Source organism: Undibacterium sp. Dicai25W (genome assembly GCF_049340505.1).
GTDB lineage: Bacteria > Pseudomonadota > Gammaproteobacteria > Burkholderiales > Burkholderiaceae_D > Undibacterium > Undibacterium jejuense.
Window position 1 is genome coordinate 57,672 of sequence record NZ_JBMPOQ010000005.1, and the last position, 57,671, is coordinate 115,342.

The window sequence follows — 57,671 nt, forward strand, 5'->3', positions numbered from 1 at the left end:
AGTTATTACGAGTTCACCAACAAACATAACCGGAATTGCGCCCCCATTTGCTTATATTGGCAAGACTACCCGGAACCACAATTCCCATCAGATTTATCTATCAAGCGCTCAAAGCAGCAGCGAAATCGCTCAGCAAATCCTGCGTATCCTCGATCCCTACCGATATCCGTATCAATGAGTCGGCAATACCCATCTCTGCACGTTGTATGGCGCCCATTTCAAAGAAAATTGTGTGCGCCACCGGTATCACCAGAGTACGCGTATCACCAAGATGGGTGGCATTGATAGCTAGTTTGAGGCGATTCAGATAATCAAAACAATCAATTTCTGGTTTTAATTCCAGACTCAGCAAGGCGCCATAAGCGCGGAATAAATCAGTTGCCAACTTGTGCTGTGGATGTGATGGCAATCCAGGGTAATACACAGCCGCCACACGCGGATCCGCCTCCAGCATTTGCGCCAGCGCCAGGGCATTTGCGCATTCGCGCTCCATACGCAAGGCAAGTGTCTCTGCGCCGACCGCGATCTGATGCGCAGCATCTGGCGATAAAGTTGCGCCAAAGTCACGCAAGCCTTTGGCACGTATTTGTGCCATACCCTGTTGCGCGGACGCTTGTTTGCGAAAGTTGTCGGCAATATTTGGATAGGCGCTCCAGTCGAACAAACCAGTATCTGTGATTGCACCACCAAGCACATTTCCGTGACCGGCGATCGATTTAGTCAACGAATTGATAACCAGACCAGCATGAACAGACTTAGGCTGAAACAGATACGGCGACGCCATCGTGTTATCAACCACAAACAGAATACCGCGTTCGCGGCACAAGGCACCGATACGTTTCAGATCAGCGATCTGAGTCCGAGGGTTGGCAATTGTTTCTACAAAAACCAGACGCGTTGCGGGTGTCAACACAGCCTCAACGTTAGCAACATCGGTCGCATCAACTAAACTTAACTCGATACCCTGAGATTTTGCAGTCTGCCACAGGCTATTGGTGTTCCCAAACAAAAATCGGGATGAAACCACATGATCACCCTGACGTAGCAATGCCTGAAACACTGCTCCAATAGCTGCCATACCGGTTGCAAAGGTAATCGTTGATGCGCCACCTTCCATCTTAGTAATTTTGTCTTCTAACGCCGCAACCGTCGGATTGCCCTGACGACCATAACGATATCCCGATTGCTTACCCTGAAACACTTGCGCCAAATCACGCGCATCCTTGTATCCAAATAGTACCGAGGTATGCACTGGCTTATGGACGGACCCGTGTTCTATGTCTTTTTGGCGGTCGCTATGCAGAATAGTGGTGGTAAAGCCGTAGGAAGTTTTATCGTTCATCTTAGTATTGTAGAAATTAATCGCTGGAATTAGTCGTTGAATATGAGTTCAAAAAGCTGCATTACAAAGTATAAGTGTAACGCAGAAGCGACGATCTCTATGCAATCCTAATAGATATGTAAATACTTCATTGAGCTGCATTGAGCTGCATTGAGCTCAATGCAGCTCAATGCGGTTCTTACAAGTTCGAAATTTCATTTGGCATTAAACGCCGACATTGCCTTGCGATAGCCATATTGCCATTGCAAATTAATCATCTCAACAAAGTCTTCGTGGCGCTCGGGAATGCGCAAAGCCAAGCGGTTGCGCAGCCAGAATAGCTGCTTGCTAATTTGATGCTTGACCAGCGCCTGTTCCATGTCTGCCGTATCAACCCAATAATCCGCCTGTTGCTGAAATACTTTATGCAAACGTTGATTGCCGTGTATGCCCATGACCAGACGCAAAGCGGGTACATCGATGAATTTATTGTACAAACCTTTACGTTCCATAATCACTTCGCGACCCAATTTGCGAGCAATTTCTATGGGAAAAAGATCCAACACGCCGCCCATATAATGATGCTCACCAATTTGATGACAACGGAAATAATACATGTCAGCAATTGATGCGCGTACCGCATCAGCAACCGGTGTTTGCGTCTCAAATAGCAATTGATCAGCGACAGCACTATGTTTCCATTCGGCACTGGCGAGCGGGGAACACATGCCATCCAATATGCTTGCTACGCGATGATTAGAGAAAATAGTTTCGGCATACAATTTCCGATTGCCGCGCAACTGACCTACTTCAGATTTAGAAAACAATAATCGCCCGGCGACGATTGCCAAATCCGGCGCGCCACTGTAATGTATATTGTCAGGCAAAGGCAGCACCGCCGGAATATCGAACAGATAATCCTGAAACAGGTCCGGAATACGTCTAACATCATTCGCAAACAAAGCACGTTTGGCGACACCGCCTATTGCTTTGAGCAGGCTCTTTTCAGGATTGGCTTGCAGTCCACGCCAAAATGCGTGCATTTGTGCCGATGTCAGCCACGCTAAACGCTGCGCATTATCGGGCAAATGATGAATAATCGTGCCAGCTATCGCAGCACCACAACTGGCTAAAATTACATCAGGCGTTTTTCCACGCTCCTGACAAGCAGCATAAATCCCCAGGTAATAACCAAACCGGAATCCCCCACCTGCCATGACCAGACAACGTTGATAACCCTGTCCCTCGCCCTCTGCATGCTGGCTTTTTTCTATATGATGCTCTGACAAAGCAAATCCTTTAATTTCCACTGAATTCCACTGAACTTACAAAAAGTATTGGGTAAGAGTGTAAATGCTTAAGCCTCTAACGAAATAAATTATTTCAATAAAAACGCTTCAATCAACTCCGCCAACAAGGCGGGCTGGTCGTGATGCAACATATGTCCTGCATCGAGGATCATTTCTTTTTGCAAATCCGGAATATACGCAAGGCGACGATCAATTTCTTTTTGCCCTTCTTCTTTTGGTCCCATCCAATGCCAGACATTTGTGTCATCGGCTTGCATCCACAGCACCGGTGCCGTAATTTGCTCCCAACATGCCATTACTTCTTCAACACGGAACAGCAAAGGGCTAGTTTGTTTGTGTGCAGGATCGCCAAGAATTTCCCAACGTCCTTCGGCATTTTCACGCGACCAGAACTCAGACAAAAACGCTGCACGTTCATTGGTTAATCTTGGATTAGTCTTTTGCAGACGCGCCGCCACATCCGATTGCGATGCGTAAGTACGCAATTCTGGCTGCTGACGCAGTTCGTCCAGCCATTTGCGATAACGACCAGGGGCTTGTTTTGGATGCGTGGTCGGCATACCAAAACCTTCCAGATTGACCAATTTGCGCACGCGTTCCGGCCGCGTACCTGCATACAGGCCAACCACATTGGCACCCATGCTATGCCCGAGTAAATTCACCGCACCGTCAGGTACATAATGATCAAGTAGAGCATCCAAATCGCCGAGATAATCTGGAAACCAATACGTATCCGTACCTGGCGCATCAGTCAAACCAAAGCCACGCAAATCAGGAGCAATTACATGCCAATCTTGCGTAAAATGGTCGACCATAAATTGAAACGATGCTGATACATCCATCCAGCCATGCAGCATAAAAATCACTGGTGCATCCGGTTTCCCCCAATGACGAACATGGTATTGTAAGCCGCGAATCTGAATGAATTCGGAACGCGAAGCGGAAATAATCGATGATTGAGTGGATGTCATGGCAATATACAATTTTCTTCGGAAGCTACGAGAAATTACTATCAGCAATTGTGCGAAGCTATGGCAATATGCATTAGCATAGAACAACGGTCAGAAATAAAATAACACATAATAGAACGACCGTTCGATAATTATAACGGAGACTGGATGAAACTGCAGGAATCAATTCCAAACTGTACGACAGAAGATCAGTATCAGAGCCTATATCAAGATTTTTATTGGGAAGTTCCGGAGCATTTGAACATTGCCGATGTCTGCTGCCGCCGTTGGGCCGACGAGACAAAACGCACCGCCATTTTTTATGAAGACAGCACCGGCAATTGCAGCAAGACCAGCTACGCCGAGTTATATAAAAAGTCGAATCAGCTTTCCAATTTATTACGTCAGCAAGGGGTTCAACGCGGCGATGTCGTTGCCTGTATCTTGCCACAACGACCAGAAATGGCGATCACGATCATGGCCTGCCTGCAATTGGGCGCTATTATTATGCCCTTGTCTTTTTTATTTGGTTCAGAAGCGCTGGAGTACCGCTTAGGCCATAGTGAAGCAACGACCCTGATTCTGGATCAAAGCGGGGTCGATGCGTACATGCAAATCGCCGATCGATGCACGTATTTAAAAACCGTGATCGGCGTTGATTGCCGCCACGTGCCTAAGAATTTCGCGGCATTGGAATGGGAAACCTATGTCGCTGACATGTCAAGCAACTTTAAAAGAGAAAAGACCCGCGCCACCGACCCGGCCATCCTGATTTACACCAGTGGCACCACGGGTGATCCTAAAGGCGCCCTGATCCCACACTCAGCAATTCTCGGCAACCTCGCTGGTTTCGTTGCATCACAAAACTGGTTTCCTCAAGAAAAAGATGTGTTCTGGTCTCCAGCTGATTGGGCCTGGACCGGCGGCTTAATGGATGCCTTACTGCCGACCTTGTATTTCGGCAAATCTATCGTCGCATATCAAGGTCGTTTTAGTGCTGAGACCGCTTTTTATCTCCTGCAGAAATACAAGGTCACGAATACCTTTCTGTTCCCGACCGCCTTAAAAATAATGATGAAGGCCTTCCCTAAGCCGCGTCAGCACTACAAACTCAAGCTACGCGCCATTATGAGCGCAGGCGAGTCAGTGGGCGAAACAGTCTTCAATTGGTGTCAGACCGCGCTGCGCGTCACACCAAATGAAATGTTCGGACAAACCGAAGTCAATTACATCGTTGGCAACAGCCATCAACGCTGGCCTGCCCGACCAGGCAGTATGGGGCGCCCTTATCCCGGTCACAGAGTCGCTTTAATCAATGAATCAGGAGCCGAAGTGCCGCTGGGCACAATCGGTGAAGTTGCGGTCAATCGCAACGATGTTCACGGTCATCCTGACCCAGTTTTCTTTATGGGATATTGGAAAAATAATGCCGCCACCCGCAACAAATACAGCGGTGATTGGTGTCGTACGGGCGATCTGGCAATTGCCGATGCAGATGGCTATTTATGGTATCAAGGACGTGCCGACGATATGTTTAAAGCAGCCGGCTACCGCATCGGCCCTTCAGAGATAGAAAACTGCCTGATTCAACATCCGGCAGTAGCGAATGCGGCTGTGGTACCAAAGCCAGATAAAGATCGGGGCAACCTCGTCAAAGCCTATGTCGTTTTATGTAAGGGCTTTATTGGAAATGCAGATCTCATCAAAGATTTGCAAGCCCATGTACGGGGCAAGCTGGCGCCCTACGAATATCCAAAAGAAATTGAATTCATCGATGGCCTGCCTATGACAACCAGCGGTAAAATCCAAAGACACTTACTCCGACGCCGAGAATCAGAACGCAGCAAACTCAAAGCTAAATAAAGCGCTTGCAAACTAGGGACGAACGATCAGTCTGGAACTGATCGCTTGTGCCGACTGTTCGATGAGATCATCGATCGCCTTTCCAAACGGCGTAAAACGAAATGCTTCGCCATCGAAACTATAATCTTTTCCGACCAACACATCGCCAGTGGCACTGCCGGTAAATTTAAAACTTTCTATCAGGGTTCCGGCTTGTGCATCATAGACGTAAATCTCCACATCTAAAGCACGGATTTTCTTTTCCCAAAGACCGAACATTAAAGGCTGAATGCGAATGCCAGCATTTCTGACATCTCCTGAGATGACGTACCGTGCCTTATACGTTTCCGCAACTTGCGCCAACATTTTGGGGGTCGGTGGATTTAATTGCCAATTAAACGACAACAACTCTGGTGTGCTTCTGACTGAAAATTGTTGACCTTGCTCCAACCGCCGCGCCAGCTCTCTGGGAAAACCCTGAGCAATATCGTCGATATCAATCAACTGTGTAGGGTGAGCAACCGCAAAGCCTGTCAGTAGTACACTTCGCCCCGCATCACGCGCAGGAATCAATGCCTGAGCCGCGCAAAAATCCGATACAAATGTCATTACAGACACTAAAAAAAATGCCAATAAGCGCGGATGAATCAAGGTCATTTTTAACCTCAAAAGAAATCAAAACTTCACGTATTAACTAGTCAGTTATAAGAAACGAATTAAGAGATCATCCCTGGACATGCTTTGAGCTAAATATCTAACCAGACCAGTGCCAACACGATACCTTACCCTATAATATCGGCAGATATTGTCAATTCATTAGCTTATAGCTCAACAAAAAAAGTTGTATTTGAGCTATGATGAAAAGCAAAAAATACCTTACCGTTGCTCCCCTACTTCTTTTTCCTATTTTCATGGCCAAAAGTCCTGACGTTCAACTTCATATCAGCCCTGCGCATCCCGACTACGCCGACGCACTTCTCGCTTTTGAACTTGAGAATCGCGCGCATTTTGAACATTGGATCGCCAGCCGCGGTGACCTGTTTTATTCAAAAGAAGCCGTCCGCAAAAGTCTGGAACAAGCACAATGGGCGGCCCATGCGCGCACAGAACTTCACTACCTGGTCTGGCTAGGTGAAGAAATTATCGGCAGGATCACTTTACGTGGCATAGAACGTGAACAGTATTTCAAAGCCTCACTTGGCTACCGCTTTAGCGCCCGCTATGGCGGCAAAGGTTACGCCAGTACCGCTGTCAATAAAATTATTGAGCATGCATTGACCGAATTAAAGTTATGGCGTATCGAAGCCACGATCATAGCCAACAATCTTCCGTCGATCGGTGTGATCCGTAAATGCGGTTTCACTCAATATGGCCACTCCCATGCATCAATTTTGCGCAATGGAATATGGATGGATGCGCTGCATTTTGAAAAACACGCAAAACAGTTTGATGACGGCAAATTGAGCTAAAACCGCATTAAAAAAAACAGTTCAGATAGCGTTTTTTGCAATTCGTCGCAAGACGATGGTGAATCAGACACGTATCGGCCATACTCGAGTCACTTCTGAAACGAAAGAACTCGAAAGTTCAGAACACGCTAATCTAATATTCCAAAAAATTTAAGGTGAAACGCATGCGCCCTATCCTGACTACTGTAGCAATGAGCCTGACTTTGTGCGTTCTAAGCACCAATGTGCTCGCCGACGAACAAATCCGCAACGTCTCAAGCTTCAACATCATTAATACCCAAAGTGCCTGCAAAATTATCGTTGAAGTTGGAAAAACCCAGTCGATCACACTTAGAGGCGATACCCAATTCATTGAAAAATTTAGCACTATCGTGGTTGGGAATGAGTTAGTCATTTCTGACAAAAGTAAACGTCTCAAAATAACCGATGCCGACCAAATTATCATTACCGTTCCAGAATTAAAAAAATTCAATTTCCAAGGTGCGGGATCAACGAAAATCAATAATCTCAATAGCGACAATTTTGAATTATTATACGAAGGTGCTGGCAGCTTGACGGCCAATGGCAAAGTCAGCCACCTGACAATTCGCTCTCAAGGGGTGGGCTCGATTGACACAAAAGATGTGATCGCCAAAGAAGTCGACGTACGTGGTGAAGGTATAGGCTCCATTAACGTGACAGCACTAGAAAAATTAAATGCAACTTTACAAGGAATAGGAAGTCTGACTTACTATGGACACCCACGTACCATCAGTAAATCCGTCGAAGGCATAGGTAGCATCAAAGCTGGTGACTGACAAGCAAAAGCTGCACACGTGGTACTACATATGCATGACAATTAAGTAGATCTGGCTCTGAAGATACCGGCTTCAGAGCTTTTTTTTGCTTATTTCTGAGTTGTTTTACTCACTTGTTGTAGATAGCGAAAATAATTCATACTAAGTATGCTTGATTTAAAAATAATTATTGACCTAGGATTAACATTTAACATTAAATAAAAAAAAAATCTTTTCATCTGCATTTATAACCAATAGCGCAATTCACAATCATGACAAACAAGGTCTTATCAATTCCGACCCCAGCCGAAGCATTTAACGCAGCGGGAATGCCGCACATCGACTTTGCTGACGGTTATTCGGGTCAGGCTGAGCGGGTCTATGCAAGCGCCGAGCAAGCGGCACGCGTTGTATTTGCCAATCCGCCACGTGCCGTCAATATGCTGATGACATTACGCAACAAGATCATGCACCCCTTTGGGATAAAGGCTGGTGTTGATTTTCGCGATCTCGGGCTGGGGAAAATAGACGTCTTTCCGATCATTTCTCGTACAGAAAATGAAATTGTTGTTGGTGGCGACGATAAGCACCTTAATTTTCGGATTTGGATCAGTATTCAAGCCGGTCCGAACGGCTCCAAAGTAAGCATGTCCACTCTGGTTAAAATCAACAATCTCTTTGGCAGAATTTACCTGTTCACCATCATGCCGTTTCATAAGCTATTGTCACGCACAATGTTACGACGAGCACTCAATAAGTCTGACAACAATTCGCCAAACACGAGATAGCTTATAGCCATATTGAAAGCAACGCACAAATACGGCTATACAATCCAGTATCCTCAGAGTTGCGAGAAAATTTATTTAGCTATTGAAGATCGGCTTCGCAAATTACGAATGGATGCGGCGAAAATCGGGGAAGTCCAACCCACGTAGCGAGATTTCAATATTTCAACTTTCTCGATTGTGCGGGACTACGGCTAACGCAAAGCTTTATCGAGACGCCGATATCTTTTGAATTTTTCCGGACGCGATATCGAAATCAAATTTATATTGAACCAAGTTTCCATCAATATCCGCTTGAAATACCGCAGAAAAACAATTTTCCGTATCGTCTGTAGATGGCTCAAACCAGCAAAAAGATCCTGATAGATTCTTACCCATGACAACCTGCAGGTTTGGGATTGAGTAAAGTAAGTCTCCCGTACTCTCAATTACGCTCATTGCTGAAAGTGGAGCCCGATTTACATCATAAGTCTCAATCAATGCGATTGATGTCTTTCCCGGCAGCAGTTTCGCCAATACTCCCTCAGGAAATTGCTTGGAAACGATTCGCCCATCTGATTGCCAGCGCAATTCCGTTACGATGCACGGAGCCCAACCCAGATCGATCATTTGTCTCGGCTTGAGACTCTCGTCGATGATTTTTCCATCAAGTCGTACTTTGACAAAATTAGTAATAAGTCCCATCGCAGAATGACTTTCTTTCGCTAAAATAATACCAACCAAAAAAAAAATCCCCATTCTAAGCAACACATGGACAGAGTGTTTAAAATCAATCCATATTGAGGAGCAGACAGCTCCTCAAAAAAAACGCATTGAATCCCTTTTTTCCATAGACTGGAAAAGTCGCTTAGGATAGCGATTCTCTCACGATAGCACCTACCATCATTTTGACGGAGTCATCCAACAAGCATCCAAAAAATTGTGTCCCATCCAAATTTGCTTCGCCAAGATCTTGACCGCGCAAATCGCAATTTTCAAACGAAGCACCATTCAAATCAGCTCCGGCAAACGTCACATCGCTGAAAATGACATCCGTAAACTCACTACGAATCAAATTGGCCGCACGAAAATCAATCTTGATCAAGCTGCATCTGTAGAAAGTCGCCTTCGATAGAAATGCCTTTGTAAAACTTATGTCCTTTAACGTTGTTTGTGTAAAAGTCGATCCAATCAATTTCATACCTCGGCAATCGCATGAACAGAAGTTTGATTGAATCGCAATCAGGTCCGTGAGATCGGATGCATGGAAATTCACGTTCCGTACGACCAGGTCAGAAAGCACCAAACCCAATTCCCTGGACGACTGTTCAGCAGCGATGCGATGTAACGCGTTCATGGAGCTGTCTTCCGATATCTCACTTGTTGATTGAATCGAAAATAATTTCATTTTTCTTTCTTTATGTATTGATTTCGTCGACGTTCAAACACGATAACATGAAATATTTTGGTGCAGGTCATTGGTACAGACCACTCTACAGCATGGCATATGCTCATAGAATCAATTTGCGCGATTAGCGGAGTAGGCACGTAAGTTTTCTTTCATTTCGGTGAGTTTAGCCACTTCGTCCGGCAGTCCATTCTTGATGAATTCATCCAACTGAAAAATCTGGGGAGCAAAATTCCATGTGCTTTTTATTCCGGTAATTGCGGGATCGGTGCCCAATACCCGACGCAACATTTCAGGACTTCTGGATAAGGTCGCCTGCATAAGTACATAGCTAGGAAGTGGCGTTTTAATTCCGTGTTCCAGTAGCCAATCAAAGATATCGACTCTACCAGCTCGAACCGCATAATAAATTGGTGGGTGCCTGTATTGATCGGACTGATCAGGATCGCCTGCCGCTACGTGCCTTTGAATGAATTCTTTCACGCTCAAGTATTTTGTCAGACGCGTTTCATATTGATCAGTCTGGTTAACTGGATCTTCCGGTTCAAATTCTCTATACGACTTCAACATTTGATAGGCATGCTCCTTATCTCCTGCGGCATTGTAGTATGCTTCAAGCGCCTTGAATACGCCCGGCCACATTTGATTTTTCCCTTTGCTAATGAGTTTCTCGAGCGCTTTAATTCGTTCCTGGTTATTTTGTGGCGGCACCAATAATAGCTGCTTCATTTGGATATAGATGCTGGTTGGGTCAATCTCGCGAGCCTTGTTCAAGATATCAATATTTCGCTGTGATCGTTCGTCCTCTCTCGTGAAACCAGCAGTCCTAATGCCATTCGTTGTGTTTTCAAATTTTATAACGGTCGGCACATACGGCACCCAACTATAAATCCGAGCTGCATAGGTAAAGTCACCGGCACGTTCTGCCGCTTTAGCGGCCTCAATTAACTCATTGCGATACGATTCTGGATCATCCTTATACCTGTCCGAATTGCCATCAGAATCGCGTCGAATCCGGCCAAAAATATATACATACGGGGCACTGGGCGATTTGATCGATTGATCACGTTTCAGCACAATCTTTTCAGAATGTGTATTTTCACCGGGATGCAAATCGAAGCTGACAAAGCCGGGCACAAACCCAAAGTTAAGAGCGACATACTTCGCTTTTATCAGCGCGGGCCGGACTGTTTCATATTTCAGTACCTCCTGGGTGCGCCCATCTTCGTTTGTTGGAGTGAGCGTGTCAAAAGCGCGCCCAGATCCTATTGAATCAACATGGGCAGGGAAAAACCCTGGTCGAAACGATCCCGCAAATTCAGGCACGTCTCGGTATCTGCCAGCTACTCTGTCCAGATATTCCAACGACAAATCCGGCCCCTGAGTGGAGGGAAACAAGCCAGGTCGCACTCGAGGTGTAACGACCCGCCAAACTTCTGCAAATGGGACCGGATGTCCTTGCTCGTCAACTACGTCGATTACGATAGCCGCATCTCTCTCACGTACAACCAAATATTCTGGCGTAGCTGCATACACACTAATCGTGATCGTACTGATCGCTATCACTGCACTCATAACTGCAAGAAACGAACATGCTTTCTGCGTATCACTCTTTAGCATTGATTGACCCTTTTAAATTTTAATAGGTAGCCTCGTATCTTGTTAATGGGGACGACAAACCAAAAGTTTGGTCGGCGCCTTTTCGATATCTAGCATAACTAACCTGGAAAATCCTTATTCATATTATCTGCAAGAAAAATTAAAATCAAAAAAGAATGCTTGAACGCATCACGGCAAATGAGCTGTTTAATCATAACCATAACGAAAAACAACAGACTCCAATGCCAACATATTAGAAATACGAACTTCCAGTAAAGATTGCAGCGTGAAAACACTTTATCGATGCTAGTGGTGCGAAATACCCAATGGAACCATTGCGATTTCCAACTGGCAAAGACATTAAGACGGTCATTGGCTCTATGAACGATTTCAATGTTGAAATCAATGATAACGGGCCGAATGTGTCTTTTCAGGCATCGATAGTTTCTAAGATGAATAGTGATGGTGGTGAATAGAATCTGCTTAATGTTGACGCCTATACAGGTGATGACGAGCAGAAACTGCTGGTTCGAGAAAGCCTGGAAAAGTCTGATTAAAAGAATTCTAAAAGAACTATTCAAGGTTTCTGGCCAGCTTGTGCTCATTGATGATGCTAGCAATACTCCGCAGAGTATTGAACCTTAGTGAACCAACTGACAAAATTAATAGCTTATGAGTAGCATAAAATATGCTTCAACTATTTTACTATTTCAACTTATATCATTATTTGATATTCAACACTTATGTTTCCAACGCCTGCAACTCAGCTTCACTAAATCCCGCTTCTTTACGCGCATCGAGATTAAATGGTCCGCGTAATTTAGGGGCTTGATATTGCGCTGCCAAACGTGAATACGTTGTTATCGTGTCGATTCCCTGGGCATCGCAAAGGCTTTGGTACCAATAGTTACCAATCGCCACATGACCAATTTCATCACGATAAATAATCAATAAAATATCAGCGCCTTCCCTATCTCCCGCTTGCGCTAATTTTGCCGACAAACCTGGAGTGACATCCAAACCACGTGCTTCTAAAGTGCGTGGGACCAATGCCAGACGAGCAAGTAAATCATCCGTGGTTTTTTCTGCCATTTCCCACAAACTATTGTGCGCAGGAAAAGCACCATAGTGATATCCCATAGTACGCAAATGCGCTTCGAGCAATTGAAAATGATAAGCTTCTTCTTTGGCGACTTTCAACCAATCGCGATAGAATTTCTCTGGCATCCCGGCAAAGCGCCACAAAATATCTGCCGCCAGGTTGATTGCATTCATCTCGATATGTGCCAGAGCGTGAACCAGTATCGCACGCCCTTCTACCGTTACCATAGAGCGACGACCGACTTTACCTGGCGCAATCAGTTCTGGTTTCTCTGGGCGGCCAGGTATGCCAACTGATACTGCGAATTGCTTCTCACAATCAACCAGCACATCATCAGGAATGGCGGACAATAGTGCGCATTTGGTATCAGTGTCGGTAGCAAGTAAAGCTTGCAAGGCTGTAGCGCGTAATTCCATTAAAAATCCGTTTTCAAAATACTCATTTTTTGTTAAATCTGACGTAAGTGCTAAGGCAGCGTTAAAATAGCAGCTGCATGCTATTCACGCGCTTGGCACACAGCGAAGCTGGGGCGCTTTTGCGTCACCCCTTTTCAGCCTCTATTTTACGGAATTCATATGCCCATTTACCAGTTAGGCGAAATTGCACCTGATATTGATGCCTCAGCTTATATTACTGACACTGCCAAAATTATAGGCAAAGTCAAAATCGAAGCCAAAGCCAGCATTTGGTTTGATGCCACCATCCGCGGAGACAATGAATTAATTACGATCAGTGAAAATAGCAATGTGCAAGAAGGCTGCATTTTACACACTGATCCCGGCTATCCCTTAGTTGTCGGTAAAAATGTCACCATCGGCCATCAGGCGATGTTGCATGGCTGCACCATCGGTGAAGGCTCATTAATAGGCATACAAGCCGTGATTTTAAATGGTGCAAAAATCGGCAAAAATTGCCTGGTAGGCGCTGGTGCATTGGTGACAGAAGGGAAAGAATTCCCTGACAATTCACTAATCATAGGCTCACCAGCCAAGGCAGTGCGCGAACTGACCGAGCAAGATATTCGTGGTATGCACCGGAATACCGACAACTACGCCATGCGTGGTCAATTGTATAAAACAGAACTCAAACGCATAGACTAATTCAGCGATTCGTATGTTTTAAGAAGTGCTTGAGCGTTACAAAGAATTACTCGTTTTAGAAAAAGTAAAAAAATGACTGACACCTTACAAAAATTCATGTTCGAAAACGCTGGCGTCCGTGGCGAGCTGGTTGAACTGGAATCTTCATGGCAACAGATGTTGTCTCATAAAGTCTACCCAAAAGCCGTGCAAACCATTTTAGGTGAACTGATGGCAGCTTCTGCTTTACTGTCAGCCAATCTGAAGTTTAATGGCACCATGATTATGCAAATTCACGGTGATGGTCCGGTTAAGTTGATGGTTGTTGAATGTGATGCAGATCTGCGCATTAGAGCAACCGCAAAATTAGCTGACGACGCCGTTATCGAAGATCACGAAACACTGAAAGAACTCGTTCATGCCCATGGACAAGGACGCTTCGTGATTACCCTTGATCCGAATGACAAAATGCCAGGGCAGCAGGCTTATCAAGGGATTGTCCCGTTAGACGGTGACACCGTCGCGACCGTGATTGAAAATTACATGCTGCGCTCGGAGCAGCTCGACACCAAACTCTGGCTCGCGGCAAATGAAAAAGTCACCCGCGGAATGCTATTGCAAAAACTACCAGAAATCGGCGGTTCGGGCGCGCAAGCAGAAGATGGCGAAGACATGTGGAGCCACGCTGTCATGCTGGGCGACACCTTGAAACACGAAGAGCTGTTAAGCACCGATATTGCAACACTGATGCATCGCCTGTTCTGGGAACAAACTTTACGCGTATTTGATCCTCTGCATCCGGTTTTCCATTGCGGGTGCACGCGTGAAAAAGTCGGCGATATGCTCAAAATGTTAGGTCAGGCAGAAGTAGAATCAGCGATAGCCGAGATCGGCAGACTTGATATTAATTGCGATTTCTGCGGAAAACATTACGGCTTTGACCAGGTTGATTGCACGCAGTTATTCGTTGCTAAAACGTTAGCCGAAGGCACAGTCACACCAACTGAAATTAAACACTAAGTTTTTTCGGCACCAATAAAGCCAGATGGCAAAAAGCGCTCTCGCTAGCACCATCTGGCATCCATCACCGCAAAGACAATCAACCATTAGCAAGCGTCAGCTTGCGCTCTTCCGTATAAGCCCACCAGACAAGCGCTGGTTCGCCATTCATAAACCTGGTGACCGATATGAAGACGTCGATCACGCATGGGTCGTGTTGCTTGCCTGTCAGCCGACACAAACTCTCATATAGTTCATAAGGACAACGCCCGACTAACTGATCTGGCGTATCAATACCAAGAATCTTTAAATCATCTGCGCCCGCTTTACCAATATTAGGTAAGTCAGTTAATTTTTTAAGACGCTGGCGGTCAACTTTATCGGGATGCATATTTTCTTTACTCTCAGATCATAGGTCGCGAGCACTGTAGCTTAATCAGGATTCACCTAAAAATGTGCTTGACCATAACACGGTGTCAGGCTTTATAGTCTCGCAAAATCAATGGAGACTTGCCATGTTATTAAAAATTGGTGAACTTGCAAAACGTACCGGCTTGACCGTACGCATTCTGCACCACTACGACAAAATCGGGCTACTACGCCCGTCAGAACGCTCTGAGTCTGATTACCGCCTGTACAACCGTGACGATATTACTCGCCTGCATCGAATACAGGCTTTACGCCGCCTGAATTTGTCCCTGGCTGAGATTGCCACACTGGTAGAGCAAGATCAAGTCGGGCTGGAGAATGTTGTCTCTGAACAGTTGGCTATGCTGGAACAACAAATTGCCAGCAGCATTGCTTTACGCGACCAGCTTCAACATCTTCAGGAATTACTTCATACCAACCAGGAACCACAACTTGATTATTGGTTAGGCGTAATGGAAATGATGAGTGTCGCCGATAAATATTTTACGCGGGAAGACCTGCATAAACTAAGGCACCATAAAAATGGGAGTGTCTCTCCGGATTTGCGCATGCAAGAATTGATCAAAGAAGCCAAAAAATTATTGCAGGCTGGAATACGCCCGGATGATGTAAAGGCGAAAGATCTGGCGGTGCGGTGGATTACAACGATGAATGAGACCATGCCATCAATTCCACGCTATCTCACTATTATTACCAAGATGCACAGAAATGAGCCTTCGCTACAAACACTGACTGGCGTCGACAACGAATTGATGGATTTCATTACACAAGCCAGTATTGAAGTGCGTTATAGCATTTACAGAAAATATCTGAGTGAGCACGAATTGCGTTGCTTCCGGAGTTCAATGCTAAAGCACTCTTTGGAGTGGGATTTAATTTTTTCAGAAGTGCGTGAACTCATACAAGCTGGCATACCCGCTACCTCTACGCAAACTCTCACGGTATTAAGAAAATGGCGCAGCCTATTTTTAGACGCGTGGGGTGGTGACATGGCAACCATTGCGAAAGTGAGAGAAATTCATGCCAAAGAAAGCGGGGTCTTGTTGGGTGGGAGCATAACCCAAGAACTGATGACTTATGCCAGACAAGGCCTGGTTTATTTGGAAGCAGAAATCAGACAACAATCGAATTAAAGGAAAAATCATGCAGCCACAAATAAAAAAAGAAGCAAAAGCAACTGCAACAACAACAGCAACGGCAAAAGCAACGGCAAAAGCAACTCTATTTAATGATAAAAATTTTCGCTGGCTGATCGGCGGGAGTACGATTTCCATGTTGGGCGATCAGTTCACTATGGTCGCTCTGCCATGGCTGGTGTTAAAAATGACTGGCGACACCTTCATCTTAGGAATCGTGCTGGCAATGTTAGGTGTGCCTCGTGCATTGTTTATTTTTATCGGTGGCGCCATCGTTGATCAATATTCGCCTAAACGCGTCATGATGATCACCAAGTACATCAATACCGTATTGCTCGCCACACTTGCAGGTTTAGTTTTCTCTGGCCATTTGAGTCTATGGATGGTGTACACTTTGGCGCTCAGCCTGGGCATCTCTACAGCATTTAGCATACCGGCTGGAACATCGATGCTCCCGCGCGTGGTCGCTCTGTCGCAGCTTCAAATAGCCAACAGCATTACGCTGAGCATACGTCAGGTCAGCATGTTTTTAGGTCCTGTCATGGCGGGTATATTAATTGCGATCTGTGGGCAATCAGAGAATGCCGGAATTAAAGACTCAACTGGGCTCAGTGCGGCGTTTTTATTGGATTGCGCCAGTTATGCGATTTCAGCATGGACCCTAAACAAAGTGATAACCAGAGACGATGCGCAGAATAAATCTGACGCTGTGAGTATCTTAAAGAATGTCTTCACAGGTTTACAATTTTGCTGGCAACAAAAAGAGTTACGTACTTGCTTCATGTATTGGTCAGCCATCGCCTTTTTTATTATGGGACCTATGCAAATTGCGATGCCTCTGCTAGCGACCAAGCTTAACAACAGCGCTGGCACTTTTGGTTTATTAGCGGGTGCTCACGGTGCAGGAACACTCTTAGGTATGGCAGTTTCTGGCATCAAACCCAATCTGCGTTTTGGCACGCTGGGTGGCACCATGTTATTGATTGATTTTATCATTGCACTTTTGTTTATGCCTTTAGGTTTGGTACAATCTAGCTGGCAAGCGGTGTTGATATTATTGACGATAGCCAGTCTTGGTGGCTATCTGCATGTCGCGGTGTTCACCTGGATACAAACGCAGGTGCCACCTGCCCTGCTGGGCCGGGCAATGAGTATGTTTATGTTTATCTTCATGGGTATAGGGCCGATATCGGCTGCGCTATCTGGTTGGATGATGCGTAGTCTGCAACTGACACAGTTATTCTTTGTCTGTGGAGCTATGTTGATGTTGATCGTTATATTTGCGCTATTTGCGTCACCGATGCGACTAGTAAAGGACAATCGTGCTAGCGCCAATCAGGCTGGCTAAGTCTTTACAAGCATAAAAGTAAGGCAATAAATAAGACAATAAATAAGACAATAAATAAGGCAATAAATAAGGCAATTACCTGCTTAGTAATTGCCTTTTTTGTTTCACTCACGATGAAGCGGAAATTTTAGAATGCAGCGATACCTGTTTGCGCACGACCAAGTATCAGCGCGTGGATGTCATGCGTACCTTCATAGGTGTTCACGACTTCCAGATTCACCAGATGACGGGCAATGCCGAACTCATCGGAGATACCATTACCACCGAGCATATCGCGCGCCATGCGGGCGATATCCAATGATTTACCGCAAGAATTACGTTTCATGATCGACGTAATTTCGACAGCGGCAGTACCTTCATCCTTCATGCGACCTAAACGCAGACAGCCTTGCAGCGCCAGCGTGATTTCAGTTTGCATGTCGGCAAGCTTTTTCTGGATCAATTGGTTAGCCGCTAAAGGACGACCAAATTGTTGACGATCCATGGTGTATTGACGTGCCGTATGCCAGCAGAACTCCGCTGCGCCCAATGCGCCCCATGCGATACCGTAACGTGCAGAATTGAGGCAAGTGAACGGGCCTTTCAAGCCTTCTACGTGTGGCATCAGGTTTTCTTCTGGTACAAACACTTCATCCATCACGATTTCGCCAGTGATAGAAGCACGTAAGCCCACTTTACCGTGGATTGCTGGTGCGGATAAGCCTTTCCAGCCTTTTTCCAGAATAAAGCCGCGGATACGACCGTCGTCAGTTTTCGCCCACACGACGAAAACATCGGCGATAGGACTATTGGTGATCCACATTTTAGCGCCGGACAATGAGTAACCACCTGGAACTGCTTTAGCGCGTGTCACCATGCTGCCAGGATCGGAGCCATGATTTGGCTCAGTCAGACCAAAGCAGCCTATCCATTCACCTGTTGCCAATTTAGGCAGATATTTTTGTTTTTGCGCTTCGCTACCGAATTCATTAATAGGCACCATCACCAGAGAGCTTTGTACACTCATCATAGAGCGATAGCCCGAATCGATACGCTCTACTTCGCGTGCAACCAGACCGTAGCATACGTAATTAAGGCCAGCACCGCCGTATTCGGTGGGGATCATCGAACCAAGCAAACCGAGTTCGCCCATTTCTCTGAAGATGGCAGGATCAGTTTTTTCGTGACGGAAAGCTTCCAGCACTCGTGGTGCGAGTCTTTCTTCACTGTACGCGCGCGCAGCGTCTTGCACCATGCGCTCTTCGTCCGTCAACTGCGAGGACAATAACAAAGGGTCTTCCCAACTAAATACTGCCTTAGCCATCTAATTCTCCTGAATATTTTTTGTGTTAATTTTTACTACGGTATAACGAAACAATCACGAAGCAAGCAAAGCTGAAGATACATCATTTTCTGGTATCTTGCGCTTGCTGCAATAAAGACAAGCCCAATTGCACCCTGCGTACCAGCCAAGGACTAGGACGATAACGCGGGTCGCCGGTGCTGTCCAGCATATTCCGCAATACCAATAGTATACGCGAAGCACCCAATTTGTCGCCCCAGCTTAATGGGCCATCAGGATAAGCCAGCCCTAATACCACTGCCAAATCAAGGTCAGCCGGGCTGCAAACAGCCTGTTGGCTCATATCACAGGCGACATTGACAATACTGGCGATGATACGTTGAGCAACAAAACCAACGCTATCCTGTATCAAATGGACAATACAATTGAATTCTGACAAATTTCTTTTCAATTGTTGCGCCAAATGCGCATCGGTCGCGGGATTTAGCATGACTGTCATTGATACATCGCTTGCAAACATCGTATCCACCCCCACTGTCCGGCGCGCATCCAGTCCTTCTCGTACAACACAGGTACTGACATCTTCGCCAAAGGGGGTGACGATGCACAAAGCGTGTTCAGAGGGCGAAGTGCTGGTATCAAGCGGCATATCACAGTGCGCAAAAAATGCAGATAACAAGGCATGCGCTTCGGTATCTTGCCGACTAATCCAGATCGGAATATGCCAACGCGCATCCACCGACTCAGGAATCGTCGGAGATAGATCAGGGGTCGTTGGGTAGGTATAAAAACCCGCACCGCTTTTACGTCCTAATAAACCTGCCTGCAAGCGTTGCGCCGCTATCTGGCTAGGGCGATAACGTGGCTCTTGATAGTATTGCTGGTAAATTGCTTCCATTACCGGATGCGACACGTCCAGCCCGGTCAGGTCCATCAATTCAAACGGGCCCAATTTAAAACCTGCGCTACGCATGATTTGATCGATAACACTGACATCGGCGACATTTTCTTGAAGAATTTTAAGCGCTTCGGTCACATAGGCGCGTCCGGCGTGGTTGACGATAAATCCTGGGGTATCCTTGGCCAACACTGGGGTGTGTCCGGTTTCCTGCACAAAAATCCGCAATTGCGAAATCACTGCCGTGTCAGTACGTAGACCGTGGATGACCTCGACCACTTTCATCAAAGGTACGGGATTAAAAAAGTGTAGCCCAGCCACGCGTTGTGGCAGCCGGGTCTTTGCAGCAATTGAGGTCACAGACAAGGACGAGGTATTGGTAGCGAGTATGCAATGTTCACTGACCACCTCATCCAATTGTGCAAATAAATCGCGCTTGACATCCAGGTTCTCGATGATGGCTTCTATCACCAGATCACTGGACGCCAATCCCGACAAGGTATCCACCACCCGCAGCTTGGATTTGGCTGCCGAACATAAGTGTGCACTGAGCTTGCCCTTGTCTTGCATTTTATCCCACTGCAAACAAATATCGGCTCTCGCTTTTTCTGCCGCAGCGGTGTTCACATCAAACATGAGCACCTGAAAACCCGCCTGAGCGCTGATCTGTGCGATCCCTTTGCCCATCGCACCAGCCCCCACCACCGCAATGACTCGCAACATAAATTACTCCGGAATAATCGCCGTGACTTCAATTTCTACTTTAGCGCGGTCTTCAATCAACGCAGCCACCTGCACTGCGGTCATGGTTGGATAATGTTTACCAATGATATCGCGATAAGCAACGCCGATTTCTTTGTAAGCACCAACATATTCCTTTTTATCAGTCACATACCAGGTCATGCGCACGATATGCTCTGGCCTGGCATCGGCTTGCGCCAATACTTCCACGATATTAAGCAAGGCCTGACGCACTTGCCCGGCAAAATCATCGGTATGAAATTGTCCTTGTGCATCCCAACCTATCATACCGCTGACGCAGACTGTGCGCCCACTAGCTACAATACCATTCGAATAACCGCGTGGTCTGGCCCAACCTTCGGGTTGAAGAATTTGCATCAATGTTTGCGTCATTTTTCTTCTCCTGATGTAGTCGCAGCAAATTCTTTGAGTAATTCTCTTCCAATAATCAATTGCTGGACTTCACTCGCCCCCTCATAAATGCGCAATGCACGAATCTCGCGATACAGGCGCTCCACAGGCACTTCGCATACGACGCCAAGACCGCCAAACATTTGTAAGGCAGCATCGATCACTTGTTGCGCACTTTCGGTCGCCGTTAGCTTAGCCATTGCCGCTTCTTTGGTGACTTTTTTCCCCTGATCGCGTTGCCAGGCGGCGCGATAAATTAACAAAGCCGAGCTATCAATGGCCGTTGCCATTTGCGCGAACTTTGCTTGTGTCAATTGGAAATCAGCTAAAGTCTGATTAAACATCTTGCGACTTGTCGCGCGATGTAAAGCCTCGTCCATTGCACGACGCGCAAATCCCAGCGCAGCGGCAGCAACTGAAGTGCGGAAAACATCTAAGGTCGCCATCGCCACTTTAAAGCCCTGCCCCGCTTCACCTATACGTTGGGAGGCCGGAATACGGCATTGCGTAAATTTCAGACGTGCCAGCGGATGTGGTGCAATCACGTCGATGCGTTCGGCAATTTCAAAACCGGGCGAACCAGCATCGACAATAAAAGCCGAAATACCACGTGCTCCCGGTGCCTCACCTGTGCGGGCAAACACCACATACATATCAGCAATGCCACCGTTAGAGATCCAGGTTTTTTCGCCATTTAAAATATAATCATTACCATCTGGTGTCGCGGCGCATTGCATTGCTGCTACGTCAGAGCCAGCTTCTGGCTCTGACAAAGCGAAGGCAGCGATTTTTTCACCACGCGCTACGGCACTTAAATAAGTTTGCTTTTGTTCTTCGGCACCGAACAAACTGATCGCACCAGAACCCAGACCCTGCATCGCAAACGCAAAGTCTGCCAGACCAGAATGGCGCGCCAAGGTTTCACGCAACAGGCACAACGCCCGGGTATCAATCACATCCGTCGCCGCACCGTAAGTCTTACCACCAATCGCATGTGTAAGCCAACCACCCTCGCCCAATTGCTTGACCAGGTCTATACATGCCTGATCTACATCATGCCCATGGCCGTCTGAAATATGTTGCGCAGCCCAGGAATCAAGCTGCTGTTGCAAATCACGATGACGCTGATCAAAAAATGGCCAATCCAGATAACTACGGTCGGATTTTGATAATACGTGCGTCATATTTAATCTCCCTCAAATACAGGTTTTTGCTTCGCCACAAACGCATGATAAGCACGATGAAAATCATTGGTCATCATACAAATTGCCTGTGCTTGCGCTTCTGCCTCGATGGCTTCGTCGACGCCCATATTCCATTCTTGCTGCAACATTTTTTTTGTCATTGCATGTGCAAATGTTGGTCCTTCTGCGAGATTTTTTGCGTATTGGCGAGCATCAGACAACACATCATCTGGTGAGCTCAAGCGATTAAAGAAGCCCCATCGTTCACCCTCTTCACCAGACATTGAACGACCGGAATACAGTAAATCAGACGCCCGTCCCTGACCTATCAAACGCGGCAAAATCGAGCATGCGCCCATATCGCAGCCAGCCAGACCAACACGAGTAAATAAAAACGCGGTTTTGCTGCGCGCCGTACCAAAGCGAATATCCGAAGACAATGCCAGGATCGCACCCGCACCCGCGCAAACGCCATCGATTGCCGCAATAATTGGTTGCGGACAAGCGCGCATCGCCTTCACCAGATCACCCGTCATTCGCGTAAAGCTAAGCAAACCTGGCATGTCTAATTGCGTCAAAGGGCCAATGATTTCGTGCACATCACCACCCGAGCAAAAGTTTTCTCCGGCACCAGAAATGACAATCGCTTTGACATCATCGGCATACGCAAGTGCACGAAACAGATCCCTCAGTTCAGCGTAGGATTCAAAGGTCAGCGGATTTTTACGTTCTGGGCGATTCAAAATAATCGTGGCAACCGTATCTGCCACTTCAAAATAAAAATGCTGCGCTTCATAGGTCGCCAGATGCAGGCGGCCACCTGGCAATTGATGCGTTTGTCCCGGGAGGTATTTCATGGTTTATTCCTGTTCAGACTTATTTTCAAACTTGCTTATTGAGACATTCAAGTGATTTTTTACTTGCGATAATAATTCGGACAAATGGGTTTTCTGCTTGCCGGGCATCCCGGAAAATAATTCGGCAATCCAGCGTTCATGCACCGCTGCCATGCGTTGAAAAGCCTCACGCCCGCTAGCTGTAAGCTTGACACTGTAGGCACGCCGATCTTTAGGATCAAGCACCCGCACCACCAGGTTTTCTTGCTCAAGCTGATCGGTAATGCCAGTAATATTTCCGCCAGTGACCATCATGCGCTTGGATAATTCACCCATACGCAATCCGTCCGGGTAACGTTCAAGTTGTGCCATCAGATCAAAACGCGGCAAAGTAATGCCAAACTCGTTGCGAAGACGCGAGCGAATCTCGGCTTCTACCATCACCGTACAAGACAGCATGCGTAACCAAAGGCGTAAAGAATCATGGTGGTCACCAGTCAATCGCGTTTCCAAATCGGAACTGACTTCCAGCTCACCCTTATTCAATTCGGCATCCATTACATTACCTCGCCACCAGCAACAGCAATAGACTGACCTGTGATGGCACTTGCCTGCATCTGGCATAGCCAGGCGACTGTATTGGCCACCTCAGAAGGCTGTACTAATCGTTGCTGCGGATTGCCGGAAGCCAACGCCGCACGCGCCTGCTCTTCGGTCCTGCCGGTTTTCGACATAATATTGCTGACCGCCTCTTTGACAATATCTGTTTCTGTATAACCAGGGCACACCGCATTGACTGTGACACCCTTAGTCGCCAATTCCAACGCCAAAGCGCGGGTCAATCCGATCACACCATGTTTGGCGGCACAATAGGCACTGACATACGGATATCCAGTCAAACCTGCCGTGCTGGCGACATTGATAATACGGCCCCAGCCAGCTTCCAACATGACTGGCAGTACCTGTTTGGTGCAATGAACCGTACCCATCAAATTCACATTCAGCATCTGCTGCCAATGTGCAGTATCGGTTTTTAAAAATGGCGCAGAACTCGCCTGACCAGCGTTATTGACCAGAATATCTATAGGCCCCAGCTTCTGTGCTGCGAGTTCAAAGCTGGTTTCAACGGCTTTTGAATCAGAAACATCAAGTACGATGTAAGCGATCCTGGGTTCGCCATGTGTACTGCTAAGACTTTTTACTGCAACCTTGAGGACTTCCTCATTGCGTCCGGCAATTGTTACCTTTAGCCCCTGCGCCAGCAAAGCCGCAGCAATTGCATAGCCTATGCCTTTACCCCCACCAGTAATCAGCGCGTGCTTATTGTCCAGATTTTTTTCAGTCATCATCAAGCTCAGCCTTCAAGTAACTTTGCCGCGATTTGCTGCGGCGTCAGACCTGCGCTTACGGCTGCAATCTGGCGTTCTCGTTCGAGGTTACGTTCCAACTGGAATTTACCGGCAATGTATTGCTTCGGCCAGGTGATATCAGTCACACCCAGCTTTGCTGCCTCGTGCAAGGTCCATGCCGGATCAGCCAGATGTGGTCGCGCGATCACGCACAAGTCAGCACGACCAGCAGCGATAATGCTATTGGCATGATCTGCTTCAAAAATAGCACCAACGGCCATGGTAGGAATCTGCACTTCGTTACGGATACGATCAGCAAACGGCGTCTGGAACATGCGTCCAAACACGGGCTTTTCTGCCTTACTCACTTGACCAGAAGAACAGTCAATTAAATCAGCACCCGCCGCTTTGAACAAACGGGCAATCTGAACCGCATCGTCTGGCGTGATACCACCCTCCACCCAATCATGCGCGGAGATACGCACTGAGATAGGCTTTTCTTGCGGCCACACAGCGCGTATAGCGGCAAACACTTGCAAAGGAAAACGGCAACGGTTTTCTAAAGACCCGCCATATTCATCGTCACGTTGATTCGTCAACGGAGAAATAAAGCTAGACAACAAATAACCATGCGCGCAGTGCAATTCCAGCCAATCAAATCCGGCCTGTTCTGCGGCTCTTGTTGCCTGCACAAAATCATGCAATATCTTATCCAAATCAGCCAGCGTCGCAGCGCGTGCCAATTGCGAAACACCAGGCAGATAACGCTGCTCAGAAGCGGAAATCAAAGGCCAATTATCATTAGTCAGCGGCTGATCAATACCCTCCCAAGCAACGCGGGTGGAACCTTTAGCACCCGCATGACCTAATTGCACAGCGATCTTGGCGTCGGTATTGGCATGGACAAAATCGACGATGCGCTTCCACGCCACCGTATGTTCCGACGCATATAAACCAGGGCATGCTGGTGTAATACGTGCATCCGCAGAGACACAGGTCATCTCGGCAAACACCAGACCCGCCCCACCCATTGCGCGACTACCAAGATGCACCAGATGGTAATCACCCGCGACACCATCCACAGCAGAATATTGCGCCATGGGTGAAACTACAATACGGTTTTTCAAAACAACATCGCGCAATTTGTAAGGCGTCAACATCGGGGGAATTGCTTGTGCACTGGCAGGCATAGGAACACCTGCTTTGGCATACGCTTGTTCAGCAATCCAGTGCTCAAAACTACGGACATAGCTGGCGTCGCGAACTCGCAGATTTTCATGTGACAAACGCTGGCTGCGGGTCAACATAGAATACGCAAATTGCGGTGCTTCAAGTGCAGTGTAGCGCGAAACGTTTTCAAACCATTCCATCGAATTACGTGCCGAGCTTTGAATCTTCAACACTTCGATCGAGCGCAATTGCTGATAATGATCGAGCACAGCCTGCATGCCTTGCTCACCATATTGCGCAAAACTATTGCTTAACTCAATCGCATCTTCTAAAGCCAATTTAGTACCAGAGCCTATTGAAAAATGTGCCGTATGTGCGGCGTCACCCATCAAAATAACTGGTACTTGTTTTTGATTGACGGTGTTCCAATGCACCCAATTTTTGCAAATAATACGTGGAAATTTAATCCAGTTCGCCGAACCACGTAAATGTGCAGCATTCGCCATCAAGGCATTACCATCCAGATATTTGGCAAACAAACGTTCGCAAAATGCGATCGCTTCTTCTTGCGACATTTTATCTATGCCCGCTTTGAGCCAGACTTCTTCTGGCGTCTCGACAATAAAAGTCGCAGTATCACCGTCATACTGATACGCATGCGCCTGGAACCAACCGTGTTCGGTTTCTTCAAACGCAAAGGTAAAAGCGGAGAATAATTTTTTGGTGCCCAACCAGACAAAGCGGCATTTGCGTGTATCAATATCTGGCTGATAACTCGCCTCATAGCGCGTTCTGATGCGGCTATTGAGACCATCCGAAGCGATCACGATATCAGCATCATATTGCGCCGCCAACGCCTGATCATCAGATACATCGGTTTCAAATACCAGCTTAACGCCAAGTGCTTCGCAACGCGCCTGTAAAATATTCAGCAAGCGCTTTCTGCCTATCCCACAAAAGCCGTGTCCGCCAGAAGTAACGACCTGGCCTTTAAAATGGGTGTCAATATCATCCCAATGATTAAACGCCTGCAAAATTGAACGTGCGGTATCTTCATCCGCCTTGACGAGATTACCTAACGTTTGATCAGAAAAAACGACGCCCCAACCAAACGTATCGTATGGGCGATTGCGTTCTACGACTGTGATCTGATGCGCTGGATGTTGCTTCTTCATCAGTAAAGCAAAATACAATCCGGCTGGTCCACCGCCTATGCAAAGAATATTCATCTCGTCTCCCAAAATTGAGTTTCGATGATCTTGATTGGGATCATCGTCAAATCATGTCACTGCGCAACGCGTAATTTAAAACGCTGCAATTTGCCAGTCTCAGTTCGCGGCAATGCCGTTTTAAATTCGATCGCTCGTGGATATTTGTAAGGCGCTATAGATTGCTTCACAAAGTCTTGAATCTCTTTAGCTAACATATCGTCCGCTACCACATCAGGTCGGGCAACGATAAACGCTTTGACGATCTGACCTCGCTCTTCGTCAGCAATACCAACGACCGCACACTCAGCAACCGCTGGATGCAATAAAATTGCTTCTTCCACCTCTGGACCAGCGATGTTATAACCAGCTGAAATAATCATGTCATCGGTGCGGGCGCAATACCAAAAATAGCCATCGGCATCCATCTGATACGCGTCGCCAGTGAGATTCCAACCATTCAAAACGTATTTCGTTTGACGCTCATCCGCCAGATAACGGCACCCAGTGGGCCCCTTCACCGCCAGGCGCCCAACCACACCCGCTGATACTTGATTTCCATCCTCATCCAGTATGCATGCCTGATAGCCAGGAATAGGTTGACCAGTTGCTCCCGGACGTACTTGTTCGTCAGCAGCGGAAATAAAAATGTGCAACATCTCAGTCGCACCGATGCCATCAATCATGATCAATCCGGTCGCCTGACGCCATGCTTCGCGCGTGGAAATGGGTAATGCTTCTCCCGCAGAGACGGTTTTACGTAAGCTGGTCAGATCATGTTGCGACACTAATCCCGTCATCTGACGATAAAAGGTAGGCGCAGTAAAACATATCGTCGCTTTAAAATCGGCAATGGCTTTGAGTAATAATTCTGGCGTCAATTTTTCGAGCAAGACTGCGGTGGCACCTACCCGCAATGGGAACAGCAGTAAGCCCCCAAGCCCAAAGGTAAACGCCAATGGTGGTGTCCCTATAAAAATATCGTTGGCAGCAGATTTGAGTGTAGAACGTGGAAAGCAATCGCAAATCGCTAATACATCGCGATGAAAATGCATGGTACCTTTGGGTTTACCTGTTGTACCAGAGGTAAAGCCGATCAGACACACATCTTCCGCCGCGGTATCAATTGCTGCAAACTCGACAGATTTCGATTGCATGCGAGTTTCAAGCGAATCGTCACCACCGCAAAAGTACATCACGTGCTGTAAGCGGGGTTGCTCCTGGCGTGTCTTTTCTAAATCTTCATGTAAGGAATAAGAACAAAGTGCATGCGTGATTTCTGCTTTTTCAACGATCACACCCAACTCTTTGGCACGTAGCAAGGGCATCGTCGGCACAGCGATACCACCCGCTTTAATCACTGCTAAAAAACAGGCCGCCATCATGGGGTGATTCGCGCCGCGCAATAAGACGCGATTTCCGGCGACCATCCCCAAATCTTGCACCAGAACATGGGCAATGCGATTTACTTTTTCTTGTAATTGCGCGTACGTCCAGGCTTCTGTGTAGGTGCGTATCGCGACTTTATCGCCAAAACCCTGTGCGCAGGCTTTATCTACAATCTCTGCGACACAATTAATCCGCTCGGGATATGCCAGCTCAGGCAAAGAAAAGCTCAACTCTGGCCACTGTTCACGCGGCGGCAAGTTATCGTAGGCAAACGTATCCACATGAGCAGACACCGTTCGTGCATTTATAGCCATGTCACCTCCTATCACTTCATTTTTCAGCGAAGAATTCAGGATTTACGCATTCAAGTGAAATATACTTTAAACCTAAACTATTTAAAGGTAAAGTAATTTTAAAGACAAATCTAAAAAACTTTAAGATGGCTCTTCACTTCAAAAAACAAAAGCAACACAACTTAAATAAAAGTCGTAATTTAACGTCAAGCAATCTTGCGACACGGGTCACGTTCGTTACACACCACAGTTGCAATAAAACAATACAATAATTGCAATTTATTTAAATTTAATTTATTGTCATAACCAATTTCCTCTCATCTTTAATCGCCGATGCGCACGAGAGATGAGGGATGTTTTACCTCAGATACATCACTTAACAGACTGACGTAACAATATGGAAGCAGGCATGGAAATTTCCTTGAATCAACGTTCAAATATGGTTTCACCGATCAGAAAAATTTTGCGTTGGGCACTAACCTTTATTGGTGGCGTGACTGCGCTGGCAATCTCTATTATCGTTGTCGGGATTCTGATCAATCTAAAAGACGAACCACTCAATTCAAAGGCAAAAGCTATGCTTGACGGTACGACCAATGCTGTTGATCCGAAAACCAATGGCTACTTTGTATTGATTGCAATGGATGCCGATGAAGGTCTGGATGCCTTAAAAACAGGGCAGGAAATAACTGAAAAATATATAGCCCTCGGTAAGGCAGATCCGTTGCGACCTGACTACACAAAAAGAGTGACTTATAAAACGACGACTCTTTTTACACCACAGAACGATCGCTGCAGAGATCTCACCAGCACCTGTATTGAGGCAGATATTTTAAACAGAAGTAAAGTAGAAACACTGATCTCACAGAGCTCACTTCTGTTAAAACGCTATGAAATGATTCAACAACTCCCAAACTTTGAGGAACCGCCAATTTTTTCAGTGACAACACCTTTACCGCATTACTTAGCGTTGCTGAATGCTTCAGACCTGGTCATTACGAAAGCTATTTTTAATATTGCAGATGGAAAAACACAAGAAGGTATCGATGCCTTAAAGAAAAATGATCAATTCTTACACCGCTTGATGCAACAGTCATCGACGCTCACTTCCAAACACGTCATCAGCGCCATGCTTCGAAAACAAATCAGGGCGATCAGTGAAATCATTGAAGTCTATCCAGGCGTACTCAAAAGCAATGGTGATGAAATGAGTGACATGCTGCGCCCTTTGAGCGAAGCTGAACTTTCAATGGCTTCTTCATTTGAAAAAGAAACCCAATTTGTATTAAAAAATCTGACAACCGGGTACGTAACTGGCACCCCAGAAACCGTTTCAGAAAAATTTTCTGCATTACTTATTAAAGCGTTCTATCAACCAAATATCACTATGAATTTGATGGCAAATTATCTTGAACCGATAATACAGGCCGCACATCTTCCGCCATCAGGTTTCAAGCAAGCTGAAAATGAAATAAAACTGCGTACAAAAGACACCAACAATCAAACTTTTTCGACTTTCGTTCATTTTTTGTACAACCCAGTAGGCAAAGGCCTTTACGAAGCTCAGATCGCGCATCCAGAAAGCTATTTTAGATACATGGAACAAATCGCCGATCTTGACGGCTATATCCGTCTGGTTGGCTTGCAAGCTGAAATACGCCGCAAAGGCTTGACCAATGACGCAATACAGAATTTTGTAGCAACGGCTGATAGCCAGTTTAGAAGCCCGTATGATGCAACGCCAATGACGTGGGTAGCGCAAAAGAAGCAATTACAATTTGTTGGGCGCCAGAACAATAGCGACTATAAAAGCGATTTATCTGGAAGAAATATCTACTTAGCACAATTGCATTGATACCAACAACGCAATCACAACTTAAAAGAAGACGATATTCGATAAACCATCGCCAGACATGCGTCGTCAACACGAGGGTGGTTTTCCTACAACACCAGACTTCATTTGACCTGATAAGGTTCGATAGTTACGTTTTTGGGGTAAATCAATAAATCGATATCATCACCATAAATTGGAGATGACAACCCTGTTTTCGCAACCTATAGTGAAGCTATCTATAATCCAATTTTTTTAAAATTGATTAATATATGACGTAAAACGTAGCACCAATTAAAAGTTTTGTTCTCGCCTGATAGCTTGCTTTGAATACTTTGAAGGGAGTTCTACGATGCATAACATGACAGTACGAAAACAGCTTACGCTTGCTTTTAGTGTGATGCTCGCCCTGATTCTTCTTATTTCCGTCTTCAGTTGGAACTTGCTTTCCAGCAACAAACACGAGGCGGATGTCATCGTCAATACCAACAACGTAAAAATAGCTCATGCTTATGCTTTGCGCGGACATCTGAATGCAGCTGCCAGAGCAATTCGTAACTACCTCATCTACAGCGACCCAAATGTCAAAAAAAATATGCTGGGACGCTTCAATGAAGCGAATAAGAATTACGATGTGAGTTCTGAAAAATTACAAGCAATGATAGTGACTGAGCGCGCAAAACAGATCATGTCGCAAATCAATACCAGTCGCGACGAAGTGCGCCAGCATTTTGCCAGTGTGATTTCACTGATCGAAGCAAATAAAACCGAAGACGCTGCCCAGACACTACTCGATAAAGTGCAAGCCCCTCAAGACAAATGGTTTGAGGAAATACAGGGCATGATAGATCAACAGGAAAAACAAAATCAGGATGCCATTACCAGCATGAACCAGAAGTACGTGCTTGCGACCAATTCGCTGATCATCAGCGTCCTGGTTGCGCTGGTTGCAGGATTAACTCTGGCCGCGTTGATTACTCGTCGCATACTAGGTCAACTTGGGGGCGAGCCAGCCTATGCGGTAGACATTACAGAAAAGATTGCCGCTGGCAATCTGAATGTTGTCGTTGATATGCGCGAAGGCGATACGAGTAGCCTGCTTTACGCCATGAATAAAATGCGCTTAAGCCTCGCTAAAATTGTGCAGGATGTGCGAACCAGTGCCGATACGATTACCCATGGCGCAAGCGAAATTGCAACAGGCAATATGGACTTATCGTCTCGCACTGAACAGCAAGCTGGGGCGTTAGAAGAAACTGCCTCATCAATGGAACAACTCAACAGTACCGTAAGACAGAATGCAGACAATGCACGCCAGGCCAACCAACTTGCCCAGTCAGCTTCTGAAGTAGCTGCCAGAGGCGGAAATGTCGTCGGTCAAGTCATAGAAACAATGGGCGCAATTGATACTTCTTCGAAAAAAATCGTCGACATCATTTCGGTGATCGACGGCATCGCATTTCAAACCAACATTTTGGCCTTGAATGCAGCGGTTGAAGCGGCACGCGCAGGAGAACAAGGACGCGGCTTTGCAGTCGTCGCTTCTGAAGTCAGAAACCTCGCACAACGTTCGGCAGCGGCGGCCAAAGAAGTGAAGGCACTCATTGATGAATCTGTCGCAAATGTCATTATCGGCAGTAAGCTTGTCAATGACGCAGGTACAACGATCGCTGAGGTGGTTCAAAGCGTAAGACATGTCACCGACGTCATGAGTGAGATATCAGCCTCAAACCAGGAGCAAACATCAGGGATTGATCAGATTTCTCACGCCATTATGCAAATGGATCAAGTAACACAACAAAATGCAGCTTTGGTGGAAGAAGCTGCTGCAGCGTCGGCATCGTTAGAAGATCACGCGAATAAGTTACTACAAGCGATGAGCGTATTTCAGATAGAAAATAACGCAAATCATCAGTTTAAAACTGTGAGTTCTGGCGTGCGCATGGCTGCTGCCAATGATAAAACGTCTGCAGCGAAACCTGTATTAGCGGCATTAGCCAACAAAACAAAACCAGCTGAACGCAAAATCGCCAATTCAAAAAGTGATGAATGGGATGAGTTTTAGCAATCGCTTCGCTTGCGATTAGCCGGACGAAAGCCACGTGACGAGAGGAAAATGTAAAAATCAATGATTTGAGCCGATTTTTTTTGCGGTATTTCTTGGTGCTAACGGTGGTGATGTTTCTGCCGGAACAGATGCCGGCATGATTGCATTTGAATCCAGAATCTGAACAAAAACTTCGTCTTTTTTGATCATACCTAATTCAAAGCGGGCGCGCTCCTCAACGGAGTCGGTACCAGTTTTCAGATCAGCGACCTCTGATTCGAGTTTAGCATTGCGCTCTTTGAGTTTATTGTTATTTGCTTTTGCCTGATCTACTTGGCGCTGAAATTCCCAGACGCGCAGCCATCCGCCCTTCCCCAACCATAAAGGGTACTGAATCAGTGCCAGCAAAAGAATAAAACAAACAGCAATCAGTCGCACAAATACTCACGTTTAAAATTGAATTGAAGAACAATAAAAAGGGGAACATCGTTCCCCCTTTCTCATCTGAAAGCGATGAATTATTTCAGATTATAGAATGCATCACGGCCTGGGTAGCTCGCGATTTCACCCAAATCTTCTTCAATACGCAATAATTGGTTGTATTTTGCCATACGATCAGAACGGGACATAGAGCCAGTTTTGATTTGCAAAGCATTCATACCCACTGCGATATCAGCGATCGTGCTGTCTTCCGTCTCACCAGAGCGATGAGAAATAACAGCTGTGTAGCCTGCACGTTTTGCCATTTCAATCGCTGCAAACGTTTCAGTCAAAGTACCGATTTGGTTAATTTTGATCAGAATAGAATTAGCGATACCTTTTTGAATACCTTCTTTCAGGATCTTGGTGTTGGTCACAAACAGATCATCACCCACCAACTGTACTTTTTTGCCCAATTTTTCTGTCAGAATTGCCCAACCTTCCCAGTCACCTTCAGCCATTGCATCTTCAATGGAGATGATAGGATATTTGTCGACCCAAGTCGCCAACAGGTTAGTGAAATCCGTCGCAGACAAAGTCAAACCTTCACCTTCAAGGTGATATTTGCCATCTTTGTAGAATTCACTCGCGGCGCAATCCAGACCCAGAGCGATTTGCGTGCCTGGCTCATAGCCAGCCGCTTCAATCGCTTGAATGATCATTTTGATTGCAGATTCGTGGTTATCAACGGAAGGAGCAAAACCGCCTTCGTCACCAACAGCTGTCGTCAAACCTTTTTCTTGCAGGATTTTTTTCAGTGCGTGGAAAACTTCTGCACCGTAGCGAACTGCTTCACGGAATGTTGGCGCGCCAACTGGGATAATCATAAATTCTTGAATATCCAGATTATTATCCGCGTGAGCACCACCGTTGATGACGTTCATCATAGGCACTGGCAATTGCATCGCGCCCGAACCACCGAAGTAACGGTAAAGCGGCAAGCCAGCTTCTTCTGCTGCTGCTTTCGCCACTGCCATGGACACTGCCAACATCGCGTTTGCACCAAGGCGGCCTTTGTTCTCAGTACCATCGAGATCGATCAGAGTACGATCGAGGAATGCTTGCTCATTCGCATCCAAACCCATGATCGCTTCAGCGATTTCGGTATTGATGTTTTCGCAGGCTTTCAATACACCTTTACCGAGGTAACGTGATTTATCACCGTCACGTAATTCAATCGCTTCGCGGGAGCCAGTAGAGGCACCAGAAGGAACCGCAGCGCGACCCATCACGCCAGACTCAAGCAACACATCACATTCAACAGTTGGGTTACCGCGTGAATCAATAATTTCACGGCCGATAATATCAACGATGGCACTCATTCAATTCTCCTAAACGATCAATATAGCGAACAAAGTAAAAAATCTGACGTAGAGGCGTACTCGAAACGTTCTTCTATTTATAAAAAACCAGATACGTTACAGCCACCAAAACTACTTAAACTCAAGTGCCAAAAAAACCTCCTATTACTTATGCAGCAATAGGAGGTTTGCATACTTCAATTAAAAACTGGTTTCCAGGAAACTCGTTTTTTTTACCACCCTGTCAAGATCGACAAGGGTAGATAACAATTCTTTCATACGATTCAAAGGTACCGCATTTGGACCATCGCACAAAGCTTCAGCAGGGTTGGGATGCGTTTCCATAAACAAGCCAGAAACACCTACCGCCACCGCCGCGCGCGCCAGCACCGGCACAAACTGGCGCTCACCACCAGAAGATGTACCCTGCCCGCCTGGTAATTGCACCGAATGCGTCGCGTCAAATACGACCGGGCAATTGGTTTCGCGCATGATTGCCAACGAGCGCATGTCCGACACCAGATTGTTGTAGCCAAACGATACGCCGCGTTCGCAAGCCATAAAGTTGTCTTCATTGAGACCAGCAGCTTTAGCCGCGGCACGGGCTTTTGCAATCACATTAATCATATCGTGCGGAGCAAGGAATTGCCCCTTCTTGATATTCACTGGTTTGCCAGAGCGACCACAGGCTTCAATAAAATCTGTCTGGCGCGACAAAAACGCTGGCGTTTGCAACACATCGACCACGGCGGCGACCGGTGTGATTTCCTCAATGGAATGGATGTCGGTCAGCACCGGGACACCAATCTGCTTTTTGACATCTGCCAGAATCTCCAGGCCTTTTTCCATACCCAAACCACGGAAAGAATTACCTGAAGAGCGATTGGCTTTATCAAAAGAAGACTTGTAAATAAATGGTATACCCAGTTCTTGCGTGATCTCTTTCAGATAACCTGCCGTATCCAGCGCCATTTGACGCGACTCGATTACACATGGACCAGCAATCAAAAAGAAAGGCTGATCAAGACCAACATCAAATCCACATAACTTCATGTTATTTATCCTTGTGCCTTTTTATGGGCAAGTGCTGCTTTAGCAAAAGCGATGAACAATGGGTGACCATCACGTGGTGTTGATTTGAACTCCGGATGATACTGAACACCGATATAGAACGGATGCACTTCACGCGGCAATTCCATGATTTCGCACAAATCTTCGGTCGCTGTACGAGAAGAAACCACCAGACCAGCCGCTTCAACACGCGTCAGGTAATGGTTGTTCGCTTCATAGCGATGACGATGACGTTCAGTCACTACATTGCCATAAATTTCTGCAGCCAGCGTGCCTGGTTTGATGGCGCAAGTTTGCGCCCCCAGACGCATAGTGCCACCGAGATCAGAATTTTCATCACGTTGTTCAACTTTGCCGTCGTGATTTTTCCATTCATTGATCAGCGCAACGACTGGTTGTTCTGTCTCTGGATCAAACTCGGTTGAGTTCGCCATTGTCAGGCCAGCCATGTGGCGTGCGTATTCGATGAGTGCAACTTGCATACCGAGGCAAATACCGAGGTAAGGAATTTTGTTTTCACGGGCATAGCGAGCGGCCAAAATTTTACCTTCGACACCACGCTTACCAAAGCCACCAGGAACCAGAATCGCATCGTATTTTTCCAATGCTTTAGTACCGTGGGCTTCGATTTCTTCAGAATCAACGTACTCAATATTGACGCGGCTTTCTGTATGAATACCCGCATGGCGCAAAGCTTCAGTCAACGATTTATACGATTCAGTCAAGTCAACATACTTACCAACCATACCGATGGTAACTTGTTCTTTTGGATTTTCGAGGGCATAAATTAATTTATCCCACATCGTCAAATCAGCTGGCTTTGGAGACAACTGTAATTTTTCACAAACAATCTTATCCAAGCCCTGATCATGTAACATTTGTGGAATCTTGTAGATCGTATCTGCGTCCCACACTGAAATAACACCCTCTTCTGGGACGTTCGCAAACAGAGAAATCTTTGCACGTTCATCGTCAGGAATCGGACGGTCAGCACGGCACAACAGCGCATCAGGGAAAATACCGATTTCACGTAATTTTTGCACGCTATGTTGCGTAGGCTTGGTTTTCAATTCACCAGCAGCAGCAACATAAGGAACCAGTGTCAGATGCACGAATGCAGCCGCATTACGACCAGCACGCAAACTTAATTGACGCGCAGCTTCCAGGAATGGCAGAGATTCGATATCACCGACGGTACCGCCGATTTCAACCAGCGCGACGTCAGCACCAGCTGCACCGCGGTGGATGAACTCTTGAATTTCATTGGTGATGTGAGGAATAACCTGAACAGTTTTACCCAGATACTCACCGCGACGCTCCTTGCGGATCACGGACTCATAAATTTGGCCTGTTGTAAAGTTATTCACCTTCTTCATCTTGGCAGTGATGAAGCGCTCATAGTGACCCAGATCCAGATCAGTTTCTGCGCCGTCATCGGTCACGAAAACTTCACCATGTTGGAATGGACTCATGGTACCTGGATCAACGTTGATATACGGATCCAGTTTGAGCATAGTAACTTTGAGACCGCGCGATTCTAAAATGGCGGCGAGAGAGGCGGCAGCGATGCCTTTGCCCAATGAGGAGACTACGCCCCCCGTAACGAATACGAACTTAGTCATTGCAGAAGGTGCCAGACGGCACAAGCGGGAAATTCGAATTATACATCACTCTGGAACAGAGTTCACGCTTTCCCGCTCATGCAGCTAAAAAATATGCAATCCACGAATATTTACATCGCGCACAAAAATTGCAATCTAATAACATTCTGTGCACCAACAGCGTTCGACATTTCTTTTATTTCATTCGCACGACGGAAAATCGAGGCGGTAGCACCATACTTGCCAGCCTGCCACACATAACCCAATTCAATCTCGCCACCAGCAGTTTTTGCATGCACCTTAGGTATGTCTTTACTAAAATAGGCGCCTTCTATCGTCGCGTTGTAAGCAACCGCTTTCACGTCGCCACGTAAAAATCCATAACTCGCCGGCTGGTAGGGTAATGCATTCAGACGACCAAACCGAATCGCAACTTCCGCGCCCAGATCAGTGAAAATATTTCCGAAACGAGCATGCACCTTCGGTGTGATATCAACGCCAGCAAATGGAAGTAAACGACCTGGCGACATTTCACCTGACAAAACGACGCCAAGTTCATTGTGATACTGAGTACTCCAACCTTGCGGCAAAGGCTGATTAATCAATCGATGCAATTGCGCCTGCGTGCGAGCACCACCAGCACATTGACCAAAACAACCTATATCCACACCCCAGCGCCAGCTTTTACCGGTCACGTCGGCGTTATTGTTAAATATGCCACCATGCAACCAACCCGCATAGGGGTGATCATTTGACGCCAATTGCGACGGCAATAACTTAACATCAGATGGCGTATATAAGTCTTGCGCGATACGCCAGCCATATTCAACCGAATGCAAATCCGACTGCAAAACATAAGTCTTCTGCAAATGATCGCCAGCGGTATAAAACTTATCATCTCTGTTTAAAAGAAAACTATCATTTTCCAATTCCAGCATCCAGATCGCCTTGCCTTGATCCATCACGGTTTTTGCTTGCTGCCAGGAAGGAGCGCTAAAGTTTACAGATGCATTGTCGTTCGCAGCGGCAATGCCAGACACCGCAATGCAGGCTAACGCCACCAAAGATGCCAAAACTTTTTGAGATAATTTCATATTCGATTCGCGTAAGATCAGTTCAATTTTAATTTCGCCAGCATCTTCAAAACCGCCTCTGCTGTTTGTACCGGCGTTTCCATTGGTATTAAATGCCCCCCTGGTATCAGGACGTAATTTTCAGCCATCAATTTCTTGGTGTAAAAATCGCCCGCCTGGGCGCACTCTATCGACTCCGTACCACCGACAAACCCAATCGGCACTGCAGGCGGACGCCGTATCAAGCGACCCATACCATGCGGCAGAGTGAGATAAATTGCCGTTTCAACCTCACGTGTAAAGCGCAGCGTCACCCCTTCAGCACATGGTAACGTCCCGGCATTGATATAGTCCCATAAAACTTCGGGCGGCCAGATTGCAAACGCCTCTTTAGAGGCAAAATGTTGATAGGCCGCCTCTTTGTCCTTCCAGACATATTTGCGTTTTTCAGAAAAACGCGCAGGCCCATATTTCTGCGCCCAACCAACCATTTTCGAAAATCTCAGTAGCATTGCGCGCCAACCAGCCACCACCGGCGAATCAATCACCACCACACCACGCACCAAATCTGGCCGCGCCCTGGCCGCCATCAATGACAATAAGCCGCCAAGCGAATGTCCAAGCAAAATAACGGGTTGCTGATAATTAGCATCCAGCGTGTCGATAAGTTCTTGCACCAGATAACGCCAGCCATCAGTCACCGGATAGGCAGGATTATGCCCGAACATCTCGGTAACGCGTACATCGTAGTGGGGACGCAATTGATCCAGAAATACACGATACGACCCTGAAGGGAAACTATTGCCGTGCGCAAAGTGAAGAAGAGGTTTACCGGATTGCTCGCTCATAATGATTTACCGCATTATTGACCATACCAATAGCGCGCATGCTCCTGTCTGAATTGAGAAAACTGCAATGATGCGCTGAATTGTAATGTGATTGCACCCGATTCATCGGTTCTTAGACGATTTATTCCAAAATCAGCGTAGCGTGAATACACCTCTGCTTTGGGGTGATGATAACGATTCAGGTAACCAACCTGAAAAATTCCCAGTACAGGACTTACTGCATGCAAAAATGCTGGCGTCGATGAGGTACCACTTCCATGGTGTGGTGCCAATAATACATCTGCCTTTAATTTATCGGGAATACTATTGATCAACTCATCTTCCTGAATCGCCTCAATATCACCAGGCAATAACATGGAATGATGATCGGTTGTGACTTTCAGAGTGCAGCTGCGCGCGTTGGGCTTCCATTTGATGCTCTCATAACTGACTGGCACGGGTTGTAAAATTTCAAAATGCACGCCATCCCAATCCCACTCCTGCCCCGCCTGACATCGCCTATGTTGCGCTGATTGCGCCACAATTGGACTATCCAAAGCTAAAGAGCTACTTGTCAGACTCACAGGCAATTGCCTTAGGATGCTGAGCGCACCACCTGAATGATCGCTATCATTATGCGAAATCATCAACATGTCGAGCGTATTAATTCCACGTGCTTTCAAGTACGGCAGAATGACACGACTCCCACTATCTGAATCAACAGAGTACGAGGGTCCGGTATCGTACAACAAACGATGATGTGCAGTTTCCAGGAGCAACGCCATGCCCTGCCCCACATCTAATGCCGTCACCCGCAAATCTTTATTTGCAATTGCCAGCGGAGTTTGAAATATCAGAGGCAAACAACATACCCCTCCGAGCCAACGCATAGGCCACCCTCTGGGCAACAACATCCACAACATCCCCACCAACGCCATCAAGAAAATCGAAAATGAAGGCAAGGCGGCACTCCACACAGCCATTGGTGATGCACTTAAATAATCTAAAAACCAAACCAACAGCTGAATCAAACCATGTGCAAGTTTTAACACAAGACCTGAAAGCGGCATCGGTAAAACACTGCCCAATAACGCCAGTGGCGTAACAAAAAAACTTACCAAAGGTATCGCCACCGCATTGGCAACTGGCCCCACCAAAGATATCTGCCCGAATAACAACATCGTCAACGGCACCAGACCTATCGTCACCGCATATTGGGTACGACCAGCTATACGCACATCGCGAACGAATTTCTGCCACCGCCCATCAGTATCAGGCTGCAGCTGACCTCCTGCTGCAAAAATAATCACGGCAACTGCGCCAAACGACAACCAGAAACCTGGCGACAATACCGCCCAGGGATCAAGTAAAGTCACCAGAGACAAAGCCAGACAAAGCACCGAAGAAAAGCTCGTTATACGCCCGCTCCAGATCGCCACTGCGACGACGAGTAACATATACATCGTACGTTGCGCTGGTACACCAAAACCCGCCAACGCTACATACAACACCGCCATCATTGCTCCAGCTAACGCAGCAATTTTCTGCACAGGGACGTACAAAGGTAAAGACAAGTTCAGATAAAAAGAACGTCGCCACAAAAAAGCCAGCAACCCTGAGAACAAACCTGCCACCATCGTGATATGCAAACCTGAGATACTAATCAGGTGACCGATACCAACCCGATTAAACACTGTCCAGTCAGACTGCGGGATTTCGCGTTGATCTCCGATCACCAATGCCACAACCACACCGGCATACGGATACCCTGGCAAGGCCGCATGAATACGATCACGCAATATTGCGCGGCCGCGCTCAACGATGTTACCGACACTCCAGACAAATTCACTCAACCGCTGATTAACGGCACCACCAACTGCGTCATCACGAATCGTTCCGGTGGCACGTATGCCCTGCTCTAAAAGCCAGACTTCATAATCAAAGCCATCAGGATTGGCAGCCCCATGAGGTCGCTTTAGTCGCACCTTAAAGCGCCAGCGCTCGCCAGGTCGAACGCCGGGATTTTCAGGATCATCAGTGGCTTGTCTTTTCAAATACCACGATAACGATAATTTTTCCGGAAAGTGAGCTTGATCGTCAGCCGACAGTCTGCTATCGAGAATCTGCTCAACTGCAAAATTAAATCGTTGCCCCTCTGCCATTTGCAAGGGAAGGCTATCTATCGTGCCGATGATCGTCAGATCCTGATTTTCATATGCTGACGGTAACGATGTGCGCAAATAGAAGTGCGCAAAACAACTTGCCCAGACAAAACCTACAACCAGAGCGAATAGACCGCGGTTGAGATTACACCAGAAATTCGGATTTTCCGTTTTATCAATAAAACGGCGAACAACAAGAAAGGTCAATGAAGCAAGCGCTATCAGATAGCCAAGCTGCGTTAACGAAAGCAAAGCCGCTTGTTGCTGTAAACAGGCGACACCCATAACAAAAAAAAGGCATGTCACCCGCATCGCTTTTTACCTGCTCATGCGAGGCAAAACATTTTTTGCATTAGCGCTGGTAGCCTCGGCAATGTGAAGCAAACTCATGCCACGCAATTCAGCCAGTACACTCCCTATTTGCGGCAACTCCACCGGACTATTGACGCCGTGTGAATTCCAGCTCGGCGGAATATCTGGCGCATCGGTTTCCAAAACAATAACGTCCAGAGGCAAGTCAGTTGCCAGACGACGGATTTGCAAGGCACGGGTGTAAGTCATTGCCCCGCCAAAGCCTAATTTAAATCCCAAATCAACAAAGTGATTGGCCTGCTGCACACTACCGTTAAAAGCATGCGCAATACCGCCAACAACTTGAATACGACGCAAATGTTTTAAAATAATGTCTTGCGAACGTCTCACGTGAAGTAAGACCGGCAATCCAAAATCACGCGCAATTTTTAATTGCTCAACGTAGAAAAACTCTTGCTTCTCACGCAAAGGACTTTGCATTAGCGCAGGAACAAAAAAGTCGAGACCAATTTCTCCAATGGCGACAAAGCGATGATCGTCATTTGCTTGTGCCATCAACCCAGCGACCCGATCACGCAACAAAACTAAATCCTGCTCATCCGAAGTCGGCACATACATAGGGTGAATACCTAGAGCATAAAAACAATTGCTGGCTTGCCGCGTCAACTGCGCCACATGTTCGAAATTGTTTTTATGCACAGCTGGTATCACAATACCATCAACACTGACTTGCTTCGCCGCCTCTGCAACAGCAAGCGAGCCACCATTAAATTCAGAGGCATCAAGGTGGCAATGCGTATCTATCCACATACCAGCACCTTGAAGTAAGTCATTTGATTCAGATTTTGATTAATATTTCGCATCCCACGATTATGCAGGATATGGCACAACAAGCCCATACAGGAATTTGTATTAGACGTATCAATTTTGCCAAAGCTGACAATTAACATCAAATAATTTAAACCACAATTTTCTATGCATTCGGACCAATTTACTCTTCCTGATGATGCGTCACTTCTGCATCAACATGAAAAACTGCCATATCCCGTATGTTTTTTTGTACCGTTACGGCGCCGAATAACGCCAAAATAAATGACATCGCATAGAAACCTTTTTCACTGTATTGCAAGCTTGCATTCCACAATCCAATGGCCAGCAACATGATTGCCGCAATTAACGCAAACCAGGATACGCCAAAATAGATGCCTGTCACGTTAATACCTTCGGATTTGTCCCGCACCGATTTTTGCAGGGAAATAGCCGCATACAAACCAAACAACAGTACCGTAAAGTAATAACCGCGCTCATTAAGCTGCATCGTCGAATTCCATAAGCCGATGACAAAAGCAGCAGCGCCGCAAAGCATAGAAACCCAAGATGCGGCGACAAAGGCTCCGGTTGGAGCTTGAATTTTTGATGGCATACCATTTTCCTTGTTTAATATGAGTAATTTTGTTGAAAATCGACAAATACCTCAATCCAGCATTCAGAAATACTGCAACCTGCAGGGCAGGTGCACCCGCAACACATGCTTTTACATCATTGCAGCCTGAGTTTCAGCCGCCTTACGCACTACCCAATTTCAAAGCTTTCTATCTCTCTGCAACAGACGCAACACAATCACCGTAGCAGCAGCGGCTGCCAGCAGATGCTTAATACTGTGTCCGCTCACGATGTGAGTCAAGTTCAATATCGCGCCGTCTGATAACTCAGCAATTTTTGCTAAAACGTACAATATCATCGCCAAACTAAAAGCGATACGATCGGCTTTCGGAGCGCGCCAAGTCATTTGCCACACTGGTATCAAGATCAGACTCAATCCTTGCAACAACAAATAAGGACGTAAATCCGATGTCCATTTCCACCAGAACACAGAAAACACAGCAAAAGCCAAAGCCAGGCATAGCTCTACGCATGAACGCAGTTTAGCCATACCAGGAACATTCTCGGCGTGCACTGCACACATAAGACTTGCGCATGCCAAGGCAATAGGCAAGCGATCCCAAAACAAACGCGCATCATCAGGAGCCAGGTGATAAAAGCAGGAACCCACCGGAGTCAGCAACAAGCTCTAATGAACACGCAATACGCAGGAAAGCTGATGGCTTTAATCATGAGTTGACTGCTTCGCACCATATAATAAAACCCAACTACAGCAACCAATACAAAACCGACATTACTCAATACATCAGCAGCATGTGGCATCCCCATCCACTTTGATTGATCAGCAAAATCATGGTAATGCGCAAGTTGAGGGATGGGGCCATGCAATACCATTCCAATCACGATCAACAAACTCAATAAGGCGGGCAAGTGGGCGAAACGTTTGTGCATTTTTATATCCAATCTCAAAATTGATACACACAGCTTGCCAAAAAGCATAGAAATATGAAACCATCTCAAAAAAAGTAGCAACTCAACGACATACAAGTATTACGTTTTACTACCAGACTATGAGTGAAATTAGCCAAATTCTTAAAACCATCAAGCACCAGCTTAAACTCCAGAGCAAAACATACCGCGATGTCGCGGTGGCACTCGATTTGTCTGAAGCGAGTGTCAAGCGACTGCTGCAAGCGGAAAATGCCGCGTCCATCAGCATAGAAAGACTATCGCAAATCAGTCAGATGCTAGGATTAAGCCTGGCGGAACTCATGCAGGAGGCAGATGCCCAAGGCCAACGCCTGCATACACTGGCGTTAGCACAAGAAAGAGAATTGGTCGCGGACACGACGTTATTGTTGGTTGCGGTGTGTGCCATTAATCATTGGACACATGCAGACATTATTAGCGCTTACCGCATTTCAGAGACTGAATGTGTGCGGCATTTACTGAAGCTGGATAAATTAGGCTTACTAAGTTTATTGCCCGGCAATCGCATACGTCTCAATCTGGCAAGGGATTTTGACTGGCTACCGGAGGGGCCGATACAGCACTATTTTCGTCACAAAGGCATGCCAGATTTTCTGGCAGCCAAATTTCATCAGGACGATCAATCTCTGAATTTTATCCACGGCATGCTGACCGACGCAGCATTAAGCAAGCTAGACGCAGAACTGCGTCTGCTCAAGAGCAAATTTGCCGAATTGCACACAGAAAGTTTAGCCGCCCCCATCAGGAAGCGGCGCGGTACTGCGCTGCTATTAGCGATGCGGGAATGGGAGCCAGAAGAATTTACTGCACTACGTCGTCGCTAAGTATTATTGCAAAGCTTGCTGAGAAATCAGTATGCCATCCTGATCAGCATATATCCAATCGCCTGGGTGAATGGCAACGCCAGCAATTGAAACGCGTACATCGTGTTCGCCGCCACCACGCTTAACGCTACGTACTGGCATCACGCCCAGGGCACGCACGCCTATCTGACACGCGTTGATTTCTGCCACATCACGAATACAGCCATGGACTATCACACCAGCCCATCCATTGTTTTGTGCCAACACCCCAAGATTGCCGCCCAATAAGGCGCAGCGCAAACTGCCGCCACCATCGACGACCAGAACGCGCCCCTGCCCCGGGGTCTCTAACACAGTGCGCACCATACCATTATCTTCAAATAATTTGAGCGTGCTAGCAGGGCCGGAAAAGTGACTTACAGCACCATATGCATGAAAAATTGGTGGCAATACTGACAGCGCACCAATCGCTAATTTACCTTCATTGGCATCACATAGATCACAGGTTGCAAAGCTCATCATTTCATCCTTTCAATTGGTGAGCTTATTCTAGCGTGCTTGTTGTAGAGTTTGTAGAGTGCCAACGAACAAAAGCAAGTTTACAACTACAAAAAAAATCGCGCAGTTTTGAGATGATGGCATAATTCCCAATATGGCAACTCCGATACTGACCCATAATCTTCCTGTCACCGCACCAAATTTACCGACGCCAGAAAGGCCGGTACGCCTCGTCGCACGTAATTTAAAAATTTCGCAAGACCTTGCACCACATAGCCACCCCTGCGGTCAAATCACTTACACCCCGCAAGGCATGTTACAAGTCATCGCCGATGGAACTGCATGGTTTGTACCACCCATGCGAGCGATCTGGATACCGCCAGATATGGTGCATGAAGTCCGGCTATTAACCGAATCTAATCTGCGGGCGATTCATATCCACGCGGAACACTCGCCACTCAACAAAGAACATTGTCTGGTATTAGAAGTATCGAACTTGCTGCGGGAATTGATTTTCAGCCTGGAATTTATCGAACCTGATACCCGGCGGGAACAGCATTTAACTCAGGTCATTCTTGATGAGTTAATCTCCGCTAAACCTTTGCCAATTCATCTGCCAATGCCAAAAGACAAGCGCTTGAAGCATCTCTGTGAAATATTACTTGCCCATCCCGCCAGTAATGACACGTTGGAAATTCTGGCAAAAAAAGCCGGAGCTTCTACCCGAACACTCACCAGATTATTTGAGCAAGAGTTGCATATGAGTTTTGGCGACTGGCGTCAGCAAATGCGTCTCGCCCGTGCTTATGCATTAATCGCAAATGGCACGCCCTTATCGCAAGTTGCCGCCGAGCTCGGTTATTCTAGCCAATCGGCATTTTCTGCGATGTTTAAAAAGACCTTTGGAGTGTCACCGACGATATTTTTTCGACAGGCCGAGTAAAGGAGGGTTGACATTGATGGCGGTTGCAACCCGCTCATCAAAAGCAGACCTAATTTCGCAGAAATCCTGCAAGCACGCTATATTTACCTTGTTCAATTACCCTCGATCCTACCCTTCTCCCGCATGCGGGAGAAGGGTAGGACATAAGCTTAAGCTCGATCAGCTCAGCACCATTCCAACCAAGCATCAGGCTTTGCTAAACACCAGCTCGCCTTCATGCGCATTGATTGCAATCACGTCTTTTGGCCCGAACTTGCCTTGCAAGATTTGCTTCGATAAAGGATTCTCTATCTCTTGCTGGATTGCGCGTTTCAAAGGACGCGCTCCGTAGACGGGGTCGAATCCTGCTTCGGCAATCTTCAACAAAGCTGCATCACTGACCTGCAAGCCCATATCCATTTGCTGCAAACGACTTTCCAGTGTTTTGAGCTGGATCTTGGCGATGGCACCAATGTTTTTGGCATCGAGAGCATGGAACACGACAATCTCGTCAATCCGGTTGATAAATTCTGGCCTGAAATGCGCTTTCACTTCCCCCATTACCGCCATCTTAATTACCGCAGGATCGCTGCCTTCCATTGCCTGAATTTGATGTGATCCCAGATTCGAGGTCATGACAATGACCGTGTTTTTAAAGTCCACGGTACGTCCTTGTCCATCAGTCATGCGTCCATCGTCTAGGACTTGCAACAAAACATTGAATACGTCGTGGTGTGCTTTTTCAACTTCATCGAGCAAAATTACGCTGTATGGCTTACGACGCACGGCTTCGGTCAGATAGCCACCTTCTTCATAGCCAACATAACCAGGTGGCGCGCCGATCAGACGGGCGACGCTGTGTTTTTCCATGAATTCGCTCATATCGATACGAATCAAAGATTCTTCAGTATCAAACATGAATCCAGCCAAAGCTTTACACAATTCGGTTTTACCAACGCCTGTAGGACCAAGGAACAAGAACGAACCATACGGACGCCCCGGATCACCCAGACCCGCACGAGAACGGCGAATAGCGTCCGAGACTGCAACAATCGCCTCTTCCTGACCCACCACACGCTCGTGCAAAGCATCTTCCATATGCAACAGCTTTTCGCGCTCGCCTTGCATCATGCGTGACACAGGTATGCCGGTGGCGCGAGAGACGATTTGGGCAATTTCTTCAGCGCCAACCTGAGTACGTAATAGGCGCAACTTACCGCTACCTGCCTCATTTTTTTCGGCCTGTGTGTCAGCTTGCTTGAGTTGCGCTTCCAATTCTGGCAAACGGCCATACTGCAGCTGCGACATGGTTTGCCAGTCGCCCTTGCGCTTTGCATCTTCCATTTGCAGGCGGATTTTTTCTATCTCTTCCTTGATATGCGTACTACCTTGAACGATGGCTTTTTCTGATTTCCAGATTTCTTCCAAGTCAGCGTATTCGCGCGATAGTTTTTCAATTTCTTCTTCGATCAAACCGAGACGTTTGTGCGAAGCCTCGTCTTTTTCGCGCTTTACCGCTTCACGTTCGATCTTCAGCTGTATCAGGCGGCGATCAAGCTTATCCATGACTTCAGGCTTGGAATCAATCTCGATCTTAATTTTGGCAGCAGCTTCATCAATCAAATCAATCGCTTTGTCTGGTAAAAAACGATCAGTAATGTAACGATGTGACAGCTCGGCCGCTGCAACAATAGCCGGATCGGTAATATCGACGCCATGATGGACTTCGTACTTCTCTTGCAAGCCGCGCAGGATAGCAATCGTGGCCTCTACGCTAGGCTCATCAACGATGATTTTCTGGAAGCGACGTTCCAAAGCTGCATCTTTTTCTATGTATTTACGGTATTCATCGAGCGTTGTTGCGCCAACACAATGCAATTCACCACGTGCCAAAGCTGGCTTAAGCATATTGCCAGCATCCATTGCACCTTCAGCTTTACCCGCACCGACCATGGTGTGCAGCTCGTCGATAAAGACGATGGTCTGACCTTCATCCAAGGCGATTTCTTTGAGTACAGCCTTGAGGCGCTCTTCAAATTCACCGCGGTATTTGGCCCCCGCCAACAGCGCCGCCATGTCGAGCGATAATACGCGTTTGGATTTCAGGCTATCAGGTACCTCGCCATTGACGATACGCTGCGCCAAGCCTTCGACAATCGCTGTTTTACCGACGCCTGGTTCACCAATTAATACCGGATTGTTTTTGCTACGACGTTGCAAAACCTGAATTGCACGGCGAATTTCATCATCACGACCAATAACTGGGTCAAGCTTACCTAAGCGCGCACGTTCGGTCAGATCCAGAGTGTATTTTTTGAGCGCTTCACGTTGACCTTCCGCATCTTGCGAATTAACGTTGCCACCGCCACGTACTGCGGCAATGGCAGCCTCTAAGGATTTACGAGTCAGGCCGTTTTCACGGGACAATTTACCGGCTTCGGATTTATCTTCTGTCAAAGCAAGTAAAACCATTTCACTAGCCAAAAACTCATCGCCACGTTTTTGCGATTCTTTGTCCGCCAGGTTAAGCAAACCAGTCAGTTCACGACCAATTTGTACCTGTCCATCGGTGCCAGACACCTTAGGCAAGCGATCCAAACCGCCTTTTAAGGCATTTAACAGTGCATTCACATTCACGCCTGCCCGCTGCAACAGCGAGCGGCTACCGCCATCATCCTGATTGATCAGGGCTAACAGCAGGTGTACTGGTTCTATGTATTGATTATCGTTGCCAACTGCCAGGCTTTGAGCATCGGCTAACGCTTCTTGCAATTTGGTAGTCAGTTTATCGAGACGCATTTTTTGCTCCTGAATGATTAGTTACCAACACAATTTGGGGCTGTGGGGCTGTTTTCAAGCAGTGTGGAGCAGACGAGACAAAACTGTTTGTGATAGCGCAAGCTTGCCCGACGTTTGCATGACGTCGGGCAACACATGTTGCAAATATGAAAATTAATTATGAAAAACTAGCTTGCTTCTTAAATTCCTCAGTTGCGCGAACCAAGGCATTCGCAATCCCCGGCTCCATTGCCGCATGACCAGCATCACCGATCAAATGAAATGCCGCCGTCGGCCAGGCCTGATGCAGACGATAAGCGGACACCGGCGGGCAAATCACGTCATAACGACCTTGCACGATCACTGCTGGCAAATGCGCAATTTTTGCGACATTGCTAATCAAGGCGTCGTCTTCCATAAACGCGGCATTAAGCATGTAGTGCGCTTCCAGGCGACCGATACCCAGACTGACTTCATCCGATTCAAAATTGGCAATCGCTGCCGCTTGCGGTTTCAGGAATAAGCATGAACCTTCGTAGCGACTCCAGTTGCGTGCCGCTTCCATATAAATCGCTGGATCATCACAAAATAAGCGCTTGACGTACGCTTGCAGGAGGTCACCGCGCTCTTGCTCTGGCACGCCTTCTGCAAAACGTTGATGAACCTCTGGATAGAAATATTTCATGCCATTCACAAACCACTCAACCTCAGTTTTGGTGCACAAAAAGATTCCACGCAGAATAAAACCCAGACACACCTCTGGATGCGTTTCACCATAAGCCAGCGCCAGCGTAGAACCCCAGGAACCGCCAAATACCAGCCATTGCTCAACCCCCAGCATCGCTCGGATTTTTTCGATATCTGCGATCAGTAATTGTGTCGTGTTTTGGCGATATTCACCGAGCGGCGTTGATTTACCCGCACCGCGCTGGTCAAACATTACAATACGATAGTGTGCAGGATCAAAAAAGCGTCGATGCCCCGGCGATGTTCCAGCGCCCGGGCCACCGTGCAAAAATAAGACAGGCTGACCTTTAGGGTTGCCACTTTCTTCCCAGTACAAGGTATGCAGATCATCGACCGGTAGCATACCAGTGCGATACGGTTCAATTTCCGGGAATAATGGGTAGCTGAGGGTATCAGACATCGTGTCTCCTGATCTTGAAAGTAATCCCTCATTATACGCAGAGCTGGAACGACATCGCACACATCTGCTCAATTCAACCTCTAAAAACGCTGCTCCCATAACAAATGCCAGACCGCATTACTGGCTTTGACGATCTGTTGCCCAGCACGGATTTGCGTGTCTTCATAATCAGCACGTTGCCGGCTATCCTGATGCAAAAGATTGCTAACTGACAGCCTGATCTGTGTTTGCGGATTGACTTTCCAGACGGAATACATATCCAATTTACGCTCCGGATTTTGGCTTGAATATAAATACGCCGAGGCCCTTTCCGTCCCTTGAGTTTGGAAGGCATAATTACCACCTAAGGTCCATCCGGCTTGTAGCTGATAATCCATGCCTAAGTTTGCGCTGAACTTCACCTGATCTGGCATCACATTATCCGAACCGGAAACATTCATCACACGCGACCAATTGCGATTAAGGTTCGCATGCAGATTAATTTTAGGCAAACTCACATCAATTGCCGTCAGCGCAAATTTGGTTTCCAGCTCTATCCCCATTACAACTGCATTACCGTTATTGACTGGCATGACTAACCATCCGTTGGCTTGCTGCGATAAGGAGTCGATCGTGACATCCGAAATCTTGCGCATATAGGCACTGGCACTCAACATACTGCCTTCTGCATTAAACTGCTCGTAAGCGACATCCAGCCCCCACGATTTTTCGGCACGTAAAACCGGATTACCTTGCTGATCAGGGTTCAGCGGCCCATTGTCATTGTCGATGCGAATAATGCGTGGAATCAAATTCACCAAAGTTGGTGCTTTGAGTGTGCGATTGAGTGCGAAACGCCATTGTCGTTGCTCATCAAGCTTCCAGACAGTTTGCACAATCGGGCTCAACAAGCTATCGGTATGCGCCAGTGCAAAATCGCCTGCGGCATCACTTTGCACTCTGACATGTTCCCAGCGCAGACCAAGATAACTCAGCCAGTTTTCAGATAAATGCCATTCGTCCTGTGCGAACAAAGCCAACTTTGTCATCGACGCACCGTATTGCTGATTGGTGTAAAGAACCTGATTTCCGCCAGCATCCTGATCGTGTTCTGTACGTTGTTCTTGCCTTTTTCCATAGCTAGTTTCCCACCCCATGGACAACACATGATCTTTTATCGCTGGCACCAGATATTTGCCATTCAATTTAAATACATTTTCATTGGCATCTGCGCTAACATCTCTATGCTGCAACAATTGACCACCGCCGTCACTCCCCCAGAATTGGAAAAATGAGGCACGTCTAAAATAATTCCATCCGGTTGTCAGACTTAATTTAGCGTCATTCTCAAGGCTACATTCCCAACTAAACGTATTACGGGTGGTACTTAAGTGCCCATTCCAGACACTGGTATTGCTCGGAAAATTCGTCGTAGCACCAGCAAGTGTTGTTTCACTTTCCTGCTTGGTTTGATGTACATAAACCTGATTAATAAATCCCTGCCAACTCAGGGTCTGATCCGGATTTATTTGCCAATTGATATGCGGCGTGATGCTGAGGCTGTCGCGATGCACTTGTGCTGCTTGCTGCAATTGTCGCGCCGAAAGCAACGTTTCAACCTGCCTTGAATCTGCTGCTGTTTTTTGCAACAAATATTCATCGATTCTGTCGTTATTATCAGTACGGCTACGATCAAGCACAGTGCTGAGGTTATATGCCAGATCACCGGACTTGCCCGAGCTACTAAAAGTCAATCCCGGGTCAACATAACCCAGCTGCTGATTAAGTCGCCATTTCACTTCAGTCTGATCCTGACTGGTCTTTTTCTTCAAGATGACATTGATGCTACCCGCTATCCCTTGCGCACTGCTATCTGCACCTGCGACCCGCATGATTTCGATGCGTTCGATGTTCTCGGGAGCAATCGTATCAATCGCAAAACCATCTGGCATGGTTTCACTATTCAGTAAAATTTGTGTATATCCAACGCCAAGCCCACGCAGAGAAATAACTGTGCCCTTATTTTTACTTTCGCTGATTGTCACTCCGGGCAAACGTTTCAAGACCTCGCTTAAGACTGTGTCACCATAGCGTGCTAATTCCTCTTTTCCAAATACACTGACTATGGTTGGCTCACCTTGCCGTACCTTGTTAGTGGCATTGATTTCATTCAACTCCACACTTTGGATTTGATCTGCTTCTGCAACGGCGACGATTGGAAAGACTATGAAGCACGAAGCTGCAACAAGCTGCTTTAAAGGATAATGACTAAAATTTTTTTTCATAAAAAAGGCAACACGAGTCCATTACGCAATTCGCGTTGCAATTAGCATTGCTTCACGGCGTAATTCAATCAATGGTCAGGAGGATTTGGCAGCAGTTTCCGGTAAAATATGCAACTGCTGCCACAAAAAATCAGATAAGCAGTAGCGCCATCAGGAAGAGGTGGACTGCTGCTCGATTGCCTCACGGATATGCAGAATATCGTCGGTTCGTTGATCGAGGTCTTCAGCACCTAACAACACCATCGTAATGGCTCTTCCGGCTACATTCAGATGCATCAGAATGCAACGACCCGCTACCCGTGTGAAACCGGTTTTTGACAATTGAATATCCCAGCCTTTTTGACCAACCAAAACATTCGTATTTTGATGACTGCTCTCTTCCGATTTAACACCATACGACACCATCAACTTCGTCTTAGAAGTAGCCGCGGCGCTCGCTATACTGCGTAATTCAGGATAGGTCATCGCGCTCTGTGTCAGGTGCGCCAAATCTACAGCACTTGCTACGTTATTCTTGCTGTAGCCTGTGGGTTCTTCCATATGCATATGGGTCAAACCCAGCTTGTCAATTTTCGTTTGTGCTGCTGCCAGGAATGCAGTTTCACCACCAGGATAAGTACGCGCCAGCACTTGTGCAGCACGGTTATCCGAAGGGATTAAAGTCATTTCCAGCATCTGTTGACGCGTCAGACGGTTACCGGGTTTCAGATGCGAAGAAGCGCCTTTCAGTGCCAGGACATCCTCTTTGGTCACAGTAAGCATTTCTTGCATGTTCTGATGCGCATCCAGAACTACCATCGCGGCCAGCAATTTGCTTAAGGATGCCATTGGTACGGTGCTATCTGCCTCTTTTTGCAACAGAATCTCACCACTGGCATCGTCAACGACTATCGCATGCGCAGAATTGAGTTTGACCAATAATTTGACCGGTGCGGCAATCGGGTCACTTTTGAGTGCTTGCAATGTTCCTTGCAATGCCTGAGTCTGATCTTCGTTCACATGATGCTCATAGCTCGCAACTGCACTTACAACAACGCAACTCAAAATCACGCCCAATACTGGCGACGCCATCGTCCAACGCCACGCCTGCTGATCAGGTTTCATCAAACGTTTAATACGTGCTAACAAATGCCCACCGTTGGCTGCCAGCGCCATCCTTGGTGCCGATTGCCATCCATCGAGCTTTTGCAATGCCAATGCCAACGCTCTTGGCTTACCTAAGACCGCTGCCGCCACATCATCAGCGATTTGTTCACGTTCAATATCCATACGACGTGAAATCCACCATACTGCCGGATGGTAAAACAAGAACGCCAGAGCGAGGTGCTGCCCCATATTGACGAGATAATCCCAGCGTTTGATATGCGCCAACTCATGCGCCAACAAGGCTTCAATTAAATCCGGCGACATACCAGACAACAAAGATGCTGGCATAACAATTACTGGCTGCCAACATCCACTGGTCACAGGTGTTTGTAAGCGAGTATCAATTTTGAAAGCGACCTGACGCTGCAAACCAAATGCCTGCGCCATCAATCGGGTGCGCCCCTGCCAGTGCACCTGCAATTGTTGCTGCTCTTGAGGTAACAGGTTTCGCCCTAACTGCCTGACCCACAATAAACCAACCACTAAGCGAGCAACCATCAGGCTAACGCCCAACAACCAGATGGTGACAATCAAAGGTAATTGATTTTGCAATGTGTTAAGGACACGGTTATCTTTAACAAATTCCACATCAAACCGGCCACCAGATTGTTGAATCAAGTCCAGCGCGGCTTCCAGCCCCATCGCCTGCGGAGTAATCACTTGCTGATAGATGCCAAAAGCTGGCCAACCGACGCAAATCAATAAGGCCACACAAAGAACCAGATAACGTGTTTCTGGGCGTCGATTACGCAACAATGCACACACCAGCGCAGCGATACAGCCGATCACTATCCCCTGCCAGACAAAATGCAGTAAAGGCCAACCTATGATTTCTGCAACTGAAAAATTGGTATTCACAGTTTATCCTCGCCCAAAAATTGTTCGATTTCAGCCCGTTCTTCCTGACTCACATGACTGCGTAGCGCTGCCATCACCAATGCCTTGCCGGAACCCGCAAATACTTTTTGTATCAGGTCTTTAAGCAAATTGGTTTGCATATCATCCTGCTCTTGCACCGGCGCATAAATGTGAGAACGCTGACTTTCATCGCGTTTCAAAATGCCTTTGCTATGCATCAATTGCAAATGGCGCAGTACGGTCGCATACGCCAACTCAGGACGTTCCGCGTACGCAGCGGCATGGACTTGCTTGGCGGTCGCCGGTCCGATTTGCCATAGGACCTTGAGCAGATTAATTTCTGCCGCAGTGGGTTTGGGTGTATTTGACTTCTGGGTCATGGATTTTCCTTAATTCTCTGGGAAAACGAAGATCGCAAATAGATAATAGATGGGTGAACCCATCAGCACATCCAGAATAAATGTTCTAGAAACTTTTGTCTAGAACTATTTTTCTACATATTGACTATCTTAATGGTGATCTATAGACGAACTGACAGAAAACTCAACAACTTGCAGGACAATGAGAGAATAAGGAGGCTAGCAGGTCGGCGAACGCCGACCAGATACGAATTACAAGCAACTTATACAAGCAACTATCACAAGCAACTAATCCAACTGCCATTTCTTACGCGCCAACTCATCGCTTTCGCGTGCATCAACCCAGCGTGCGCCCGTTGATGTTTGCTCTTTCTTCCAAAACGGCGCCTGGGTCTTGAGATAATCCATGATGAATTCGCAGGCAGCGAACGCATCGCTGCGGTGTTGTGATGCAACTGCTACCAACACAATCTGATCAAGGGGTAACAAGGGACCAACCCGATGAATAATCAGACTATCGATCACTGACCAGCGAGCGGCAGCTTGCGCGGCGATATCTTGCAACGCTTTTTCCGTCATGACTGGGTAGTGTTCCAGCTCCATCGCGCTGACGTTTTGCCCATCATTCAGATCGCGCACCAAACCAAGAAAACTCACCACCGCACCTATTTGTGAATTATTTTCACGTAGCTGTCTGACCTCGGTGCTCAGATCAAAATCTTTCGTCTGGACGCGCACAACCATGATCAACCTCCCGTCACTGGTGGGAAAAACGCAACTTCTTTTCCATCCTCAATGAGCGTGTCTGCTTCGCACATGACGTGATCATACGCCGTACGCAAAGGCTGCTCGTCGGACAAAGTCTCTGCCCAATCTGCCCCCCGCAAGGCGAGCCACGCGCGCACATCGCCGACAGTTTTAATTTCTTCCGGCACCTCGACTGTTTGCTCGGACACGCCAAGTTTTTCGCGAACACTGGCAAAAAAGCGTAATTGAATTTTCATAGAACCAAAAAAAGAACGAATTCGTTGAACCTGAAAAACAGGCGATCTTAAAAAGAAGAGAACGGTATAAAACGTACCATTTCACCCGCATGGACCACCTGTCCAGCCCTCACTTCGACCAGACCATCACCCCAGACTGCTGAACTCAGCACACCTGAACTTTGATTTGAGAACAAATCGAGCCCACCATTTGCATTCATACGCGCCCGCAAGTATTCCTGACGACGATCAGCTTTGAGCCAATCAAAGTCAGCCCGCACAGAATAAGCTTTCGGAGCAACATCAACAACGCCTTGCATACGCAAAATAAATGGCCGGACAAACAATAAAAACGTGACAAAACTCGACACGGGATTGCCTGGCAAGCCCATAAAAAATGCCTGCCCGACTTCACCAAATGCCAGTGGCTTGCCGGGTTTTACAGCAATCTGCCACATGTTTAAACGCCCTTCTGCTTCAACAGCAGGACGAATGTGATCTTCTTCACCAACAGATACCCCACCGGAAGTCACAATCAGATCATGCCCTCGCGCTGCTTTACGTAAGGTGTCGCGCGTGGCCTCCAAGGTATCTGGCACAATACCAAAGTCCGTTATTTCGCAGCCCATGCTTTGCAATAAACCGGTCAACGTAAACCGATTCGAGTTGTAGATGGCACCTGGCTTTAATTCTTCACCCGGCATAGCTAACTCATCACCAGTGAAAAAAACGGCGACTTTCGGCTTACGTACGACTGGCAAGCTAGCTAATCCTACCGAGGCTGCCAGACCTAGTTCTGCAGCACCTAATTTAGTACCAGCCGCAAGTATCGTCGCACCAACCTGTATGTCTTCACCGCGACGACGTACCCACTCCCCAGCTTTCGGCACATGTTTAATGATGACCTCGTCATCGTCTGCCACACATTGCTCTTGCATCACAACAGCGTCGGCGCCAGGAGGAATCATGGCACCAGTAAAAATACGTGCAGCAGTTCCCGCAAGCAGAGGGTAACCAATTTGGCCAGCAGGAATCCGCTGAGTCACTTGCAGTCTGGCGGGGCCATGGACGCAATCTGCAGCACGAACGGCATAACCATCCATTTGGGTATTATCCATCGGTGGCACATCCAGCAAAGAGACTTGTGCTTGCGCCAAAATCCGACCAAGTGCGCCTATTGTAGGAAGCGCTTCAAATTCTGTCAGCGGACGCACGGCTTGCAATAGATATTCAAGTGCCTGATCAACACTCAAAAGTGGTTTTTTTTCTGTCATTGTAAAAAACGTCCAATAGAAAAATCGTTAAAAGCAGTAGCGGCATTAATTGCATCAATAGCCTTCATTGTAGCCGTTCCTCCTGCGATCCACAGTTTGTGTCCCTGTAAATATGTCGTGAGATCAAGTTGACGCACAAACGACATCACCAAAATTTCCTATTTAAGAGAAACTAAGAGAAACAACATTTAGTGAAATAAAGCAAATTTTATTGCAAAGCATCGATTAACTGTCAAACTCACTATAATGAAACAAAACTAATCCATAAAGTGAGGCCTCAATGTTCGCAAAAACAAGACCATCATTTCTATATAACAACAGTTTGGGCTTAGCTTTCTGCATTTCTCTCAGCACGCTCATTAGCAACAATGCTATTGCGGCCTCGGAATATCGCTTTTCTCCCGTCAATCAGTACGATATCAACTTAACTGCCGCCTATTGGAATCCGATTATTAGTTACGTATCGGAAAAAAGCGGCGTCAAACTGATCTTAAAAATCGGTCGTACTTCCGCCGACACAACGAGCTATGTACTTGCAAAAGAAGTCGATTTTGCATTCACCAATCATTTGTTTGCACCAGAACGCGAAAAACTTGGCTGGCAAACTTTTGGGCGTCGCAATATTCCGCCTATTTCAGGAGAAATAGTCGTCCCCCAAACCTCTGCTATCACCGACATCTCACAACTCAGTGGAAAAGACATCGCTTTCCCTGGCCCTGAAGCTCTGATTGCTTATAAAGTCCCCATGGCGCATCTCATGGAGCAAAAAATCAATGTAAACGTATTTTTTGGCGGCAACCAGAATGGCGCGCTGGCACAACTGTTTTCCGGACAGGTGCAAGCAGTTGGAGGCAATTCACAATTAATCGATAGCTACAGTGTCCGTGAAGATAAAAAATTCCGGATCTTATGGAAATCGGAACCCTACTACGACCTGGCTTTAATGGCATCAAATAAAGTTACCCCTGCTGACCTCAAAGCTGTCGCAGCGGCTTTTTTTGGCATGAAAGACGATCCAAACGGAAAAGTTATTTTGAAACAGGCATCGGCAAAAATCGGTTTATCGGAAAGCAGCTTCTTTATCCCGTCTGATGGTAGCGAGTATGCTAATTACAGAAAATTCTATCAAAATCTCCCCCCCAGCTTACGCTAATGCATTGCCAATACAGGTGCTAACGTGCGTTTGCTAAAGTTTTTACTTCCAGAATCTCTGGTTTTGCGCGTCTACGCGCTTTACACCGTGACCTGGTTGTCATTTATGTGTGCCG

At 46.9% G+C, this 57,671-nt stretch carries 53 protein-coding genes (1 of these 53 only partly in view); 15 read left to right on the forward strand and 38 right to left on the reverse strand.

Annotated features, from left to right (window positions below; genetic code table 11):
• Positions 1-100 precede the first annotated feature (100 nt).
• The 3 genes from ACO0KY_RS07740 to ACO0KY_RS07750 all read right to left on the reverse strand — a co-directional run bounded on the left by ACO0KY_RS07740 (position 101) and on the right by ACO0KY_RS07750 (position 3,602).
• Positions 101-1,342, reverse strand: coding sequence for a cystathionine gamma-synthase family protein (locus ACO0KY_RS07740; RefSeq protein WP_186911553.1), 1,242 nt, complete (start codon positions 1,340-1,342; stop codon positions 101-103).
• Between the two features lie 194 nt (positions 1,343-1,536).
• Positions 1,537-2,610, reverse strand: coding sequence for a patatin-like phospholipase family protein (locus ACO0KY_RS07745; protein WP_423045128.1), 1,074 nt, complete (start codon positions 2,608-2,610; stop codon positions 1,537-1,539).
• Between the two features lie 89 nt (positions 2,611-2,699).
• Positions 2,700-3,602 (reverse strand): alpha/beta fold hydrolase, encoded by a 903-nt coding sequence (locus ACO0KY_RS07750; protein ID WP_423045129.1) that lies wholly within the window; start codon positions 3,600-3,602, stop codon positions 2,700-2,702.
• A gap of 147 nt (positions 3,603-3,749) precedes the next feature.
• Here ACO0KY_RS07750 and ACO0KY_RS07755 point away from each other — a divergent pair, with 147 nt between their 5' ends.
• Positions 3,750-5,444 (forward strand): acyl-CoA synthetase, encoded by a 1,695-nt coding sequence (locus ACO0KY_RS07755; RefSeq protein WP_423045130.1) that lies wholly within the window; start codon positions 3,750-3,752, stop codon positions 5,442-5,444.
• A 12-nt stretch (positions 5,445-5,456) separates the two neighbouring features.
• Here ACO0KY_RS07755 and ACO0KY_RS07760 read toward each other — a convergent pair whose 3' ends face one another.
• A complete protein-coding gene (locus ACO0KY_RS07760) occupies positions 5,457-6,080 on the reverse strand; it encodes a flagella assembly protein FlgT middle domain-containing protein (RefSeq protein ID WP_423045131.1) in 624 nt (207 codons plus the stop codon).
• Positions 6,081-6,334: 254 nt separating this feature from the next.
• Here ACO0KY_RS07760 and ACO0KY_RS07765 point away from each other — a divergent pair, with 254 nt between their 5' ends.
• From ACO0KY_RS07765 to ACO0KY_RS07775, 3 genes are all read left to right on the forward strand, one after another.
• Positions 6,335-6,892, forward strand: coding sequence for a GNAT family N-acetyltransferase (locus ACO0KY_RS07765; RefSeq protein ID WP_423045132.1), 558 nt, complete (start codon positions 6,335-6,337; stop codon positions 6,890-6,892).
• Between the two features lie 164 nt (positions 6,893-7,056).
• Entirely contained in the window at positions 7,057-7,689 is a 633-nt protein-coding gene (locus ACO0KY_RS07770) for a GIN domain-containing protein (protein WP_423045133.1), read from the forward strand.
• A gap of 251 nt (positions 7,690-7,940) precedes the next feature.
• The gene (locus ACO0KY_RS07775) at positions 7,941-8,456 is read left to right on the forward strand and encodes a DUF2867 domain-containing protein (RefSeq protein ID WP_423045134.1); all 516 of its coding nucleotides are present in this window, start codon (positions 7,941-7,943) and stop codon (positions 8,454-8,456) included.
• Between the two features lie 204 nt (positions 8,457-8,660).
• Here the strand turns inward: ACO0KY_RS07775 and ACO0KY_RS07780 are convergent, their stop codons facing one another.
• From ACO0KY_RS07780 to ACO0KY_RS07790, 3 genes are all read right to left on the reverse strand, one after another.
• On the reverse strand, positions 8,661-9,176 hold the full coding sequence (locus tag ACO0KY_RS07780) for a hypothetical protein (RefSeq protein WP_423045135.1): 516 nt from the start codon (positions 9,174-9,176) through the stop codon (positions 8,661-8,663).
• Between the two features lie 124 nt (positions 9,177-9,300).
• Positions 9,301-9,840: a pentapeptide repeat-containing protein gene (locus tag ACO0KY_RS07785; protein ID WP_423045136.1), complete on the reverse strand. Its 540-nt coding sequence runs from the start codon at positions 9,838-9,840 to the stop codon at positions 9,301-9,303.
• 111 nt (positions 9,841-9,951) lie between these two features.
• Entirely contained in the window at positions 9,952-11,460 is a 1,509-nt protein-coding gene (locus tag ACO0KY_RS07790) for a hypothetical protein (protein WP_423045137.1), read from the reverse strand.
• Positions 11,461-11,765: 305 nt separating this feature from the next.
• Between ACO0KY_RS07790 and ACO0KY_RS07795 the strand changes: the two genes are divergently transcribed.
• Positions 11,766-11,915: a hypothetical protein gene (locus tag ACO0KY_RS07795; RefSeq protein ID WP_423045138.1), complete on the forward strand. Its 150-nt coding sequence runs from the start codon at positions 11,766-11,768 to the stop codon at positions 11,913-11,915.
• 265 nt (positions 11,916-12,180) lie between these two features.
• On the opposite strand, the gene ACO0KY_RS07800 is transcribed toward ACO0KY_RS07795, so the two are convergent.
• A complete protein-coding gene (locus tag ACO0KY_RS07800; RefSeq protein WP_423045139.1) occupies positions 12,181-12,957 on the reverse strand; it encodes a ferritin-like domain-containing protein in 777 nt (258 codons plus the stop codon).
• A gap of 159 nt (positions 12,958-13,116) precedes the next feature.
• On the opposite strand from ACO0KY_RS07800, the gene ACO0KY_RS07805 reads away from it, so the two are divergent.
• Together ACO0KY_RS07805 and hslO are read left to right on the forward strand one after the other, a co-directional pair.
• The gene (locus ACO0KY_RS07805; RefSeq protein ID WP_423045140.1) at positions 13,117-13,641 is read left to right on the forward strand and encodes a gamma carbonic anhydrase family protein; all 525 of its coding nucleotides are present in this window, start codon (positions 13,117-13,119) and stop codon (positions 13,639-13,641) included.
• Positions 13,642-13,713: 72 nt separating this feature from the next.
• A complete protein-coding gene (gene hslO / locus ACO0KY_RS07810; protein ID WP_423045141.1) occupies positions 13,714-14,640 on the forward strand; it encodes an Hsp33 family molecular chaperone HslO in 927 nt (308 codons plus the stop codon).
• 79 nt (positions 14,641-14,719) lie between these two features.
• Here hslO and ACO0KY_RS07815 read toward each other — a convergent pair whose 3' ends face one another.
• Complete coding sequence (locus tag ACO0KY_RS07815) at positions 14,720-15,010, reverse strand: helix-hairpin-helix domain-containing protein (RefSeq protein ID WP_186911537.1); 291 nt, start codon at positions 15,008-15,010, stop codon at positions 14,720-14,722.
• 124 nt (positions 15,011-15,134) lie between these two features.
• Here ACO0KY_RS07815 and ACO0KY_RS07820 point away from each other — a divergent pair, with 124 nt between their 5' ends.
• Both ACO0KY_RS07820 and ACO0KY_RS07825 read left to right on the forward strand, forming a co-directional pair.
• Complete coding sequence (locus tag ACO0KY_RS07820) at positions 15,135-16,181, forward strand: MerR family transcriptional regulator (RefSeq protein ID WP_423045142.1); 1,047 nt, start codon at positions 15,135-15,137, stop codon at positions 16,179-16,181.
• A gap of 10 nt (positions 16,182-16,191) precedes the next feature.
• Positions 16,192-17,532, forward strand: coding sequence for an MFS transporter (locus ACO0KY_RS07825; protein WP_423045143.1), 1,341 nt, complete (start codon positions 16,192-16,194; stop codon positions 17,530-17,532).
• Between the two features lie 127 nt (positions 17,533-17,659).
• Here ACO0KY_RS07825 and ACO0KY_RS07830 read toward each other — a convergent pair whose 3' ends face one another.
• From ACO0KY_RS07830 to ACO0KY_RS07870, 9 genes are all read right to left on the reverse strand, one after another.
• Positions 17,660-18,835, reverse strand: a complete 1,176-nt coding sequence (locus ACO0KY_RS07830; RefSeq protein WP_186911534.1) for an acyl-CoA dehydrogenase — start codon at positions 18,833-18,835, stop codon at positions 17,660-17,662.
• Positions 18,836-18,917: 82 nt separating this feature from the next.
• Positions 18,918-20,435, reverse strand: a complete 1,518-nt coding sequence (locus tag ACO0KY_RS07835) for a 3-hydroxyacyl-CoA dehydrogenase (RefSeq protein ID WP_423045144.1) — start codon at positions 20,433-20,435, stop codon at positions 18,918-18,920.
• A 3-nt stretch (positions 20,436-20,438) separates the two neighbouring features.
• Positions 20,439-20,831 carry a RidA family protein gene (locus tag ACO0KY_RS07840; protein WP_423045306.1) on the reverse strand — a complete coding sequence of 131 codons (393 nt, stop codon included), beginning with the start codon at positions 20,829-20,831 and terminating at the stop codon, positions 20,439-20,441.
• An 11-nt stretch (positions 20,832-20,842) separates the two neighbouring features.
• The gene (locus tag ACO0KY_RS07845; protein ID WP_423045145.1) at positions 20,843-22,048 is read right to left on the reverse strand and encodes an acyl-CoA dehydrogenase family protein; all 1,206 of its coding nucleotides are present in this window, start codon (positions 22,046-22,048) and stop codon (positions 20,843-20,845) included.
• A 2-nt stretch (positions 22,049-22,050) separates the two neighbouring features.
• Positions 22,051-22,905: an enoyl-CoA hydratase family protein gene (locus ACO0KY_RS07850; RefSeq protein ID WP_422995965.1), complete on the reverse strand. Its 855-nt coding sequence runs from the start codon at positions 22,903-22,905 to the stop codon at positions 22,051-22,053.
• 3 nt (positions 22,906-22,908) lie between these two features.
• On the reverse strand, positions 22,909-23,442 hold the full coding sequence (locus ACO0KY_RS07855; protein ID WP_423045146.1) for a MarR family winged helix-turn-helix transcriptional regulator: 534 nt from the start codon (positions 23,440-23,442) through the stop codon (positions 22,909-22,911).
• A complete protein-coding gene (locus ACO0KY_RS07860) occupies positions 23,442-24,230 on the reverse strand; it encodes an SDR family NAD(P)-dependent oxidoreductase (RefSeq protein WP_423045147.1) in 789 nt (262 codons plus the stop codon). Before ACO0KY_RS07860 ends, ACO0KY_RS07855 begins: the two co-directional genes overlap by 1 nt.
• 8 nt (positions 24,231-24,238) lie before the next feature.
• A complete protein-coding gene (locus ACO0KY_RS07865) occupies positions 24,239-26,632 on the reverse strand; it encodes a bifunctional salicylyl-CoA 5-hydroxylase/oxidoreductase (RefSeq protein ID WP_423045148.1) in 2,394 nt (797 codons plus the stop codon).
• Positions 26,633-26,688: 56 nt separating this feature from the next.
• On the reverse strand, positions 26,689-28,314 hold the full coding sequence (locus ACO0KY_RS07870; RefSeq protein ID WP_423045149.1) for a benzoate-CoA ligase family protein: 1,626 nt from the start codon (positions 28,312-28,314) through the stop codon (positions 26,689-26,691).
• A gap of 388 nt (positions 28,315-28,702) precedes the next feature.
• Here ACO0KY_RS07870 and ACO0KY_RS07875 point away from each other — a divergent pair, with 388 nt between their 5' ends.
• Entirely contained in the window at positions 28,703-30,148 is a 1,446-nt protein-coding gene (locus tag ACO0KY_RS07875; protein ID WP_423045150.1) for a hypothetical protein, read from the forward strand.
• A 328-nt stretch (positions 30,149-30,476) separates the two neighbouring features.
• Positions 30,477-32,189: a methyl-accepting chemotaxis protein gene (locus ACO0KY_RS07880; protein ID WP_423045151.1), complete on the forward strand. Its 1,713-nt coding sequence runs from the start codon at positions 30,477-30,479 to the stop codon at positions 32,187-32,189.
• Positions 32,190-32,249: 60 nt separating this feature from the next.
• On the opposite strand, the gene ftsB is transcribed toward ACO0KY_RS07880, so the two are convergent.
• The 11 genes from ftsB to ACO0KY_RS07935 form a co-directional block, all read right to left on the reverse strand.
• Positions 32,250-32,609 (reverse strand): cell division protein FtsB, encoded by a 360-nt coding sequence (ftsB, locus tag ACO0KY_RS07885; RefSeq protein WP_422991704.1) that lies wholly within the window; start codon positions 32,607-32,609, stop codon positions 32,250-32,252.
• Between the two features lie 80 nt (positions 32,610-32,689).
• Positions 32,690-33,973 carry a phosphopyruvate hydratase gene (gene eno / locus ACO0KY_RS07890; protein WP_186911524.1) on the reverse strand — a complete coding sequence of 428 codons (1,284 nt, stop codon included), beginning with the start codon at positions 33,971-33,973 and terminating at the stop codon, positions 32,690-32,692.
• Between the two features lie 180 nt (positions 33,974-34,153).
• On the reverse strand, positions 34,154-35,005 hold the full coding sequence (gene kdsA, locus ACO0KY_RS07895; protein WP_422995983.1) for a 3-deoxy-8-phosphooctulonate synthase: 852 nt from the start codon (positions 35,003-35,005) through the stop codon (positions 34,154-34,156).
• A 5-nt stretch (positions 35,006-35,010) separates the two neighbouring features.
• Positions 35,011-36,645, reverse strand: a complete 1,635-nt coding sequence (locus ACO0KY_RS07900) for a CTP synthase (RefSeq protein ID WP_186911522.1) — start codon at positions 36,643-36,645, stop codon at positions 35,011-35,013.
• Positions 36,646-36,755: 110 nt separating this feature from the next.
• Entirely contained in the window at positions 36,756-37,718 is a 963-nt protein-coding gene (locus ACO0KY_RS07905; RefSeq protein ID WP_423045152.1) for a lipid A-modifier LpxR family protein, read from the reverse strand.
• 17 nt (positions 37,719-37,735) lie between these two features.
• Entirely contained in the window at positions 37,736-38,545 is an 810-nt protein-coding gene (locus tag ACO0KY_RS07910) for an alpha/beta fold hydrolase (RefSeq protein WP_423045153.1), read from the reverse strand.
• Positions 38,546-38,559: 14 nt separating this feature from the next.
• Positions 38,560-40,971, reverse strand: a complete 2,412-nt coding sequence (locus ACO0KY_RS07915) for a DNA internalization-related competence protein ComEC/Rec2 (protein ID WP_423045154.1) — start codon at positions 40,969-40,971, stop codon at positions 38,560-38,562.
• Positions 40,972-41,004: 33 nt separating this feature from the next.
• On the reverse strand, positions 41,005-41,808 hold the full coding sequence (locus tag ACO0KY_RS07920) for a TatD family hydrolase (RefSeq protein WP_423045155.1): 804 nt from the start codon (positions 41,806-41,808) through the stop codon (positions 41,005-41,007).
• Positions 41,809-41,989: 181 nt separating this feature from the next.
• A complete protein-coding gene (gene yiaA / locus ACO0KY_RS07925) occupies positions 41,990-42,421 on the reverse strand; it encodes an inner membrane protein YiaA (RefSeq protein WP_186911517.1) in 432 nt (143 codons plus the stop codon).
• 159 nt (positions 42,422-42,580) lie between these two features.
• Complete coding sequence (locus ACO0KY_RS07930; RefSeq protein ID WP_423045156.1) at positions 42,581-43,063, reverse strand: hypothetical protein; 483 nt, start codon at positions 43,061-43,063, stop codon at positions 42,581-42,583.
• Complete coding sequence (locus ACO0KY_RS07935) at positions 43,057-43,332, reverse strand: hypothetical protein (RefSeq protein WP_423045157.1); 276 nt, start codon at positions 43,330-43,332, stop codon at positions 43,057-43,059. The genes ACO0KY_RS07930 and ACO0KY_RS07935 overlap by 7 nt, the downstream gene beginning before the upstream one ends.
• Before the next feature lie 119 nt (positions 43,333-43,451).
• Here ACO0KY_RS07935 and ACO0KY_RS07940 point away from each other — a divergent pair, with 119 nt between their 5' ends.
• Entirely contained in the window at positions 43,452-44,195 is a 744-nt protein-coding gene (locus ACO0KY_RS07940) for a helix-turn-helix domain-containing protein (protein ID WP_186911515.1), read from the forward strand.
• 3 nt (positions 44,196-44,198) lie between these two features.
• On the opposite strand, the gene rraA is transcribed toward ACO0KY_RS07940, so the two are convergent.
• Positions 44,199-44,693 (reverse strand): ribonuclease E activity regulator RraA, encoded by a 495-nt coding sequence (gene rraA, locus ACO0KY_RS07945; RefSeq protein ID WP_186911514.1) that lies wholly within the window; start codon positions 44,691-44,693, stop codon positions 44,199-44,201.
• 133 nt (positions 44,694-44,826) lie between these two features.
• Here rraA and ACO0KY_RS07950 point away from each other — a divergent pair, with 133 nt between their 5' ends.
• Positions 44,827-45,615 carry an AraC family transcriptional regulator gene (locus tag ACO0KY_RS07950; protein WP_423045158.1) on the forward strand — a complete coding sequence of 263 codons (789 nt, stop codon included), beginning with the start codon at positions 44,827-44,829 and terminating at the stop codon, positions 45,613-45,615.
• A gap of 186 nt (positions 45,616-45,801) precedes the next feature.
• Here the strand turns inward: ACO0KY_RS07950 and clpB are convergent, their stop codons facing one another.
• The 8 genes from clpB to glp form a co-directional block, all read right to left on the reverse strand.
• A complete protein-coding gene (gene clpB / locus ACO0KY_RS07955) occupies positions 45,802-48,393 on the reverse strand; it encodes an ATP-dependent chaperone ClpB (RefSeq protein WP_423045159.1) in 2,592 nt (863 codons plus the stop codon).
• A 157-nt stretch (positions 48,394-48,550) separates the two neighbouring features.
• A complete protein-coding gene (gene pip, locus ACO0KY_RS07960; RefSeq protein WP_423045160.1) occupies positions 48,551-49,519 on the reverse strand; it encodes a prolyl aminopeptidase in 969 nt (322 codons plus the stop codon).
• 80 nt (positions 49,520-49,599) lie between these two features.
• On the reverse strand, positions 49,600-51,783 hold the full coding sequence (locus tag ACO0KY_RS07965; RefSeq protein ID WP_423045161.1) for a TonB-dependent receptor plug domain-containing protein: 2,184 nt from the start codon (positions 51,781-51,783) through the stop codon (positions 49,600-49,602).
• A gap of 150 nt (positions 51,784-51,933) precedes the next feature.
• Entirely contained in the window at positions 51,934-53,787 is a 1,854-nt protein-coding gene (locus tag ACO0KY_RS07970) for a M56 family metallopeptidase (protein WP_423045162.1), read from the reverse strand.
• Complete coding sequence (locus ACO0KY_RS07975) at positions 53,784-54,167, reverse strand: BlaI/MecI/CopY family transcriptional regulator (RefSeq protein ID WP_423045163.1); 384 nt, start codon at positions 54,165-54,167, stop codon at positions 53,784-53,786. The genes ACO0KY_RS07970 and ACO0KY_RS07975 overlap by 4 nt, the downstream gene beginning before the upstream one ends.
• Positions 54,168-54,434: 267 nt before the next feature.
• Positions 54,435-54,890 carry a molybdopterin synthase catalytic subunit MoaE gene (gene moaE / locus ACO0KY_RS07980; protein ID WP_423045164.1) on the reverse strand — a complete coding sequence of 152 codons (456 nt, stop codon included), beginning with the start codon at positions 54,888-54,890 and terminating at the stop codon, positions 54,435-54,437.
• A gap of 2 nt (positions 54,891-54,892) precedes the next feature.
• Positions 54,893-55,150: a molybdopterin converting factor subunit 1 gene (gene moaD, locus ACO0KY_RS07985; RefSeq protein ID WP_422996016.1), complete on the reverse strand. Its 258-nt coding sequence runs from the start codon at positions 55,148-55,150 to the stop codon at positions 54,893-54,895.
• Between the two features lie 47 nt (positions 55,151-55,197).
• Positions 55,198-56,403: a gephyrin-like molybdotransferase Glp gene (gene glp, locus ACO0KY_RS07990; RefSeq protein WP_423045165.1), complete on the reverse strand. Its 1,206-nt coding sequence runs from the start codon at positions 56,401-56,403 to the stop codon at positions 55,198-55,200.
• 280 nt (positions 56,404-56,683) lie between these two features.
• Here glp and ACO0KY_RS07995 point away from each other — a divergent pair, with 280 nt between their 5' ends.
• Entirely contained in the window at positions 56,684-57,556 is an 873-nt protein-coding gene (locus tag ACO0KY_RS07995; RefSeq protein ID WP_186911504.1) for a phosphate/phosphite/phosphonate ABC transporter substrate-binding protein, read from the forward strand.
• A gap of 24 nt (positions 57,557-57,580) precedes the next feature.
• A protein-coding gene (locus ACO0KY_RS08000; protein WP_423045166.1) for an ATP-binding protein crosses the window boundary here: on the forward strand, positions 57,581-57,671 show its 5' portion. It continues 1,931 nt past the right edge of the window; only the first 91 of its 2,022 coding nucleotides appear in the window; the start codon lies at positions 57,581-57,583; its stop codon lies beyond the right edge, outside the window.

Bases quoted from the DNA above. Each gene is read 5' to 3' on its own strand.
- ACO0KY_RS07995 (WP_186911504.1), top strand. From the start codon at position 56,684: ATGTTCGCAAAAACAAGACCATCATTTCTATATAACAACAGTTTGGGC.
- ACO0KY_RS07765 (WP_423045132.1), top strand. From the start codon at position 6,335: ATGGCCAAAAGTCCTGACGTTCAACTTCATATCAGCCCTGCGCATCCC.
- ACO0KY_RS07825 (WP_423045143.1), top strand. From the start codon at position 16,192: ATGCAGCCACAAATAAAAAAAGAAGCAAAAGCAACTGCAACAACAACA.
- eno (WP_186911524.1), bottom strand. From the start codon at position 33,973: ATGAGTGCCATCGTTGATATTATCGGCCGTGAAATTATTGATTCACGC.
- ACO0KY_RS07845 (WP_423045145.1), bottom strand. From the start codon at position 22,048: ATGACGCACGTATTATCAAAATCCGACCGTAGTTATCTGGATTGGCCA.
- ACO0KY_RS07880 (WP_423045151.1), top strand. From the start codon at position 30,477: ATGCATAACATGACAGTACGAAAACAGCTTACGCTTGCTTTTAGTGTG.
- ACO0KY_RS07775 (WP_423045134.1), top strand. From the start codon at position 7,941: ATGACAAACAAGGTCTTATCAATTCCGACCCCAGCCGAAGCATTTAAC.
- ACO0KY_RS07805 (WP_423045140.1), top strand. From the start codon at position 13,117: ATGCCCATTTACCAGTTAGGCGAAATTGCACCTGATATTGATGCCTCA.
- moaE (WP_423045164.1), bottom strand. From the start codon at position 54,890: ATGGTTGTGCGCGTCCAGACGAAAGATTTTGATCTGAGCACCGAGGTC.
- kdsA (WP_422995983.1), bottom strand. From the start codon at position 35,005: ATGAAGTTATGTGGATTTGATGTTGGTCTTGATCAGCCTTTCTTTTTG.
- ACO0KY_RS07770 (WP_423045133.1), top strand. From the start codon at position 7,057: ATGCGCCCTATCCTGACTACTGTAGCAATGAGCCTGACTTTGTGCGTT.
- glp (WP_423045165.1), bottom strand. From the start codon at position 56,403: ATGACAGAAAAAAAACCACTTTTGAGTGTTGATCAGGCACTTGAATAT.
- ACO0KY_RS07835 (WP_423045144.1), bottom strand. From the start codon at position 20,435: ATGTTGCGAGTCATTGCGGTGGTGGGGGCTGGTGCGATGGGCAAAGGG.
- ACO0KY_RS07905 (WP_423045152.1), bottom strand. From the start codon at position 37,718: ATGAAATTATCTCAAAAAGTTTTGGCATCTTTGGTGGCGTTAGCCTGC.
- ACO0KY_RS07935 (WP_423045157.1), bottom strand. From the start codon at position 43,332: ATGCACAAACGTTTCGCCCACTTGCCCGCCTTATTGAGTTTGTTGATC.
- ACO0KY_RS07820 (WP_423045142.1), top strand. From the start codon at position 15,135: ATGTTATTAAAAATTGGTGAACTTGCAAAACGTACCGGCTTGACCGTA.
- ACO0KY_RS07875 (WP_423045150.1), top strand. From the start codon at position 28,703: ATGGAAATTTCCTTGAATCAACGTTCAAATATGGTTTCACCGATCAGA.
- ACO0KY_RS07900 (WP_186911522.1), bottom strand. From the start codon at position 36,645: ATGACTAAGTTCGTATTCGTTACGGGGGGCGTAGTCTCCTCATTGGGC.
- ACO0KY_RS07855 (WP_423045146.1), bottom strand. From the start codon at position 23,442: ATGGATGCCGAATTGAATAAGGGTGAGCTGGAAGTCAGTTCCGATTTG.
- ACO0KY_RS07740 (WP_186911553.1), bottom strand. From the start codon at position 1,342: ATGAACGATAAAACTTCCTACGGCTTTACCACCACTATTCTGCATAGC.
- pip (WP_423045160.1), bottom strand. From the start codon at position 49,519: ATGTCTGATACCCTCAGCTACCCATTATTCCCGGAAATTGAACCGTAT.
- ACO0KY_RS07840 (WP_423045306.1), bottom strand. From the start codon at position 20,831: ATGCAAATTCTTCAACCCGAAGGTTGGGCCAGACCACGCGGTTATTCG.
- ACO0KY_RS07870 (WP_423045149.1), bottom strand. From the start codon at position 28,314: ATGGCTATAAATGCACGAACGGTGTCTGCTCATGTGGATACGTTTGCC.
- ACO0KY_RS07815 (WP_186911537.1), bottom strand. From the start codon at position 15,010: ATGCATCCCGATAAAGTTGACCGCCAGCGTCTTAAAAAATTAACTGAC.
- clpB (WP_423045159.1), bottom strand. From the start codon at position 48,393: ATGCGTCTCGATAAACTGACTACCAAATTGCAAGAAGCGTTAGCCGAT.
- ACO0KY_RS07915 (WP_423045154.1), bottom strand. From the start codon at position 40,971: ATGGGTGTCGCCTGTTTACAGCAACAAGCGGCTTTGCTTTCGTTAACG.
- hslO (WP_423045141.1), top strand. From the start codon at position 13,714: ATGACTGACACCTTACAAAAATTCATGTTCGAAAACGCTGGCGTCCGT.
- ACO0KY_RS07865 (WP_423045148.1), bottom strand. From the start codon at position 26,632: ATGAATATTCTTTGCATAGGCGGTGGACCAGCCGGATTGTATTTTGCT.
- ACO0KY_RS07750 (WP_423045129.1), bottom strand. From the start codon at position 3,602: ATGACATCCACTCAATCATCGATTATTTCCGCTTCGCGTTCCGAATTC.
- rraA (WP_186911514.1), bottom strand. From the start codon at position 44,693: ATGAGCTTTGCAACCTGTGATCTATGTGATGCCAATGAAGGTAAATTA.
- ACO0KY_RS07850 (WP_422995965.1), bottom strand. From the start codon at position 22,905: ATGAAATACCTCCCGGGACAAACGCATCAATTGCCAGGTGGCCGCCTG.
- ACO0KY_RS07975 (WP_423045163.1), bottom strand. From the start codon at position 54,167: ATGACCCAGAAGTCAAATACACCCAAACCCACTGCGGCAGAAATTAAT.
- ACO0KY_RS07795 (WP_423045138.1), top strand. From the start codon at position 11,766: ATGGAACCATTGCGATTTCCAACTGGCAAAGACATTAAGACGGTCATT.
- ACO0KY_RS07790 (WP_423045137.1), bottom strand. From the start codon at position 11,460: ATGCTAAAGAGTGATACGCAGAAAGCATGTTCGTTTCTTGCAGTTATG.
- ACO0KY_RS07920 (WP_423045155.1), bottom strand. From the start codon at position 41,808: ATGTGGATAGATACGCATTGCCACCTTGATGCCTCTGAATTTAATGGT.
- ACO0KY_RS07755 (WP_423045130.1), top strand. From the start codon at position 3,750: ATGAAACTGCAGGAATCAATTCCAAACTGTACGACAGAAGATCAGTAT.
- ACO0KY_RS07830 (WP_186911534.1), bottom strand. From the start codon at position 18,835: ATGGCTAAGGCAGTATTTAGTTGGGAAGACCCTTTGTTATTGTCCTCG.
- yiaA (WP_186911517.1), bottom strand. From the start codon at position 42,421: ATGCCATCAAAAATTCAAGCTCCAACCGGAGCCTTTGTCGCCGCATCT.
- ACO0KY_RS07965 (WP_423045161.1), bottom strand. From the start codon at position 51,783: ATGAAAAAAAATTTTAGTCATTATCCTTTAAAGCAGCTTGTTGCAGCT.
- ACO0KY_RS07785 (WP_423045136.1), bottom strand. From the start codon at position 9,840: ATGAAATTATTTTCGATTCAATCAACAAGTGAGATATCGGAAGACAGC.
- ACO0KY_RS07940 (WP_186911515.1), top strand. From the start codon at position 43,452: ATGAGTGAAATTAGCCAAATTCTTAAAACCATCAAGCACCAGCTTAAA.
- ACO0KY_RS07800 (WP_423045139.1), bottom strand. From the start codon at position 12,957: ATGGAATTACGCGCTACAGCCTTGCAAGCTTTACTTGCTACCGACACT.
- ACO0KY_RS07910 (WP_423045153.1), bottom strand. From the start codon at position 38,545: ATGAGCGAGCAATCCGGTAAACCTCTTCTTCACTTTGCGCACGGCAAT.
- ACO0KY_RS07760 (WP_423045131.1), bottom strand. From the start codon at position 6,080: ATGACCTTGATTCATCCGCGCTTATTGGCATTTTTTTTAGTGTCTGTA.
- ACO0KY_RS07860 (WP_423045147.1), bottom strand. From the start codon at position 24,230: ATGACTGAAAAAAATCTGGACAATAAGCACGCGCTGATTACTGGTGGG.
- ACO0KY_RS07950 (WP_423045158.1), top strand. From the start codon at position 44,827: ATGGCAACTCCGATACTGACCCATAATCTTCCTGTCACCGCACCAAAT.
- moaD (WP_422996016.1), bottom strand. From the start codon at position 55,150: ATGAAAATTCAATTACGCTTTTTTGCCAGTGTTCGCGAAAAACTTGGC.